Annotated in this window: 67 protein-coding genes, 1 rRNA gene and 1 other annotated feature (1 of these 69 only partly in view); all 68 genes read right to left on the bottom strand. The window is 48.9% G+C overall.

From position 1 onward, the window contains the following. Positions 1-69, bottom strand: the 5' end (the start) of a protein-coding gene (gene rpsK / locus GIW82_RS14560) for a 30S ribosomal protein S11 (RefSeq protein WP_154750682.1). It extends 321 nt beyond the left edge of the window; the window shows 69 of its 390 coding nt (coding positions 1-69); its start codon is at positions 67-69; the stop codon falls past the left edge of the window. Between the two features lie 25 nt (positions 70-94). Further along, positions 95-460: a 30S ribosomal protein S13 gene (gene rpsM / locus GIW82_RS14555; protein ID WP_154750681.1), complete on the bottom strand. Its 366-nt coding sequence runs from the start codon at positions 458-460 to the stop codon at positions 95-97. A 24-nt stretch (positions 461-484) separates the two neighbouring features. After that, a complete protein-coding gene (gene rpmJ, locus GIW82_RS14550) occupies positions 485-598 on the bottom strand; it encodes a 50S ribosomal protein L36 (protein ID WP_006828951.1) in 114 nt (37 codons plus the stop codon). Positions 599-635: 37 nt separating this feature from the next. Next, positions 636-854: a translation initiation factor IF-1 gene (gene infA / locus GIW82_RS14545; protein WP_154750680.1), complete on the bottom strand. Its 219-nt coding sequence runs from the start codon at positions 852-854 to the stop codon at positions 636-638. A gap of 413 nt (positions 855-1,267) precedes the next feature. Continuing rightward, positions 1,268-1,921 carry an adenylate kinase gene (locus tag GIW82_RS14540; RefSeq protein ID WP_154750679.1) on the bottom strand — a complete coding sequence of 218 codons (654 nt, stop codon included), beginning with the start codon at positions 1,919-1,921 and terminating at the stop codon, positions 1,268-1,270. 62 nt (positions 1,922-1,983) lie between these two features. After that, positions 1,984-3,279, bottom strand: coding sequence for a preprotein translocase subunit SecY (secY, locus tag GIW82_RS14535; protein WP_154750678.1), 1,296 nt, complete (start codon positions 3,277-3,279; stop codon positions 1,984-1,986). Next, complete coding sequence (rplO, locus tag GIW82_RS14530) at positions 3,279-3,719, bottom strand: 50S ribosomal protein L15 (protein WP_154750677.1); 441 nt, start codon at positions 3,717-3,719, stop codon at positions 3,279-3,281. The genes secY and rplO overlap by 1 nt, the downstream gene beginning before the upstream one ends. Positions 3,720-3,752: 33 nt before the next feature. Further along, positions 3,753-3,935, bottom strand: coding sequence for a 50S ribosomal protein L30 (gene rpmD, locus GIW82_RS14525; protein WP_154750676.1), 183 nt, complete (start codon positions 3,933-3,935; stop codon positions 3,753-3,755). A 13-nt stretch (positions 3,936-3,948) separates the two neighbouring features. Continuing rightward, positions 3,949-4,449, bottom strand: a complete 501-nt coding sequence (gene rpsE / locus GIW82_RS14520; protein WP_154750675.1) for a 30S ribosomal protein S5 — start codon at positions 4,447-4,449, stop codon at positions 3,949-3,951. Positions 4,450-4,469: 20 nt separating this feature from the next. Beyond that, positions 4,470-4,832 (bottom strand): 50S ribosomal protein L18, encoded by a 363-nt coding sequence (gene rplR / locus GIW82_RS14515; protein ID WP_370456259.1) that lies wholly within the window; start codon positions 4,830-4,832, stop codon positions 4,470-4,472. 33 nt (positions 4,833-4,865) lie between these two features. After that, the gene (gene rplF, locus GIW82_RS14510) at positions 4,866-5,405 is read right to left on the bottom strand and encodes a 50S ribosomal protein L6 (RefSeq protein WP_154750673.1); all 540 of its coding nucleotides are present in this window, start codon (positions 5,403-5,405) and stop codon (positions 4,866-4,868) included. A gap of 30 nt (positions 5,406-5,435) precedes the next feature. Beyond that, positions 5,436-5,834, bottom strand: coding sequence for a 30S ribosomal protein S8 (gene rpsH, locus GIW82_RS14505; RefSeq protein ID WP_154750672.1), 399 nt, complete (start codon positions 5,832-5,834; stop codon positions 5,436-5,438). Between the two features lie 29 nt (positions 5,835-5,863). After that, on the bottom strand, positions 5,864-6,049 hold the full coding sequence (gene rpsN, locus GIW82_RS14500; RefSeq protein ID WP_084632683.1) for a 30S ribosomal protein S14: 186 nt from the start codon (positions 6,047-6,049) through the stop codon (positions 5,864-5,866). Positions 6,050-6,068: 19 nt separating this feature from the next. Continuing rightward, positions 6,069-6,608 carry a 50S ribosomal protein L5 gene (rplE, locus tag GIW82_RS14495; RefSeq protein ID WP_154750671.1) on the bottom strand — a complete coding sequence of 180 codons (540 nt, stop codon included), beginning with the start codon at positions 6,606-6,608 and terminating at the stop codon, positions 6,069-6,071. A gap of 28 nt (positions 6,609-6,636) precedes the next feature. Then, positions 6,637-6,948: a 50S ribosomal protein L24 gene (gene rplX / locus GIW82_RS14490; RefSeq protein WP_154750670.1), complete on the bottom strand. Its 312-nt coding sequence runs from the start codon at positions 6,946-6,948 to the stop codon at positions 6,637-6,639. Between the two features lie 35 nt (positions 6,949-6,983). Continuing rightward, positions 6,984-7,352 (bottom strand): 50S ribosomal protein L14, encoded by a 369-nt coding sequence (gene rplN / locus GIW82_RS14485; RefSeq protein ID WP_370456258.1) that lies wholly within the window; start codon positions 7,350-7,352, stop codon positions 6,984-6,986. Positions 7,353-7,399: 47 nt separating this feature from the next. Next, on the bottom strand, positions 7,400-7,663 hold the full coding sequence (rpsQ, locus tag GIW82_RS14480; protein WP_154750669.1) for a 30S ribosomal protein S17: 264 nt from the start codon (positions 7,661-7,663) through the stop codon (positions 7,400-7,402). Between the two features lie 23 nt (positions 7,664-7,686). After that, a complete protein-coding gene (rpmC, locus tag GIW82_RS14475; RefSeq protein ID WP_154750668.1) occupies positions 7,687-7,887 on the bottom strand; it encodes a 50S ribosomal protein L29 in 201 nt (66 codons plus the stop codon). Beyond that, complete coding sequence (gene rplP, locus GIW82_RS14470; RefSeq protein WP_154750667.1) at positions 7,877-8,311, bottom strand: 50S ribosomal protein L16; 435 nt, start codon at positions 8,309-8,311, stop codon at positions 7,877-7,879. The genes rpmC and rplP overlap by 11 nt, the downstream gene beginning before the upstream one ends. A gap of 1 nt (position 8,312) precedes the next feature. Continuing rightward, positions 8,313-8,969 carry a 30S ribosomal protein S3 gene (gene rpsC, locus GIW82_RS14465; protein WP_370456257.1) on the bottom strand — a complete coding sequence of 219 codons (657 nt, stop codon included), beginning with the start codon at positions 8,967-8,969 and terminating at the stop codon, positions 8,313-8,315. A 3-nt stretch (positions 8,970-8,972) separates the two neighbouring features. Continuing rightward, positions 8,973-9,314, bottom strand: coding sequence for a 50S ribosomal protein L22 (gene rplV, locus GIW82_RS14460; RefSeq protein WP_154750666.1), 342 nt, complete (start codon positions 9,312-9,314; stop codon positions 8,973-8,975). 18 nt (positions 9,315-9,332) lie between these two features. Next, positions 9,333-9,611: a 30S ribosomal protein S19 gene (rpsS, locus tag GIW82_RS14455; protein ID WP_154750665.1), complete on the bottom strand. Its 279-nt coding sequence runs from the start codon at positions 9,609-9,611 to the stop codon at positions 9,333-9,335. Between the two features lie 60 nt (positions 9,612-9,671). After that, on the bottom strand, positions 9,672-10,502 hold the full coding sequence (gene rplB / locus GIW82_RS14450) for a 50S ribosomal protein L2 (protein ID WP_370456256.1): 831 nt from the start codon (positions 10,500-10,502) through the stop codon (positions 9,672-9,674). A 48-nt stretch (positions 10,503-10,550) separates the two neighbouring features. Continuing rightward, positions 10,551-10,835, bottom strand: a complete 285-nt coding sequence (gene rplW / locus GIW82_RS14445) for a 50S ribosomal protein L23 (protein WP_154750664.1) — start codon at positions 10,833-10,835, stop codon at positions 10,551-10,553. After that, positions 10,835-11,458 carry a 50S ribosomal protein L4 gene (gene rplD / locus GIW82_RS14440; RefSeq protein WP_154750663.1) on the bottom strand — a complete coding sequence of 208 codons (624 nt, stop codon included), beginning with the start codon at positions 11,456-11,458 and terminating at the stop codon, positions 10,835-10,837. Before rplD ends, rplW begins: the two co-directional genes overlap by 1 nt. A gap of 29 nt (positions 11,459-11,487) precedes the next feature. Next, complete coding sequence (gene rplC, locus GIW82_RS14435; protein ID WP_154750662.1) at positions 11,488-12,117, bottom strand: 50S ribosomal protein L3; 630 nt, start codon at positions 12,115-12,117, stop codon at positions 11,488-11,490. Between the two features lie 47 nt (positions 12,118-12,164). Next, the gene (gene rpsJ / locus GIW82_RS14430) at positions 12,165-12,473 is read right to left on the bottom strand and encodes a 30S ribosomal protein S10 (protein ID WP_154750661.1); all 309 of its coding nucleotides are present in this window, start codon (positions 12,471-12,473) and stop codon (positions 12,165-12,167) included. Between the two features lie 278 nt (positions 12,474-12,751). Then, positions 12,752-14,068: a Na+/H+ antiporter family protein gene (locus GIW82_RS14425; RefSeq protein ID WP_154750660.1), complete on the bottom strand. Its 1,317-nt coding sequence runs from the start codon at positions 14,066-14,068 to the stop codon at positions 12,752-12,754. Between the two features lie 139 nt (positions 14,069-14,207). Then, a complete protein-coding gene (locus tag GIW82_RS14420) occupies positions 14,208-15,152 on the bottom strand; it encodes a threonine ammonia-lyase (RefSeq protein ID WP_154750659.1) in 945 nt (314 codons plus the stop codon). A 78-nt stretch (positions 15,153-15,230) separates the two neighbouring features. Continuing rightward, a complete protein-coding gene (gene leuD, locus GIW82_RS14415; protein ID WP_154750658.1) occupies positions 15,231-15,818 on the bottom strand; it encodes a 3-isopropylmalate dehydratase small subunit in 588 nt (195 codons plus the stop codon). A gap of 20 nt (positions 15,819-15,838) precedes the next feature. Further along, on the bottom strand, positions 15,839-17,254 hold the full coding sequence (leuC, locus tag GIW82_RS14410; protein WP_154750657.1) for a 3-isopropylmalate dehydratase large subunit: 1,416 nt from the start codon (positions 17,252-17,254) through the stop codon (positions 15,839-15,841). An 18-nt stretch (positions 17,255-17,272) separates the two neighbouring features. Further along, positions 17,273-18,373, bottom strand: a complete 1,101-nt coding sequence (gene leuB / locus GIW82_RS14405; protein WP_154750656.1) for a 3-isopropylmalate dehydrogenase — start codon at positions 18,371-18,373, stop codon at positions 17,273-17,275. A gap of 27 nt (positions 18,374-18,400) precedes the next feature. Further along, positions 18,401-19,945, bottom strand: a complete 1,545-nt coding sequence (locus GIW82_RS14400) for a 2-isopropylmalate synthase (RefSeq protein ID WP_370456255.1) — start codon at positions 19,943-19,945, stop codon at positions 18,401-18,403. Further along, entirely contained in the window at positions 19,932-20,966 is a 1,035-nt protein-coding gene (gene ilvC / locus GIW82_RS14395) for a ketol-acid reductoisomerase (protein ID WP_154750654.1), read from the bottom strand. The genes GIW82_RS14400 and ilvC overlap by 14 nt, the downstream gene beginning before the upstream one ends. Before the next feature lie 33 nt (positions 20,967-20,999). Next, positions 21,000-21,512, bottom strand: a complete 513-nt coding sequence (gene ilvN / locus GIW82_RS14390; protein WP_370456254.1) for an acetolactate synthase small subunit — start codon at positions 21,510-21,512, stop codon at positions 21,000-21,002. Next, positions 21,509-23,209 (bottom strand): acetolactate synthase large subunit, encoded by a 1,701-nt coding sequence (gene ilvB, locus GIW82_RS14385; RefSeq protein WP_195914066.1) that lies wholly within the window; start codon positions 23,207-23,209, stop codon positions 21,509-21,511. The genes ilvN and ilvB overlap by 4 nt, the downstream gene beginning before the upstream one ends. Before the next feature lie 688 nt (positions 23,210-23,897). Continuing rightward, positions 23,898-25,085 (bottom strand): elongation factor Tu, encoded by a 1,188-nt coding sequence (gene tuf, locus GIW82_RS14380; RefSeq protein ID WP_154750651.1) that lies wholly within the window; start codon positions 25,083-25,085, stop codon positions 23,898-23,900. A gap of 114 nt (positions 25,086-25,199) precedes the next feature. After that, complete coding sequence (gene fusA, locus GIW82_RS14375) at positions 25,200-27,278, bottom strand: elongation factor G (RefSeq protein ID WP_154750650.1); 2,079 nt, start codon at positions 27,276-27,278, stop codon at positions 25,200-25,202. 53 nt (positions 27,279-27,331) lie between these two features. Further along, the gene (gene rpsG, locus GIW82_RS14370) at positions 27,332-27,802 is read right to left on the bottom strand and encodes a 30S ribosomal protein S7 (protein WP_154750649.1); all 471 of its coding nucleotides are present in this window, start codon (positions 27,800-27,802) and stop codon (positions 27,332-27,334) included. Positions 27,803-27,849: 47 nt separating this feature from the next. Then, a complete protein-coding gene (gene rpsL / locus GIW82_RS14365) occupies positions 27,850-28,269 on the bottom strand; it encodes a 30S ribosomal protein S12 (protein WP_154750648.1) in 420 nt (139 codons plus the stop codon). A gap of 100 nt (positions 28,270-28,369) precedes the next feature. Next, positions 28,370-28,618 (bottom strand): ribosomal L7Ae/L30e/S12e/Gadd45 family protein, encoded by a 249-nt coding sequence (locus GIW82_RS14360; RefSeq protein WP_154750647.1) that lies wholly within the window; start codon positions 28,616-28,618, stop codon positions 28,370-28,372. 137 nt (positions 28,619-28,755) lie between these two features. Continuing rightward, positions 28,756-32,358: a DNA-directed RNA polymerase subunit beta' gene (gene rpoC / locus GIW82_RS14355; RefSeq protein ID WP_154750646.1), complete on the bottom strand. Its 3,603-nt coding sequence runs from the start codon at positions 32,356-32,358 to the stop codon at positions 28,756-28,758. Between the two features lie 91 nt (positions 32,359-32,449). Further along, on the bottom strand, positions 32,450-36,007 hold the full coding sequence (gene rpoB / locus GIW82_RS14350) for a DNA-directed RNA polymerase subunit beta (RefSeq protein WP_154750645.1): 3,558 nt from the start codon (positions 36,005-36,007) through the stop codon (positions 32,450-32,452). A gap of 215 nt (positions 36,008-36,222) precedes the next feature. After that, positions 36,223-36,825 (bottom strand): class I SAM-dependent methyltransferase, encoded by a 603-nt coding sequence (locus tag GIW82_RS14345; protein ID WP_154750644.1) that lies wholly within the window; start codon positions 36,823-36,825, stop codon positions 36,223-36,225. Between the two features lie 213 nt (positions 36,826-37,038). Further along, positions 37,039-37,401 (bottom strand): 50S ribosomal protein L7/L12, encoded by a 363-nt coding sequence (gene rplL / locus GIW82_RS14340; protein ID WP_154750643.1) that lies wholly within the window; start codon positions 37,399-37,401, stop codon positions 37,039-37,041. A gap of 51 nt (positions 37,402-37,452) precedes the next feature. Continuing rightward, the gene (gene rplJ, locus GIW82_RS14335; protein WP_154750642.1) at positions 37,453-37,956 is read right to left on the bottom strand and encodes a 50S ribosomal protein L10; all 504 of its coding nucleotides are present in this window, start codon (positions 37,954-37,956) and stop codon (positions 37,453-37,455) included. 34 nt (positions 37,957-37,990) lie between these two features. Then, positions 37,991-38,143, bottom strand: a sequence feature (ribosomal protein L10 leader region). Positions 38,144-38,185: 42 nt separating this feature from the next. Then, a complete protein-coding gene (gene rplA / locus GIW82_RS14330; protein WP_154750641.1) occupies positions 38,186-38,887 on the bottom strand; it encodes a 50S ribosomal protein L1 in 702 nt (233 codons plus the stop codon). Positions 38,888-38,992: 105 nt separating this feature from the next. Further along, the gene (gene rplK, locus GIW82_RS14325; protein WP_148039027.1) at positions 38,993-39,418 is read right to left on the bottom strand and encodes a 50S ribosomal protein L11; all 426 of its coding nucleotides are present in this window, start codon (positions 39,416-39,418) and stop codon (positions 38,993-38,995) included. 164 nt (positions 39,419-39,582) lie between these two features. Next, entirely contained in the window at positions 39,583-40,116 is a 534-nt protein-coding gene (gene nusG, locus GIW82_RS14320) for a transcription termination/antitermination protein NusG (RefSeq protein WP_154750640.1), read from the bottom strand. 105 nt (positions 40,117-40,221) lie between these two features. Beyond that, entirely contained in the window at positions 40,222-40,407 is a 186-nt protein-coding gene (gene secE / locus GIW82_RS14315; RefSeq protein ID WP_154750639.1) for a preprotein translocase subunit SecE, read from the bottom strand. Between the two features lie 55 nt (positions 40,408-40,462). After that, positions 40,463-40,609 (bottom strand): 50S ribosomal protein L33, encoded by a 147-nt coding sequence (gene rpmG / locus GIW82_RS14310; protein ID WP_154750638.1) that lies wholly within the window; start codon positions 40,607-40,609, stop codon positions 40,463-40,465. A 62-nt stretch (positions 40,610-40,671) separates the two neighbouring features. Then, a complete protein-coding gene (gene sigH, locus GIW82_RS14305; RefSeq protein ID WP_154750637.1) occupies positions 40,672-41,322 on the bottom strand; it encodes an RNA polymerase sporulation sigma factor SigH in 651 nt (216 codons plus the stop codon). A 72-nt stretch (positions 41,323-41,394) separates the two neighbouring features. Then, a complete protein-coding gene (locus GIW82_RS14300; RefSeq protein ID WP_154750636.1) occupies positions 41,395-41,904 on the bottom strand; it encodes an NYN domain-containing protein in 510 nt (169 codons plus the stop codon). 3 nt (positions 41,905-41,907) lie between these two features. After that, on the bottom strand, positions 41,908-42,660 hold the full coding sequence (gene rlmB, locus GIW82_RS14295; protein ID WP_154750635.1) for a 23S rRNA (guanosine(2251)-2'-O)-methyltransferase RlmB: 753 nt from the start codon (positions 42,658-42,660) through the stop codon (positions 41,908-41,910). Further along, positions 42,657-43,079 (bottom strand): Mini-ribonuclease 3, encoded by a 423-nt coding sequence (locus GIW82_RS14290; RefSeq protein ID WP_154750634.1) that lies wholly within the window; start codon positions 43,077-43,079, stop codon positions 42,657-42,659. The genes rlmB and GIW82_RS14290 overlap by 4 nt, the downstream gene beginning before the upstream one ends. A gap of 4 nt (positions 43,080-43,083) precedes the next feature. Further along, on the bottom strand, positions 43,084-44,484 hold the full coding sequence (gene cysS, locus GIW82_RS14285; protein WP_154750633.1) for a cysteine--tRNA ligase: 1,401 nt from the start codon (positions 44,482-44,484) through the stop codon (positions 43,084-43,086). Between the two features lie 6 nt (positions 44,485-44,490). Beyond that, on the bottom strand, positions 44,491-45,144 hold the full coding sequence (gene cysE, locus GIW82_RS14280; protein WP_154750632.1) for a serine O-acetyltransferase: 654 nt from the start codon (positions 45,142-45,144) through the stop codon (positions 44,491-44,493). Between the two features lie 318 nt (positions 45,145-45,462). Beyond that, complete coding sequence (gltX, locus tag GIW82_RS14275) at positions 45,463-46,926, bottom strand: glutamate--tRNA ligase (RefSeq protein ID WP_154750631.1); 1,464 nt, start codon at positions 46,924-46,926, stop codon at positions 45,463-45,465. Positions 46,927-46,979: 53 nt separating this feature from the next. Continuing rightward, positions 46,980-47,465: a 2-C-methyl-D-erythritol 2,4-cyclodiphosphate synthase gene (gene ispF / locus GIW82_RS14270; RefSeq protein WP_154750630.1), complete on the bottom strand. Its 486-nt coding sequence runs from the start codon at positions 47,463-47,465 to the stop codon at positions 46,980-46,982. Positions 47,466-47,477: 12 nt separating this feature from the next. Beyond that, on the bottom strand, positions 47,478-48,158 hold the full coding sequence (gene ispD, locus GIW82_RS14265; RefSeq protein WP_154750629.1) for a 2-C-methyl-D-erythritol 4-phosphate cytidylyltransferase: 681 nt from the start codon (positions 48,156-48,158) through the stop codon (positions 47,478-47,480). Positions 48,159-48,199: 41 nt separating this feature from the next. Beyond that, positions 48,200-49,285, bottom strand: a complete 1,086-nt coding sequence (locus GIW82_RS14260; protein WP_370456253.1) for a PIN/TRAM domain-containing protein — start codon at positions 49,283-49,285, stop codon at positions 48,200-48,202. Positions 49,286-49,404: 119 nt separating this feature from the next. Further along, on the bottom strand, positions 49,405-50,784 hold the full coding sequence (gene radA / locus GIW82_RS14255) for a DNA repair protein RadA (RefSeq protein WP_154750628.1): 1,380 nt from the start codon (positions 50,782-50,784) through the stop codon (positions 49,405-49,407). Positions 50,785-50,844: 60 nt separating this feature from the next. Next, entirely contained in the window at positions 50,845-53,289 is a 2,445-nt protein-coding gene (locus tag GIW82_RS14250) for an ATP-dependent Clp protease ATP-binding subunit (RefSeq protein ID WP_154750627.1), read from the bottom strand. Continuing rightward, positions 53,286-54,383, bottom strand: a complete 1,098-nt coding sequence (gene mcsB, locus GIW82_RS14245; RefSeq protein ID WP_154750626.1) for a protein-arginine kinase McsB — start codon at positions 54,381-54,383, stop codon at positions 53,286-53,288. The genes GIW82_RS14250 and mcsB overlap by 4 nt, the downstream gene beginning before the upstream one ends. Then, entirely contained in the window at positions 54,373-54,906 is a 534-nt protein-coding gene (locus GIW82_RS14240) for a UvrB/UvrC motif-containing protein (protein WP_154750625.1), read from the bottom strand. Before GIW82_RS14240 ends, mcsB begins: the two co-directional genes overlap by 11 nt. 13 nt (positions 54,907-54,919) lie before the next feature. Then, positions 54,920-55,390 (bottom strand): CtsR family transcriptional regulator, encoded by a 471-nt coding sequence (locus GIW82_RS14235; protein WP_370456252.1) that lies wholly within the window; start codon positions 55,388-55,390, stop codon positions 54,920-54,922. A 190-nt stretch (positions 55,391-55,580) separates the two neighbouring features. Next, positions 55,581-55,835 (bottom strand): hypothetical protein, encoded by a 255-nt coding sequence (locus GIW82_RS14230; protein ID WP_154750623.1) that lies wholly within the window; start codon positions 55,833-55,835, stop codon positions 55,581-55,583. Between the two features lie 118 nt (positions 55,836-55,953). Next, positions 55,954-56,068 (bottom strand): 5S ribosomal RNA (rrf, locus tag GIW82_RS14225). Between the last annotated feature and the right edge of the window lie 302 nt (positions 56,069-56,370).

Below are 56,370 nucleotides of genomic sequence, written 5' to 3'. Positions count from 1 at the left end.
GATGTGAGCGATACCGGATTCGATATTCTTTTTCACACGACGCTTACGAGTTTGTTGTTTACGTGCCATGTTAAGAAGAAACCTCCTTTACTGATTATTTTTTCTTGTTAGCTACAGTTTTACGAGGACCTTTACGCGTACGCGCATTGTTCTTCGTATTTTGACCGCGAACAGGCAATCCACGACGGTGACGGATACCACGGAAGCTAGCGATTTCCATCAAACGTTTGATGTTCATCGAGACTTCACGGCGAAGGTCACCTTCAATTTTGTACTGATCCAATTGCTCACGGATTTTGTTCAATTCGTCTTCTGTAAGATCACGAACGCGTGTATCTTCAGAAACGCCAGCACTAGCCAAAACTTTTTGTGCAGTAGTTTTGCCAACACCATAAATGTAAGTTAATGAAATGACAACGCGCTTGTCGCGCGGAATGTCAACACCAGAAATACGTGCCATCTGTGCGATGCACCTCCTTCTTTATTAGCCTTGTCTTTGTTTGTGTTTCGGATTTTCACAGATCACCATTACTTTACCGTTTCTGCGAATAACTTTACATTTTTCACAGATCGGCTTAACAGATGGTCTCACTTTCATCTAACCCAACCTCCTTAGTAGTCCGGAGTGCAAAAGATCATTTAAAACGGTATGTGATACGACCGCGTGTCAAATCGTACGGAGAAAGTTCAACAGTCACTTTGTCACCCGGTAAAATACGGATGAAGTGCATGCGAATCTTGCCAGATACGTGCGCAAGAATCGAGTGTCCGTTCTCCAGTTCCACTTTAAACATCGCGTTAGGCAAAGTCTCAATGACAGTTCCTTCAATTTCGATTACATCATCTTTCGCCATCGACCCAGTCTCCCTTCTGTATACAAATCAGGTCCTCATCTTCAACAGTATTGCCGCTTGAGTAAACGGAGTGCATTCACCAGGATCCTATGAGTGACGTCCGAAAGAATTCCCGTGCCCTTCTCCCGTGATGGAAGAAGTGAATCCGGATAAGCCAGTCCGTATCATGGACCTGTTACTGCCCGGACTGCCTTGGATGAGTTCCAAATCCGTAACACAGATGCTTCCACGAACCCATTATACGCGTTCCGGCAGCCAATTGCACAAATCCCAAACCGGAACTCATGGACAATCTTCGCCTTCTTCATATAAGCAGGCATTGTAAGCTTTTGCAGCTCTCGAAAATTCAGTATCTCCGGTGCTCCTCAAAGCCACATGGAGGCAAATAACTGTGCCTGGCGCCGGGCTAATGCTTAGCCTCGGCCGCCCTTTAGAAGAGCATCAATGTCAGCAAATACTTGTTGAATGTCCTGCTGGCCATTTATATTCGTCAACACACTCTTGCTTTCATAGAAATCCAAAAGTGGCTGTGTTTGTTTCATGTTCACTTCTAGACGTTTTGTTACCGTTTCAGGTTTGTCGTCTTCACGTTGATACAGTTCAGTTCCATCCTTGTCGCATAACCCAGCGACTTGCGGTGGGTTAAAGACAGTGTGGTAAGCTGTTCCACATTCTCTGCAGATCCAACGGCCTGTTAAGCGGGCAATCAATTCATCTTGTTCAACCTGGATGTTTACGACATGCTCGATTCCTTTGCCAAGATCGGCAAGAAGAGATTCCAGCGCTTCAGCTTGTGGAACAGTACGCGGAAAGCCATCCAAAAGGAAACCTTCTTTGCAGTCCTCTTTGCTAAGACGCTCACGGACGATCCCGATAGTCACTTCATCTGGCACCAAGGCGCCGTTATCCATGAACGATTTTGCTTTCAAGCCTAATTCCGTGCCGTCTTTGATGGCAGCGCGGAACATATCGCCTGTAGAAATATGAGGGATGTCGTACTTCTCAACAATTCTGTCTGCCTGTGTGCCTTTGCCAGCACCTGGTAGACCCATTAATACGATATTCATACGGTTTGCCCCCTCAGACAATTGGACAAGGAACGTGTGAACGTTCCCTAGGTGTCCATTGGTTATTTCATAAAGCCTTTATAATGACGTTTCACGAGCTGTGATTCCAATTGCTTCATTGTCTCAAGCGCAACCCCTACAACGATCAGCAAGCTTGTTCCGCCAATCTGTGCAGATTGTGGCAAGTTCGCGATGTTGATGAAGAAGATCGGCATGACTGAAATGAGTGAAAGGAAAATCGCACCGACGAATGTCAGGCGGTACAGAACGCTTGTCAAGTAGTCTTGCGTATTCTTTCCTGGACGGATGCCCGGGATATACGCCCCTTGCTTCTTCAAGTTATCTGCAACGTTCTCCGGGTTGACCTGGATGAATGCGTAGAAGTACGTGAACGCGATGATCAGTGCGACATAGATTGCCATACCGACCGGTTGCGTGTAATCAAACGTATTCTGGATCGCATCCGTGAACGCGTTAGCTCCAAAGAAGGAAGAAATGGTTTGCGGCGTGATAATGAACGCTACTGCGAAGATTACCGGGATGACTCCCGCCGCGTTTACTTTCAATGGCAAGTGCGTTTGTTGTCCGCCCGTTGTCTGATTACGCCCAGCTACACGCTTGGCATATTGGATCGGAATTTTACGCAATGCTTGTTGAACGTAAATGACAAATACAGTTACAGCGATGATTGCCAGTACCAACAACGCCATGATAGCAAGGTTGATCGCCAGCTGGTCACCGGCTCCCTGAATTTGTTGAGCATACAATTGGTTAACAGCTCCTGGTACTGCAGCGACAATCCCTGCGAAGATGATAATCGAAATACCATTCCCCACACCTTTTGCCGTAATCTGCTCACCAAGCCATAAAAGGAATGCTGTACCGCCTGTAAGTACGATGGCGATAACTACATACGTTCCGATCGTGTCGTTTTTGATCAACATTCCGTTGTTCATTTGGTTAAAACCATAAGACATACCGATCGCTTGGATAAACGCAAGAATAATCGTAAAGTAGCGGGTGAATTGTGCAAGTTTCCGTCTTCCGACTTCACCTTGCTTCGCCCACTCTGCAAATTTCGGTACAACGTCCATTTGCAGTAACTGCACGATAATCGACGCTGTAATGTAAGGCATGATCCCCATCGCTAAGATAGAAAAGTTGATCAGTGCTCCACCGCCGAACGTGTTCAAGAAACCGATCAAGCTAGCCTGATCTGTCGCTTGAAGAACTGATGCGTCAACGTTCGGTACCGGAATGAATGTTCCGATACGGAAAATGAAGAGCATCAGAAGGGTAAAGATGATTTTGTTTCGAATATCTTTCACGCGCATAAAGTTCGAGATTGTCTGAAACATTAAACCACCTCGGCTTGGCCGCCAGCAGCTTCAATTGCTTCTTTTGCTGATCCAGAGAATTTGTGGGCTTTAACAACAAGTTTTTTGTCCAAGCTGCCATTGCCTAAAATCTTGATACCAGATTTTTCTTTGCTCACGACGCCTGTTTCGATCAACAAAGCAGATGTGATTTCTGTACCTTCTTCGAAGCGATTCAACACGTCGAGGTTGACTACAGCGTATTCTTTGCGGTTGATGTTCGTAAAGCCGCGTTTTGGCAAACGACGATACAATGGGTTTTGTCCACCCTCAAATCCAGGACGTACTCCGCCGCCTGAACGTGCGTTTTGACCTTTATGACCTTTACCTGCCGTTTTACCAGTACCTGAACCGATACCGCGACCAATCCGTTTGCGTGAGCTGCGGGATCCCTCTGCCGGTTTTAATTCATGAAGTTTCATGTGGTTGGCACCTCCTTCTATAGAAATCAGTGATTAAACTTCTTTAATTGTAACTAAGTGAGCGACTTTATCAAGCATGCCACGAATAGCAGCGTTGTCTTGGTGCTCAACTGTTTGATTCATTTTGCGCAAGCCTAATGATTGGACTGTTTTACGTTGTGTCGGTTTAGAACCGATCACAGATTTTGTGAGGGTAATTTCCAATTTAGTAGCCATGTAATTTCCCCCCTTATCCTAGTAGCTCTTCTTTAGTTTTACCGCGAAGTTTTGCAACTTCTTCAGCATTCTTAAGTTGAGTCAAGCCGTTGATCGTAGCACGGACCATGTTGATCGGCGTGTTAGATCCCAATGATTTAGACAAGATATCTTGGATACCAGCTAGCTCGAGTACCGCACGGACAGGTCCGCCTGCGATTACTCCAGTACCTGGTGCTGCAGGTTTGATCAAGATCGAGCCCGCACCGAATCGACCAGTAACAAGGTGAGGAGTAGTTCCTTTAACCATTGGCACTTCGATTAGGTTTTTCTTCGCATCTTCTACCGCTTTGCGGATTGCTTCCGGTACTTCTTGTGCTTTTCCAGTTCCAAATCCGACTTTGCCGTTTTTGTCACCAACAACAACAAGTGCGGAGAAACGGAAACGACGTCCACCTTTTACAACTTTCGCTACGCGATTGATCGTGACAACACGTTCTTCAAATTCAGTAGTGGTTGAGTCATTACGACGCATAAGATGTGTCCCTCCTTCTTTTAAAATTCAAGTCCATTTTCGCGTGCTGCTTCAGCCAAAGCTTTCACACGGCCATGGTATAAATAACCGCCACGGTCGAAAACGATTGATGTTACATTTTTTTCAGTAGCGCGTTTAGCGATTGTTTCGCCGATCTTCGCTGCTGCTTCAACGTTGCTAGTGCTTTCTCCTGCGAAGTCTTTCTCAAGAGAAGATGCGCTGACAAGTGTCGTGCCAGTTACATCATCGATCAATTGAGCGTAGATGTATTTATTCGAACGGAATACGTTCAAACGCGGGCGCTCTGCAGTACCCGTAATTTTTGAACGCACACGTGCGTGGCGTTTTTTACGAGAAGCGTTTTTGTCGATTTTCGTAATCACTGAGGTCACTCCTTTCAGCCTGCTTACGCAGCATTATTTACCTGTTTTACCTTCTTTGCGGCGAACGTGTTCTCCTTCGTAACGGATCCCTTTACCTTTGTAAGGCTCTGGTGGACGAGTTGCGCGGATGTTTGAAGCAAGAGCTCCAACGCGTTCTTTATCGATACCTTTTACGATAACTTTCGTGTTTGTAGGAACTTCGACTTGGACGCCTTCTTCCGGAGTGAATTCAACCGGGTGAGAGTATCCTACGTTAAGTACCAATTTGTTGCCTTGTAGTTGTGCACGGTAACCGACACCTACTAGCTCCAGTGAACGTTCGAAGCCTGCCGATACACCAGTGATCATGTTCGCAAGCAATGCGCGGGTTGTCCCGTGGATTGTGCGGTGTTCTTTCGAATCAGTCGGGCGGACCAAAGTGATGATGCCGTCTTCCTGAGAAATTGTAATATCTTGGTTGAAAGAGCGAGTCAATTCGCCTTTCGTTCCTTTGGCAGTCACTGTGTTGTTTTCACCCACAGTTACTGTAACGCCAGCTGGAACTTCGATTGGTTTTTTACCTACTCGTGACATTCTGTTGCACCTCCATTCGTTTGTTGTCTATTACCAAACGTATGCTATGATTTCTCCGCCGACTTTTTTCGCGCGGGCTTCTTTATCTGTTAACAAACCTTGAGATGTCGATACTAGAGCGATCCCAAGACCGTTCAGCACACGAGGAACCTCGTCTGTTTTAGCGTATACACGCAAACCTGGTTTTGAAATACGTTTCAAGCCAGTGATTACGCGTTCGTTGTTTGAACCGTACTTAAGGAAAATGCGGATCAAGCCTTGCTTGTCATCTTCAATGTATTCAACGTCACGGACGAAACCTTCACGCTTCAGAATTTCAGCGATGTCTTTTTTCATATTAGAACCAGGAAGCTCTAATTTCTCGTGACGAACCATGTTCGCATTACGAATGCGTGTAAGCATATCTGCAATCGGATCAGTCATTGTCATTACATTTACCTCCTTCCCAAATTAGGGGATTACCAGCTGGCTTTTTTCACGCCAGGAATTTGTCCCTTGTATGCAAGTTCACGGAAACAAATACGGCAAAGTTTGAATTTGCGCAGTACTGAATGCGGACGGCCGCATCTTTCGCATCGTGTATATTCTTGCACTTTATACTTTGGCGTGCGTTTTTGTTTAGCGATCATAGATTTTTTAGCCACGTTTACGCCTCCCTCACGTTTACTTTTGGAACGGCATCCCGAATTGTGTTAGTAACTCACGAGCTTCTTCGTCAGAGTTCGCAGTTGTTACAATTACGATGTCCATACCGCGTACTTTTGATACTTTGTCATAATCGATTTCAGGGAAGATCAATTGTTCTTTCACACCAAGTGTGTAGTTACCGCGTCCGTCGAAAGATTTTTTCGATACTCCGCGGAAGTCACGTACACGTGGAAGTGAGATCGCAATCAATTTATCCAGGAAGTCATACATACGCTCTCCGCGCAGTGTAACTTTACATCCGATCGGCATGTCTTCACGAAGACGGAAGCCGGCAATCGATTTCTTCGCTTTAGTAATGACTGGTTTTTGACCAGACAATGTCTGTAATTCCTCTACAGCTGCATCAAGTGATTTTGTGTTTTGCACAGCTTCACCCACACCCATGTTGATAACGATCTTGTCGACCTTTGGTGCTTGCATCACTGATGAGTAACCGAACTTGCTCACTAGAGCAGGTGTGATTTCATTAAGATATTTTTCTTTTAGGCGGTTCATGATGTACCCTCCCTTCAGTCAGGAATTTTTATTTATCTAGGATTTCTCCGGATTTCTTTGCAACACGAACTTTTTTACCGTCTTCGACCTTGTATCCTACGCGAGTCGGCTCGCCGGATTTCGGATCTAGCAACATCACGTTCGATACGTGAATCGCTGCTTCCTGGCTGACAATTCCACCTTGTGGGTTTGCCTGGTTCGGTTTCGAGTGTTTTTTAACGATATTAATACCTTCTACAAGTACACGGTCCTTTTTCGGGAAAGCAGTCAAAACAACGCCTGTTTTGCCTTTGTCTTTGCCGGAGATAACCATTACTTTATCGCCTTTTTTAACATGCATTCTGTCGCACCTCCTTGGTATGGCACTTGAATTTATTAAAGAACTTCAGGAGCAAGTGAAACGATTTTCATGAAGCTGTTGTCGCGAAGTTCACGCGCCACAGGTCCGAAAATACGAGTACCGCGTGGACCTTTGTCGTCACGGATAATGACACATGCATTTTCATCAAATTTGATGTACGTACCGTCTTTACGGCGTGCACCGCTCTTCGTACGAACGATTACAGCTTTGACGATATCGCCTTTCTTAACAACGCCACCTGGTGTTGCTTTCTTCACAGTACAGACGATTACATCGCCGATGTTCGCAGTCTTGCGACCCGTTCCACCCAATACTTTGATTGCTAATACTTCACGGGCACCTGAGTTGTCAGCAACTTTTAAACGACTCTCTTGTTGGATCACGTAAGTAACCTCCTTTCGGAATTTCTTCCATTCCGAACTTATTTAGATTAAATGATTACCGCTTTTTCGATAACTTCTACCAAACGGAAACGTTTTGTAGCAGATAACGGACGAGTTTCCATGATGCGAACTACGTCGCCCATTTTCGCTTCGTTTTGCTCATCATGAGCTTTGAATTTCTTAGAGTACTTTACACGCTTACCGTAAAGTCCGTGTTTCTTTTGGGTTTCAACCACAACTGTGATGGTTTTATCCATTTTGTCAGACACGACACGGCCTGTGTAGACTTTGCGTTGGTTACGCTCAGACATACCTGCAACCTCCTCTCGATTTATCACTTAGTGCCACTGATTTCTCTTTCATGAATCACGGTTTTCATACGTGCAATCGCTTTACGCACTTCGCGGATGCGCGCAGTGTTTTCTAATTGACCAGTAGCCAATTGGAAGCGAAGGTTGAAAAGCTCTTCTTTCAGTGATTTCACTTTTTGTTCGATTTCAGCAGTGGTTAATTCACGGATTTCATTAGCTTTCATTCGATTCACCACCAATTTCTTCGCGTTTTACAAACTTCGTTTTAACCGGAAGTTTGTGAGAGGCAAGACGCAATGCTTCGCGTGCTACTTCTTCAGATACTCCAGCAATTTCAAACATGATCTTACCAGTCTTAACGACTGCTACCCAGCCTTCAGGCGAACCTTTACCGGAACCCATCCGAACTTCTAGAGGCTTTTTCGTATATGGTTTGTGCGGGAAGATTTTAATCCATACTTTACCGCCACGTTTCATGTAACGTGTCATTGCGATACGTGCAGATTCGATCTGGCGGTTCGTGATCCAAGCAGACTCAACAGCTTGCAATCCGTACTCACCGAATACTACTTCTTTGCCGCCTTTCGCTTCTCCGCGCATCTTGCCACGGTGCTCACGACGGTACTTTACGCGTTTAGGCAATAACATATTATTTGCCTCCTTCCTCAGTTTTCTTCTTTGTTGGAAGGACTTCACCGCGGTAGATCCATACTTTAACGCCAAGCTTACCATAAGTCGTGTCAGCTTCAGCATGCGCATAATCAATGTCAGCGCGTAGCGTATGGAGCGGAACAGTTCCTTCACTATAATGTTCAGCACGCGCGATGTCAGCGCCGCCTAGACGTCCAGATACTTGAGTTTTGATTCCTTTAGCGCCAGAACGCATAGTGCGTTGGATCGCTTGCTTTTGTGCACGACGGAATGAAGCACGGTTTTCCAATTGACGTGCGATGCTTTCAGCAACCAATTTCGCATCAAGGTCAGCTCTCTTGATCTCAACGATGTTGATGTGTACACGTTTGCCAGTCAAAGTGTTCAGCTGTTTACGAAGTACTTCTACTTCAGAACCACCTTTACCGATTACCATACCTGGCTTCGCAGTGTGGATTGTTACGTTCACACGGTTTGCAGCGCGTTCGATTTCTACTTTAGAAACAGAAGCCTCTTTCAAACGTGTTTCGATGTTTTCACGGATTTTGATGTCTTCATGAAGAAGTGTAGCGTAGTCCTTCTCCGCGTACCATTTTGACTCCCAGTCACGAATGATACCGACACGCATGCCGTTTGGATGAATTTTTTGTCCCACGAATTATCCCTCCTTCTTCTCTGATACCACTAGTGTGATGTGGCTAGTGCGTTTATTAATCGCGCTTGCGCGTCCCATTGCGCGTGGACGGAAACGTTTTAGTGTTGGTCCCTCGTCTACGAATACTTCGCTGACATATAGGTTGTCAAGATTCATTTCGTAGTTATGTTCTGCGTTAGCAGCTGCAGATTTTAGCAATTTCTCCACAACGATTGATGATGACTTCGGAGTGTGACGCAAAATCGCAACAGCTTCGCCGATTTGCTTGCCTCGGATCAAATCTACGACCAAACGAACTTTACGAGGAGCAATACGTACTGTTCTAGCGACAGCTTTTGCTTGCATGGAAAATCCTCCTCTCAATTAACGTCTTGTTTTCTTATCGTCTGTACCATGACTAGCGTATTTGCGTGTAGGAGCAAATTCACCCAGTTTGTGTCCAACCATATCTTCTGTTACGTATACAGGCACGTGTTTCTGTCCGTCGTATACGGCAATTGTTTGACCGATGAATGTCGGGAAGATTGTAGAACGGCGAGACCAAGTTTTGATAACTTGTTTCTTTTCGTTTCCACGTTGCGCTTCCACTTTTTTCATAAGATGATCATCTGCAAAAGGTCCTTTTTTCAAGCTGCGGCCCATTTGGGATCCTCCCTTCGTGATTGCACCACGGTTCTTATCTCGAACCGCAGCGTAATCAAATTATTTTTTACGACGACGCACGATGAACTTGTCTGACTTGTTCGTTTTCTTGCGTGTTTTGTACCCAAGAGTTGGTTTGCCCCATGGAGACATTGGTGATTTACGTCCGATTGGCGTACGCCCTTCACCACCACCGTGTGGGTGATCGTTCGGGTTCATAACAGATCCGCGGACAGTTGGGCGTTTGCCTAACCAGCGTGAACGACCTGCTTTACCGATGTTGATCAATTCGTGCTGTTCGTTTCCTACAGCGCCGATTGTTGCGCGGCATGTAGCAAGAATCATGCGAACTTCGCCTGATTGTAGACGGACAGTTACGTATTTTCCTTCTTTACCCAATACTTGAGCAGAAGTTCCTGCAGAGCGTACCAACTGGCCGCCTCCACCTGGCTTCATTTCAATGTTGTGGATTGTAGAACCCATTGGGATGTTTACTAGTGGTAGAGCGTTACCTGGTTTGATATCAGCTTCCGGACCTGACATGATCATCGTCCCAACTGTAATTCCTTTAGGTGCAAGGATGTAACGTTTTTCTCCATCCACATAGTGGATCAAAGCGATGTTCGCAGAGCGGTTCGGATCGTATTCGATCGTAGCAACGCGTCCTGGAATGCCATCTTTGTTCCGTTTGAAATCGATGATGCGGTATTGTTTCTTATGTCCACCACCGTGGTGACGTACAGTAATCTTACCTTGGTTGTTACGGCCGGCTTTGCGTTTTCTTGGCAGCAAAAGCGATTTCTCTGGCGTGCTAGTCGTGATTTCGCTGAAATCCGATGACGTCATGTTACGACGGCCGTTAGTGGTAGGTTTGTATTTTTTAATACCCACGTTATTTCCCTCCTTCTTTAATTAGTCCCTAGCAGACTTTATAGGAAATTAAATCTCGAATAATTCGATGTCTTTGGACTCAGCAGTCAATTTCACGATCGCTTTACGGCGACGGTTTGTGTAGCCTGCGTGTTTGCCCATGCGCTTGAATTTACCTTTGTAGTTCATGATGTTGACTTTCTCAACCTTCACACCAAAGATTTCTTCAACTGCATCTTTAACTTGTGTTTTGTTTGCGCGAGTGTCCACTTCAAACGTGTACTTTTTCTCTGCCATTACTTCAGAAGACTGCTCAGTAATGACCGGACGCTTTAGAATTTCACGTGCTTCCATTAACTAAGCACCTCCTCAATTTTCTCTACTGCCGCTTTTGTCATAACAACTTTGTCATGTCCAAGCAGGTCAAGTACGTTAATGCCAGTTGCAGATACAACTGTCATGCCTTTGATGTTACGAGCAGACAATGCTACGTTCTCATCAAGGTCAGCTGTAACGAACAATGCTTTTTTGCCAACTGAAAGGTCTTTCGTCAATTGCGTGAAAGCTTTCGTTTTCGGTGCGTCGAATGTCAATGCATCCAGAACCATCAAGTTCTCTTGCTTAACAGCAGTAGAAAGAGCTGAACGTAGAGCTAGACGACGTACTTTCTTAGGCAATTTATAGCTGTAGCTGCGTGGTGTCGGACCGAATACGATCCCGCCTCCGCGCCACTGTGGTGAACGAATCGAACCTTGACGAGCACGGCCTGTGCCTTTTTGACGCCATGGTTTTCTTCCTCCGCCTGCTACTTCAGAGCGAGTTTTTACTTTGTGGTTACCTTGGCGCAATGAAGCACGCTGTGCGATAACCGCTTCGAATAGAACAGCTTCATTCGGCTCGATACCGAAAATGGAATCATTCAGTTCGACGTCGCCGACCTGTGAACCTGTTTGGTTAAGTAAAGCTACTTTAGGCATTCCTGTTTCCTCCTTCCTTTAATTAATGATTACTTCGCTTTAATTGCCGAGTTAACACGGACAAGTGATTTGCGAGAGCCAGGAACATTTCCTTTAACTAGAAGCAAATTGCGTTCTACGTCAACTTTGACGATGTGAAGGTTCTGGATCGTAACGGTGTTGCCACCCATTTGACCAGGCAATTTCTTTTGTTTGAATACGCGGTTCGGAGCAACAGGCCCCATTGAACCAGGACGACGGTGGTAACGTGAACCGTGACTCATTGGTCCGCGTGATTGTCCGTGGCGCTTAATAACACCTTGGAAACCTTTACCTTTTGTTGTTCCTGTTACATCTACTACATCGCCTTCTGCGAATGTATCTACTTTGACTTCCTGACCAACCTCGTAATCTGACAAGTTCACATTGCGAAGTTCGCGAATGAAGCGCTTAGGAGCAGTGTTCGCTTTAGCAGCGTGGCCTTTAGATGGTTTGTTCGCAAGCTTTTCGCGCTTGTCTTCAAAACCGATCTGTACCGCCTCGTAGCCGTCCACTTCAACTGTTTTCTTTTGAAGCACTACGTTTGGAGTAGCTTCAATTACAGTTACAGGGATCAAATCACCGTTCTCAGCAAAAACTTGCGTCATACCGATTTTTCTACCTAAGATTCCTTTGGTCATGTCGTCACACCTCCTGATGATTTTTAATTTCTATTTTTGTTTGCCAATTAAAGTTTGATTTCGATGTCAACGCCGGACGGTAAGTCCAACTTCATCAACGCATCCACGGTTTGTGGTGTCGGGTTAACGATATCGATCAAGCGTTTATGTGTGCGCATTTCGAATTGCTCACGAGAATCTTTGTATTTGTGTACAGCACGCAAGACCGTGTAGATCGATTTCTCCGTTGGCAACGGAATCGGACCAGACACGTTAGCACCTGAACGTTTTGCTGTTTCAACGATTTTCTCAGCAGACTGATCCAGGATTCTGTGATCATATGCTTTCAAACGGATACGAATTTTTTGTTTTGCCATTATTTTCCCTCCTTTTCGCCTATTTTGGGATAGACATTCTCCACGAAAATTTTCCGCACACTCGCCATGGCAAAGCGGCCGGGTGTATCGGTAACCTCTCGCTTCATCGCAGTCAAAGACCAACATTAAATATTATACAGAAAGAAAAAGAATTCCGCAAGTGGTTGCCGGAAATTCTTTTAATTTCGCTTTCATTAGTATAACAGGATTTATTTCAGTTACAAGCAAGACGATAATAGTCGGAACATTTCAAGAGCGCGGCACACTTTCCACCTTTTTTAAAGGACCATCACCGCAACCCATCCGAAGATGATCAGCGGGATATTATAATGAAGGAACGTGGGAACGACCGTCTCCCAGATGTGGTTGTGCTGGCCGTCCGCATTGAGTCCGGATGTCGGTCCGAGCGTGGAGTCGGACGCTGGAGACCCCGCGTCACCGAGTGCTCCTGCCGTTCCGATCAGCGCGATGATCGCCATCGTCGAGAATCCGAACTCCAAGCTCAGTGGAACGAAGATCGCCGCGATGATCGGAATCGTCGCAAACGATGAACCGATGCCCATCGTCACTAGCAAGCCGGCAATCAGCATGACAAGTGCTGCGAGTCCTTTACTTCCTGCGAACAGAGCTGTGGACTCCGAGACGAGCGATTCTATCGCTCCAGTCGCCGTGATCACTTCTGCGAAGCCGTTCGCCGAAATCATGACAAATCCGATGAACGCCATCATGCGCATCCCTTCTGACAAGACATCATCCGCTTCCCGCCATTTCATTGCCCCCAACGCATAGAGGACGACAATGCCGGCAAGCGCTCCGATGATCATCGAGTCTGTCTCGATCTGCCCCCAAAGTGCAGCTGCCAGTGCGATGACTGTTACGACCACATCTTTTTTCGAAGCGGTACGCTTAACGGTTTCTTCTATAATAGAAGAAGTTTCATAATCCCGCGGCTTCCGGTACGAAATGAACACCGCGATCGCAAGCCCTACTGCAAGGCCCGCGACCGGGATAAGCATCGCCCGCGGGATATCTTCCATCGCGATCGGCAAGCCCGCAAGCTCCATCTGTGTCGCAAGGATTTCGTGGAACAACAAGCCGAAGCCGTATGGCAATAAAATGTACGGTGCTGTCAGGCCGAACGTCAAGACGCTCGCGATCAGGCGGCGGTCGATCCGCAATTCATTCAAGACGTGCAAGATCGGTGGAATTAAAAGCGGAATGAACGCGATGTGGATCGGAATCATGTTTTGCGAGAAGATCGCCATGGCAAGCAATGCTAAGATTAGCAAAGTCTTCGCAAGTCCTTCACGCGTCCGCTCCCCCCCACTGTTCACAACCTTTAAAATCGAAGAAACGAGCAGCTCTGGAATCCCTGTCCGTGAAATCGCCACCGCAAATCCACCGAGCATTGCATAGCTCAGCGCAATCGTTGCCCCATCCCCTAGTCCTGCCGTAAAAGAAGCGATTGTCTCCATGAAGCTGAGCCCGCCACTCAGACCACCGGCTAACGCACCGATCAATAGTGCAAAGACGACGTTGACCCGCAGTAAGCTGAGGACGAGCATAACCAGTACCGCAATAATAACTGCATTCATCTATTTTCTACCCCTTTAGTTTGCTAAAGCGTTAAAGCACTTATTTAAATTAACAAACTGAGAAATAGATGTCAACAATTTAAGCGGACTTTTTCAGAAACGTAAAAACCTCTCCGTTTTATCCGAAGAGGTGTTGGGTTCAATAGGAACTGACTTGATTAATGGAAGCGGCGATTTTCCTGCACGCTTCGAGCTTGCTTATATCGAGATTGCCACCACTGACGATGATGCCGGTGCGTGCGGACTTGAATGGCATGTGGCTATGGAGTACTGCTGCGACCGCTGTCGCGCCGGCTCCCTCCACAAGCATCTTCTCACGTTCGAGCATGAACAGGATGGCAGAGGCGATTTCCTGCTCACTGACGACGATCATGTCATCCACCAACGAACGGATGATCCGTGTCGTCAGCTCTCCCGGCTCCTTCACCCGGATGCCTTCCGCGATAGTCGGCAAGAACAGGGCAGGAAATGTATCGGATCCATGGAATGCCGAGGCGATGGCAGAAGCTGCTTCCGCCTGCACGCCCACGACCCGGACTTCCGGACGGAGCGTTTTGACGGCAAGGGCAGTACCTGCAAGCAACCCACCTCCACCGGCAGGCACTACGATCGTATCAAGAGCGGGGCACTGCTGGAGCATCTCCAGGGCGACTGTCGCCTGCCCTTCGATGACAGCGAGATCATCGAACGGGTGGATGAAGACCGCTCCCGACCGCAACTGCTCTTTCTTTGCTGCCGCGTATGCTTCATCGAAGTTCCGTCCGGTGATCTTGACGACCGCTCCGTACTGACGCGTCGCCAGCACTTTCGCTTCCGGTGTCCCTTCCGGCATGAAGACCGACACAGGCACCCCCTTTTCCCGGCCCGCCATTGCGACGCCTTGGGCATGATTCCCCGCGGATGCGCAAATGATGCCCTGTGCACAGGCATCATCGGGCAGCTTGCTGATCTTATTGAAGGCTCCGCGTACTTTGAACGATCCAGTCTTCTGTAAGTTCTCCAGCTTCAAGAACACTTCGCTCCCTGTCCGGCTGTTTAACGTCCGTGATTGCTTACAAGGTGTACGGTGAACAATCGGTGCCAACTTTTCGTAGGCGGCAAACAAGCCTAGCGTGTCATATGAATTCCCAACAAAACCATCTCCTCTTTTACTAGTAGGCCTTTACACAAGTTGCTTCGCTTCATAGGCCGCGATTTTTTCTTCATACTGGAACGTCAATGCGATTTCGTCCCAGCCCTTCAAGAGCATCTCTTTCCAGTAAGGGTCGATGTTGAATGAGTAACGGACCCCATCTTCCCCACTGACTGTCTGCTCTTCCAAATTCACTTTCAGCTCGAATGCAGCTTTCTTCCCTTTCTCCAGAAGCTCGGTCACTTCCTGATGGGCAAGTCGGATCGGCAAGATGCCGTTCTTCACGCAGTTGTTATAGAAGATATCCGCATAGCTCGGTGCGATGACCACTTTGAATCCATAATCAAGGATCGCCCACGGCGCATGCTCACGTGAGGAGCCGCAGCCGAAGTTTTCTTGGGCTACCAGGACCTCCGAGCCGGCATAGCGCGGATCGTTCAAGACGAAGTCCGGCGCTTCACTGCCATCGGGACGGTGCCGCCAATGATAGAACAAGTAACGGCCAAAGCCGGTCCGTTCGATCCGCTTCAGGAATTCCTTCGAAATGATTTGATCGGTGTCGACGTTCTTGCGGTCAAGCGGCGTCAAGACACTGGTGATTTTATTAATAGGTTTCATATGAACGCCTCCTCAATTAATTATGACAACACCGGTTCGTTCATGAATACGCGGACATCCGTCAAACGCCCTTCGACAGCAGCTGCTGCTGCCATGACCGGACTCATCAAGTGCGTCATAGAACCCGTCCCTTGGCGTCCTTCAAAGTTCCGGTTGGATGTCGAAGCACAACGCTCGCCGGCCGGTACAGCATCATCGTTCATCGCTAAGCACATACTGCAGCCCGTCTCACGCCATTCGAAGCCAGCATCCAAGAACACTTTGTCGATGCCTTCCGCTTCCGCCTGCCGTTTGACCGTTTCCGAACCTGGTACGACGATCGCTGTGACCGATGGATGCACTTTCCGCCCTTTGATCATTTCACTCGCTGAGCGTAAGTCACCAAGGCGCGCGTTCGTACAGGAACCGATAAAGACGTGCTGAATCGGAATGGACGAAAGTGGTGCACCTTCTTCCAACTCCATATAAGCAAGTGCTTGCTTCAACGCTTCCTGGTCTTCCGGATTTTCACAATCGTTGATGTACGGGACATGGCCTGCAATTCCCGCACCCATAGATGGGTTCGTTCCCCATGTGACAAACGGTGAGATTTCGTCCGCGTGAATCGTCAACACTTCGTCGTACTCCGCTCCAGCGTCACTAGCAAGTGCTAGCCAGCCTGCTGCAGCTTCTTCGAATGCCTCTTCTGCCGGCACATGACGGCGCCCTCTTAGGAATTCCACTGTCACTTCATCCGGACTGATCAAGCCGGCACGTGCACCTGCTTCAATCGACATGTTACAAACCGTCATCCGTTCTTCCATCGTCATCTTGCGGATGGCTTCTCCGGTATATTCGATGATATGTCCCGTCCCCATATCCACACCATACTTCGCGATGATGGCCAAGATAACGTCTTTTGCACTCACGCCGAAGCCAAGCTCTCCTTCGATGCGCATTTCCATCGTCTTCGGCTTCGACTGCCACAACGTCTGCGTCGATAATACGTGTTCCACTTCACTCGTTCCGATGCCGAATGCCAATGCACCGAACGCACCGTGGGTGGACGTATGGCTATCGCCACAAACAATGGTCTTGCCCGGCTGTGTCAGCCCGAGCTCCGGCCCGATGACGTGGACAATGCCTTGGTCCGGGTGATTGATGCCAGCAAGTGGCACACTGAATTCCTCACAGTTTTGCTGCAGGGTCTGGATCTGTTTCTTCGAGACCGGATCCGTGATCGTGTCACGGTTTCTTGTCGGCACATTATGGTCCATCGTTGCGAAGCAAAGATCCGGCCGCCGGACTTTTCGCCCATTCAGGCGCAGCCCTTCGAAAGCCTGCGGCGAAGTCACCTCGTGCAGCAGATGTAGATCGATATAGAGAAGATCGGGTTTTCCCTGCTCCGCATAAACGATGTGATCGCTCCAGATTTTTTCGATAATATTTTTAGCCATGATGATTGCTCCCTTCTTTTACACGTACGATAGCATGATGTGGTCCGAGACGAATTCCCGCTCGATTTCTTCGATCACTTTCTCAGCGAAGCGCGTAGTCGAGACGACTTGCTTGTCCCCTCCGCATACATCGCCAGTTCCGTAACCGTCTTCCAATACACTCTTCACTGCTTCCTCAATCGCTGATGCTTCCGTATGGAAACCGAACGAGTGACGCAGCATCATCGCAGCAGATAGGATGGCTGCAGAGGGATTCGCTTTGTTCTCCCCTGCTAAATCCGGCGCCGATCCATGTACAGGCTCGTAAAGGCCGAAGCCGTCTGCGCGTACACTTGCAGATGGCAGCATCCCTAGTGAACCAGTGATTACAGATGCTTCATCGCTCAAGATATCACCAAACATATTTTCTGTGACGATGACGTCGAATGTCGATGGTTCCGTGATCAGTTTCATCGCAGCAGCGTCGACATACAAATGATCCACGTCAACATCCGGATAGCCCTCTCTCACTTCTTCCACCACTTGGCGCCATAGCTTACTCGTCTCCAGCACATTTGCTTTGTCGACTGACGTCACTTTGCCTCGTCGCGTTCGCGCAATCTCAAATGCTTGCGTGACGATGCGTTTAATCTCTTCTTTCGTATAAACCAACGTGTCGATCGCTGAGCGTTCGTTGCGGCGTTTCGGTTCCCCGAAGTACAAGCCGCCTGTCAATTCCCGCAAGATCACCATATCGACGTTTTCCGCCACTTCTTTTTTCAATGGAGAAGAAGAGAGCAAGGAAGGAAACGCTTTGACCGGGCGGATGTTGGCATACAAGTCGAAATGCTTCCGGATCCCAAGCAACCCCTTTTCTGGACGCTTGTCCGCAGGGTTCTTATCCCACTTCGGCCCACCAACCGCTCCAAGCAAAATTGCATCACTCTGTTCACATGCCGTAATCGTCTCGTCAGGAAGAGGCTCGCCGTAACGGTCGATTGCTGCCCCTCCGATATCCGCTTCTTTCATTGTGAAGCTGTGTCCATAGCGCATCGCGATTGTCCGTAACACCTTCACCGCTGCTGCTGTCACTTCAGGTCCGATTCCGTCTCCAGGTAAGATTGCAATTGTTTTCTCCATTTCCTTCTCCTCCTCTGATTTAGTGTTTCAAGTCGTGATGGTTGCTTCAGTCTGTACATGGTTCTTCGCCAGCTGGCGGTTCACTGCATTCAAATAGGCTTTGGCGGTTGCTTCCAGAACGTCTTGTGCTACATCACGTCCGGTTACCGCCTCCCCTGCATACGTCATATTGATGACGGCTTCGCCAAGTGCATCACGGCCTTTGCCAATCGAGGTAACACGATAATCGAGGATGTGTGCTTCTTCTTCCACTAAACGTTCCAATGTATTAAAGATTGCTTCGACTGAGCCTGCGCCGGTCGTTGCTTCACGTACAACTTCACCAGCTGGGCGAGTAACGGAAACCGTTGCCGTCGGGATATTCTCTGTATCGTATTGTACTTGGACGCTTTCAAGCTTGTAGACTGGCGTTTCCTTGTCGCTGATTTGCTGATCCGTCAACAACACGAACAAGTCCGCTTCCACAATCTCTTTCTTCTTATCAGCAAGCTTCTTGAACTCCGCGAATGCTTTATTCAACTTCTCATCATCCAGTTCAAAGCCCATCTGGATGGCACGGTCACGGAATGCATGGCGTCCGGAGTGCTTCCCTAGCACTAGCTGAGTAGAAGCATCGCCGATCAATTCCGGTGTGATGATTTCGTATGTCAGCGGATTCTTCAACATGCCGTCCTGATGGATGCCGGATTCGTGCGCGAAAGCATTCTTTCCGACGACCGCTTTGTTCGGCTGGATGAAGCTACCAGTCAACTGGCTGACCATTTCGCTTGTCCGCTTAATTTCCTTCAAGTTGATATTCGTTTCGACTTCATAAATCTGTTTGCGGATATGAAGTGCGACGGCGATTTCTTCGAGTGCGACGTTTCCTGCCCGCTCTCCGATGCCGTTGATCGTCCCTTCAATCTGATCCGCTCCGTTCTCGATGGCTGCGAGCGTGTTCGCTGTCGCCATTCCAAGGTCGTTATGACAGTGGGCGGATAGCTTCACTCGCTCGATGCCTGGAACGGTTTCTTTAATGTAGCGGAACATCGCCCCATATTCCTGCGGTGTCGCATAACCGACCGTGTCCGGCAAGTTAATGGTCGTCGCACCTGCTTCGACTACCTTGCGGACGATGTATGCCAGGAACTCAGGATCCGAACGGGAAGCGTCTTCTGCTGACCATTCGACGAGCGGGAAGTACTTGCGTGCATACTTCACGGACTCGACAGCAATCTCCACAACTTCTTCCGGAGTCTTCATCAGCTTATGCTGCATGTGGATCGGTGACGTCGCGAGGAAGATGTGGAGGTGCGGCTGGACGCCGCCCTTCAATGCTTCCCATGCACTGTCGATATCCGAACGGACCGAACGTGCGAGTCCTGTCACGATGGAATCCTTCACAGTACTTGCGATGCGCTGTACTGCATCAAAGTCTCCTGGTGAAGCTGCCGGGAATCCCGACTCGATCACCGTTGCACCGAAGCGCTCCAATTGACGTGCAATCTCGATTTTCTCTGCAGTATTCAAGTTAATACCGGCTGATTGTTCTCCATCACGTAATGTTGTATCGAAAATGTCAATGTTCCGCACTGATGACCACCTCTTTTTGTTGTTGTTTCTTCCCTTCATTGACGAATGGCATCATTTCGCGCAGCTCGCGTCCGACCACTTCAATCTGGTGGGCTTCTTCAGCTCGCTCGATTGCTGTAAACTCTGGACGGTTCAGTTTGTTCTCCATCAACCAACCCTTTGCGAATTTCCCTGTTTGGATATCCGTCAAGATGTCTTTCATGCGCTCTTTCGTTGCTGCATCGACGACACGTGGGCCGGATACGAAGTCTCCCCACTGTGCAGTGTCTGAGATCGAATAACGCATTCCGGATAGACCACCTTCATACATCAGGTCAACGATTAGCTTCAATTCGTGCATACATTCGAAGTATGCGAGTTCCGGCTGGTAGCCTGCTTCGACGAGTGTCTCGAATCCCGCCTTCACAAGAGAAGTTACACCGCCGCAGAGGACTGCTTGTTCACCGAAGAGGTCCGTCTCTGTTTCTTCTTTGAACGACGTTTCCAGTACGCCTGCTCTACCTGCTCCGACTCCTTTAGCATAAGCGAGTGCGACATCCTTCGCTTGTCCTGAAGTATCTTGGTGTACTGCGAACAGCGCTGGTACGCCGGCGCCGGCTTCGAATGTGCGGCGAACAAGGTGTCCTGGTCCTTTCGGTGCTACGAGGATGACGTCCACGCCTTCCGGTGCTACGATCTGGTTAAAGTGGATATTGAAGCCGTGCGCGAATGCGATTGTCTTTCCAGCTGTCAGTGCAGGTGCGATCTGCTGTTCATAAATTTCCGTCTGGCGTTCATCAGGCGTCAAGATCATGATGACGTCTGCCGCCTCTGCCGCCTCTTTTACCGTCGTTACTTGCATGCCATCTTCCTGCGCTTGTTTGAATGATTTCCCTTTGCGTACCCCAACCACTACGTCGTGTCCTGAATCCTTTAAGTTTTGTGCATGTGCATGACCTTGTGAACCATACCCGATGATTGCGATTTTCTTGCCTTCCAATACTTGATCGTTTACGTCCTGGTTATAATACATTTTTGCCATTTTAATTTCCTCCTCAGATTTTGGGTTTTGTGTTTATAAAATCGTTACCGGAGCCGCAGCCATTTTCTGTGTTTCCCTGACCAATGCGGTCGTTCCGGTTCTTGTCAGCTCTTTCACGCCATAAGGCTTCAGCAATTCAATGAATGCTTCGATCTTCTCGGAACCGCCCACCACTTGGAAAGTGACGACGTCGCGGCTGACGTCGATGACATTCGGCCGGAATGGTTCGACCATGCTGTAGACTTCGTTGCGGATGGCGGGTGGCGCTGTCACTTTGACGAAGGCCAGTTCCCGTACCACCATTTCTTGATCGGTGATGTCATACACTTTCAGCACGTCAATCTGTTTTTGTAGCTGCTTCAGGAGTTGTTCGATCTTCCCGACGTCCTCTACGTTGACGGTGAAGGTCATTTTCGAGATACCCGGCCGTTCGGTGTATCCGACCGTCATGCTTTCAATATTGAATTGCCGTTTCATCATCATGCCGGTCACCCGGTTCAGCACACCGCTTTCGTTATTGACGATGACTACAATGATTCTTTTCACTCCACGTTCACTCCAATCATGTCGCCTAGTCCTTTTCCTGGCGCCACCATCGGGTAGACGTTCTCCAGTGCCAGCACCCGGCAATCGATCACTGCCGGCTCTTCCAATTCGAATGCTTCCTTGAACACGCGCTCCGCCTCTTCGATGGTCTTGGCCCGGTATCCCTTGATGCCATATGCTTCAGCCAGTTTGATGAAATCCGGTTGACTCGCGATGAGGGATTCGGAGTAACGTTCGTCGTAGAATGTCTCTTGCCACTGGCGGACCATTCCGAGGCTTTGGTTATTGAAGATCACCACTTTCACTGGCAATCGGTGTTCTTGCATCAAGGACAACTCTTGGAGTGTCATCTGAAAGCCTGCATCCCCGACGATGGCGACTACCTCTCTGTCCGGATGGGCGAACTGTGCGCCGATCGCGGCAGGGAGTCCGAAGCCCATCGTGCCGAGCCCGCCGGATGTAATCCAGCGATCCGGGTGCTGGAACGGATAGTACTGCGCCACCCACATTTGGTGCTGTCCGACGTCAGTCGAGACAATCGCCTCCCCCCCGGTCAGCCGGCCGATTAGCTCGACAGCTGCTTGTGGCATGATTTCTTCTTTCGCCTTGTAGCGAAGTGGATACATCGCTTGGTCCTGTGTGAGCTTCTTTCGCCACTCTTCAGTAGAGGTAGCTTCGAATTGCTGTTCCGCCAATTGCAGGAGTGCCTGCTTGGCGTCTGCAACAATCGGGATCGCTGTCGGTACGTTCTTCCCGATCTCTGCCGGGTCGATGTCGATATGGATGACTTTCGCGTTTGGTGCGAAGCTGGCTAAGTTACCGGTCAACCGATCGTCGAACCGTGCACCGATGTTCAGTAGGACATCGCATTCACAAATCGCTGTATTCGCTGTGTAAGTGCCGTGCATGCCAGCCATTCCGAAGAACAGCGGATGCTGTGCAGGCATCGTCCCAAGTCCAAGCAGCGTATTGACGACCGGGATCTCATAACGCTCGACAAACTGCCTCAGTTCGTCAGTCGCTTTCGCAGCGAGTACGCCAGCACCTGCAAGAATCAGCGGCTTGTTCGCTTGCGCCAGCGCATCAGCTGCTTTTCGGATCTGCAAGTAGTTCGGCCTTGTCACTGGCTGATAACCTGGCAGCCGGATCTCATCTGAATACTCTGCTGGCTCCATCAGTGCCGAGGAGATATCTTTCGGGACATCGATCAACACCGGTCCGGGGCGACCTGTCGAAGCGATGTGGAATGCTTCGTTGATGATACGCGGTAAATCCTCTGCTCGTTTTACTTGGTAGTTATGTTTCGTGATCGGCTGAGTGATACTGATGATGTCTGCTTCTTGGAATGCATCGGTGCCGATGACGGTGCTTGCTACTTGACCAGTGAAAATGACGAGCGGCAAGGAATCGAGCATGGCGTCTGCGATTCCTGTGACAAGGTTCGTCGCCCCCGGGCCGGATGTGGCGATGACTACTCCCGGATTTCCTGTGACGCGGGCATATCCTTCTGCTGCATGGATGGCTCCTTGTTCATGTCTTGCCAGGATGTGGCGAATCGGATTTTTGTAGAGCGCATCGTAGATTGGAAGCACCGCGCCTCCCGGATAGCCGAAAATCAGTTCCACGCCCTGCTTCTTCAATGACTGGATCAGTGTATCTGCTCCGCTGAATTTCATCTCTTTCTTCGTATCGTGCATTAGCTGGACTGCTGTGCTCAATCTTTACGCCTCCTCATCTTCATCTGTAAATAAAAAAACTTTCCCATCCCTACGCAAAGAATCATGTTCTTTGTGTAGGGATGAAAAAGTTTCATGGTACCACCCTAGTTCGCTGCATGTGCAGCCTCATGACAGAAGCTTCCTGTCTTTTCTGTAACGGCAATCTGTGAGAATTACCGGGAATACCTAATCAGCAGCTGCCTTTCAGTATCCCACTCGGAGGGGAGTAGCTAGATGGACATATTGCCGGCTTCCACCAATACCGGCTCTCTGTGAATATGTGATTCCATCGCATGCCTCTTCAACGTTTTTGCTATTCATTTTCCTTCATGTCCCCGAAATCCTTTGTGTGACTGGGTTCCGGTGAAGGTCTCTTGTAAATTGTTGTTATCATATCGCCTTACTTTCAACGTGTCAACATCTTAAAATTAAATTATCAACCAATTCAAACTATTAAAAACTAATGTATGCGTTTACAAGATTGATCCATCAACGCTTTGCGTTTTTTAATTTTTTTTTGAAATTATTTTTATTCCTATCGAGCACGTGTGTTTTTTCATAAGGAAAGTTAGCGAAAAGAGAGCGCTGCGCAGGAGAGAAATTGGTGAAAACGGCAAAAAACCGCTTTGAGATCCCAACAGGATCTCAAAGCGGTTCAGAAAGTGAATTATTTTACGATAGACGCAACAACGCCTGCGCCTACAGTACGTCCACCCTCACGGATAGAGAATTTAGTTCCTTCTTCAAGAGCGATAGGTGCGATTAGCTCAACAGTCATTTCGATGTTGTCGCCAGGCATAACCATTTCTACTCCTTCAGGAAGGTTACAAACACCAGTTACGTCAGTTGTACGGAAGTAGAACTGCGGACGGTAGTTTGTGAAGAATGGCGTGTGACGGCCACCCTCTTCTTTTGAAAGAACGTAAACTTCAGCTTTGAAGTTTGTGTGTGGCGTGATTGTGCCTGGTTTAGCCAATACTTGTCCACGTTGGATGTCGTCGCGGGAAACCCCACGAAGAAGTGCGCCGATGTTGTCGCCAGCTTCAGCATAGTCAAGCAATTTGCGGAACATTTCTACACCTGTAACAGTTGTAGATTTAGCTTCTTCAGCGATACCGATGATGTCAACAGTGTCGCCGACTTTAACTTGTCCACGTTCAACGCGGCCAGTAGCTACTGTACCACGGCCAGTGATTGAGAATACATCCTCAACTGGCATCATGAATGGTTTGTCAGTTTGACGTTCTGGAGTTGGGATGTACTCATCAACTGCAGCCATCAATTCCATGATTTTTTCTTCCCACTCTGCTTCGCCTTCAAGAGCTTTAAGAGCAGAACCTTTGATGACAGGAATGTCATCGCCAGGGAAGTCGTATTCAGATAGAAGGTCGCGAATTTCCATCTCAACCAACTCAAGAAGTTCTTCGTCGTCTACCATGTCACATTTGTTCATGAAGACTACTAGGTAAGGAACACCTACTTGACGTGAAAGAAGGATGTGCTCACGTGTTTGTGGCATTGGGCCATCAGCAGCAGATACTACTAGGATCCCGCCGTCCATTTGAGCAGCGCCAGTGATCATGTTTTTAACATAGTCGGCGTGTCCTGGGCAGTCAACGTGTGCATAGTGACGAGTAGCAGTTTCATACTCAACGTGAGAAGTGTTGATTGTGATTCCGCGCTCTTTTTCTTCTGGTGCGTTGTCGATCTGGTCGTAAGAACGAGCAGTACCACCTGATGCTTTTGCAAGAACTGTAGCGATTGCTGCAGTCAAAGTTGTTTTACCATGGTCAACGTGACCGATTGTACCGATGTTCGCATGTGTTTTGGAGCGATCGAATTTTTCTTTAGCCATTGGAAAATCCTCCTCAAGATTTAAATTATATTGTTAAAAAAGTGGCCTGGATGAACAGCAAGCCGCTATCCAGGCATATACACTATTTATACTTTATTAAAGGACAGAATTCAATTATTCGCCTTTATTTTTTTTGATGATGTCTTCAGAAATTGATTTCGGTACTTCTTCATAGTGGTCGAAGTGCATTGAGAACACACCACGGCCTTGCGTGTTAGAACGCAATGAAGTCGCATATCCGAACATTTCTGCAAGTGGAACCATCGCACGGACTACTTGAGCGTTACCGCGAGCGTCCATACCTTCAACGCGTCCGCGACGTGACGTGATGTCACCCATGATGTCGCCGAGATATTCTTCAGGAATAACCACTTCGACTTTCATGATTGGCTCAAGAAGAACCGGGTTAACTTTAGAAATTGCATTTTTTAGTGCCATGGAAGCGGCAACTTTAAATGCCATCTCGTTCGAGTCAACATCGTGGTAAGAACCATCGAATAGTCTTGCTTTGATGTCGATCAATGGGTAACCAGCGATTACACCATTGTCGAGTGAATCGCGCAAACCTGCTTCAACAGCCGGGATGTATTCACGTGGAACAACCCCACCGACGATTGCGTTCTCGAACTCGAAGCCAGCGCCTTCTTCGTTTGGAGAGAACTCGATCCAAACGTGTCCGAACTGACCGCGTCCACCGGATTGGCGAACGAATTTCCCTTCAACTTGCGCCGACTGGCGGAAAGTTTCACGGTAAGATACTTGCGGAGCACCAACGTTGGCTTCGACGTTGAACTCACGGCGCATGCGGTCAACGAGGATATCAAGGTGAAGTTCACCCATACCTGCGATGATCGTTTGACCAGTTTCCTGATCTGTATGCGCGCGGAATGTTGGATCCTCTTCTTGCAATTTCGCAAGGGCTTGACCCATTTTGTCTTGGTCCGCTTTTGATTTCGGCTCAACTGACAATGAGATAACTGGTTCTGGGAAGACCATGCGCTCTAGGATTACTTGGTCTTTCTCATCGCTCAATGTATCCCCTGTCGATGTATCTTTCAAGCCGATTGCAGCAGCGATATCTCCACAGTATACTTCAGAGATCTCTTCACGTGAGTTAGCGTGCATTTGCAGGATACGTCCTACGCGCTCGCGCTTACCTTTAGAAGAGTTCTGTACGTATGAACCGGATTTCAAAGTACCAGAGTACACACGGAAGAAAGTCAACTTCCCTACGTATGGATCTGTCATAACTTTAAACGCCAGTGCAGAGAAAGGCTCGCTTTCGTCAGCTTTACGCAAAACTTCCTCATCCGTATCAGGGACGATTGCAGTCATTGGCGGTACATCAAGTGGTGATGGCAGGTAGTCAATGACTGCATCAAGCATCAATTGAACACCTTTGTTTTTGAATGCAGTTCCGCAAACTACTGGGTAGAACTCGACATCCAACGTTCCTTTACGGATCGCTGCTTTAAGTTCAGCTTCAGTGATTTCTTCGCCGCCAAGATATTTCTCCATCAAGTCTTCATCAAGCTCAGCTACAGCTTCCACGAGTTTCGTGCGCCATTCTTCAGCCTGCTCTCTGTATTCTTCAGGGATTTCGATATCTTGTACATCTGTTCCCAAGTCATTTGCATACATGCGTGCGTTCATTTCGACAAGGTCAATGATCCCTGTGAATTGATCTTCCGCACCGATCGGCAATTGGATCGGGTGTGCATTTGCTTGAAGACGCTCGTGAAGAGTACCTACAGAATATAGGAAATCTGCACCGATTTTATCCATCTTGTTGATGAATACGATACGTGGTACTCCGTATGTCGTTGCTTGACGCCAAACTGTTTCAGTTTGTGGCTCAACGCCTGATTGTGCGTCAAGAACTGTTACTGCACCATCAAGTACACGCAGTGAACGTTCAACCTCTACAGTGAAGTCTACGTGTCCTGGAGTATCGATGATGTTGACGCGGTGTTCTTTCCATGAAGCTGTTGTCGCAGCAGAAGTGATCGTGATGCCACGTTCCTGCTCCTGCTCCATCCAGTCCATTTGAGCGCCACCTTCGTGCGTCTCGCCGATCTTGTGGATACGGCCAGTGTAGTAAAGGATACGCTCCGTAGTAGTCGTTTTACCGGCATCGATGTGAGCCATGATCCCGATATTACGTGTTTTGTCTAAGGAGAACTCTCTAGGCATATTGGTCTTTCTCCTTCCATTTCGGAATAAGATTTAATTTCTTTAACTAGAAATTACCAGCGGTAGTGAGCGAATGCTTTGTTCGCTTCTGCCATTTTGTGAATATCTTCACGTTTCTTAACAGATGCACCAGTGTTGTTCGCTGCATCAAGAATTTCGTTAGCCAGACGCTCTTCCATTGTTTTCTCTCCACGCAGGCGTGAGTAGTTTACAAGGTAGCGCAGACCTAAAGTCGTACGGCGTTCTGGGCGAACTTCAACCGGTACTTGGTAGTTAGAACCACCAACACGGCGAGCACGTACTTCAAGGACAGGCATGACGTTAGTCAATGCTTGCTCGTATACTTCAATTGGATCTTTACCGCTGCGTTCTTTTACAAGTTCAAACGCACCGTACAAGATTTTCTGAGAAGTACCTCTTTTTCCGTCGACCATCATTTTGTTAATTAAGCGTGTCACCAATTTCGAATTATAAATTGGATCTGGCAACACGTCACGTTTAGCAACAGGACCTTTACGAGGCATGTATGTTCCTCCTTTCAACGAAATCTATTCGTTCAGTGAAATTGTTCTTACTTTTTCTCTTTAGGGCGTTTCGTTCCGTATTTCGAGCGGCTTTGCATACGGCCGTTAACTCCAGCAGTATCAAGTGCGCCACGTACGATATGGTAACGTACACCCGGTAAGTCTTTTACGCGTCCGCCGCGAAGAAGTACAACACTGTGCTCTTGCAAGTTGTGCCCTTCTCCAGGGATGTATGCGTTGACCTCAATTTGGTTTGTCAACCGTACACGCGCGTATTTACGCAATGCCGAGTTCGGTTTCTTTGGAGTCATCGTACCAACACGAGTACAAACTCCGCGTTTTTGTGGTGAGTTCAAGTCAGTTCTAGACTTCTTGAAGCTGTTATACCCTTTACCCAACGCAGGTGATTCTGATTTCGTGCTTTTTGGTTTACGAGGTTTGTTAACTAATTGGTTAATTGTAGGCATCGATTTTTTCCTCCTCTCAAAAGGCGTTCTAATACCACATATCCAGGTGGTTCATTTTTTGGGTAAAAACAAAGTCTTTGTGTTTTATACACAAAAACCATTATTCGATAATCGCTACAGCAGCCGCTCCGACATGGATGCCGTATGCTTTGCCGAGTTCTATTCGCGAAGGCACCAAGGTGACTTCCACGTTCTTCGCTTTGGCGAGTCCGATGATCCGGTCAGTGACCTGAACATCCGCATCGCGTGCCACGAATACTTCGGCGACGTTGCCGCTTTGTAAAGCTTTTATCGCTTGCTTTGTACCAATGATCGGTTCACGTGTCGTTTTCACTTTCTCATAAGACATTTTCATATCCTCCAAAGTTTAGACAGCTAACCATCAACCCTCAACATGTTATCATCCATTAAAAAAGATGTCAACCATATTCATCAAAAAAAGTTCCGGGGAGTCCATTTTTTTGCAACTCCCCAGAAGCTATTTTCTTATGACTCGGTTTGTACCGGCTCTTGCTGTTTTTTCTCCTCACGAGCGATCGCGATTTGACGGTAGCGTTGCATACCAGTTCCAGCAGGAACCAACTTCCCGATGATGACATTCTCTTTCAGGCCGAGCAATTCGTCGCGTTTCCCTTTGATTGCTGCATCTGTCAGGACACGAGTTGTCTCCTGGAACGATGCTGCAGATAGGAATGATTCCGTTTCAAGTGAAGCTTTCGTGATCCCGAGGATGACTGGACGGCTTGTTGCCGGCAGTTCACCTTCAAGCACTGCTTTCGCATTCGCTTCAGTGAATTGATGGATATCAAGTAGTGCACCCGGCAATAGATCCGTGTCGCCCGCTTCGATAACGCGGACTTTGCGGAACATTTGACGAACCATTACTTCGACGTGTTTGTCCCCGATTTCTACCCCTTGCATCCGGTATACTTTCTGGACTTCTTTCAACAAGTACTCCTGGACAGCCTGCACATCTTTCACTTGCAGAAGCTGCTTCGGATCGATCGAACCATCGGTCAATACTTCCCCACGCAAAATCGTGTCGCCTTCTTGCACTTTCAAACGTGCGTTGTATGGCCCCAAATATTTGCGTGTTTCGACATCGCCCTGGATCGTCACTTCTTTTTGGCCTTCCCGAATTTCGTCGATGTGTGTAATCGTACCGGAAATTTCCGTGATGACCGCTTGACCTTTCGGGTTACGGGATTCGAAGATTTCCTGGATACGAGGAAGACCTTGTGTAATATCGTCCCCTGCTACACCACCTGTGTGGAATGTACGCATCGTCAACTGTGTACCTGGTTCACCGATGGACTGGGCTGCGATAATACCGACCGCTTCCCCAACTTCCACTTCGTCGCCTGTCGCCAAGTTGATCCCGTAACATTTCTTACACACGCCGTGTTTCGCATTACAAGTAAAGGCTGAACGGATCGTCACTTCCTGGATACCAGCTTCGACAACTTTACGAGCTAGGTCCTGTGTGATCAATTCGTCTTTTGCAACCATGACTTCTTTTGTTTCCGGATGACGGATCGTTTTCTTCACATGGCGTCCAACGATACGCTCTTCCAGCTCTTCAATGACTTCCGAGCCTTCCATCAATGCGCCGACTTTCAGGCCGCGGTCCGTTCCACAATCGTTTTCGCGGACGATTGCATCCTGGGCTACGTCTACAAGACGGCGAGTCAAGTAACCGGAGTCAGCTGTTTTCAATGCCGTATCCGCGAGACCTTTACGGGCACCGTGCGTAGAGATGAAGTACTCGAGTACCGTCAGACCTTCACGGAAGGAAGATTTGATCGGAAGTTCGATGATGCGTCCAGCCGGGTTGGCCATCAGCCCCCGCATCCCTGCAAGCTGCGTAAAGTTCGATGCGTTACCACGGGCACCGGAGTCACTCATCATGAAGATCGGGTTCAAGCGATCCAATGACGCCATCAATTTTTCCTGGATGACATCTTTGGCAGCACTCCAGTGTGAGATGACGCGGGAATAACGTTCTTCCTCTGTAATCAAACCACGGCGGAACTGCTTCGTGACTTTATCCACCTTCGCTTGCGCTTCGGAAAGAATTTCTCCTTTATCCGGCAAGACGACGATGTCCGAGACTCCAACCGTAATACCGGCTTGAGTAGAATATTTGAATCCGAGGCTCTTCATACGGTCAAGCATGCGTGACGTTTCCGTGATGTGGAAACGCTTGAACACTTCCGCGATGATTTCCCCAAGGATTTTCTTCTTGAACGGTGTAACAAGTTCCGCTTCTGCGATATGTTTCCGGACATCGACTGTAGCTGCTACGAAATACTTCGAAGGCGTCTCTACCTGCAAGTTGTAATCCGTTGGTTCGTTGATGTAAGGGAACGATTCTGGCAAGATCTCGTTGAAGATGATCTTCCCGACAGTCGTCAAAAGCATTAATTTGTTTTGTTCTTCTGTAAACGTCTGGTTCTTCACCGAGCTCGCTTTGATCGCGATACGCGTGTGGAGGTGGACGTGTCCAGTTTGGTAAGCAAGGACCACTTCTTCAGGGCTTGAGAAAATCGCACCCTCTCCAGTAGCACCTTCGCGCTCCAGTGTCAGGTAATAGTTACCTAGAACCATATCCTGGGACGGTGTAACAACCGGCTTTCCATCTTTCGGGTTCAGGATGTTCTGTGCTGCAAGCATGAGCAGGCGGGCTTCCGCTTGTGCTTCTGCTGACAGTGGAACGTGGACAGCCATCTGGTCACCATCGAAGTCAGCGTTGTATGCCGTACATACGAGTGGGTGAAGACGGATTGCCTTTCCTTCAACCAAAGTTGGTTCGAAAGCTTGGATACCAAGTCTGTGAAGCGTCGGGGCACGGTTCAATAGGACCGGATGCTCCTTGATGACATCTTCAAGAACGTCCCATACTTCCGGATGCAGTCGTTCGATTTTGCGCTTCGCACTCTTGATGTTATGCGCCAAACCTCTTTCGACCAGTTCTTTCATGACGAACGGCTTGAATAGTTCAATCGCCATTCCTTTCGGAAGACCACATTGATACATCTTCAAGTTCGGTCCGACAACGATTACTGAACGGCCCGAGTAGTCGACACGCTTACCAAGAAGGTTCTGACGGAAACGCCCCTGTTTCCCTTTCAGCATATGCGAAAGTGATTTCAATGGACGATTACCCGGTCCAGTTACAGGACGGCCACGACGACCATTATCAATCAATGCGTCGACCGCTTCTTGTAGCATCCGCTTCTCGTTCTGAACGATGATGCTCGGAGCACCAAGGTCCAAGAGACGTTTCAGACGGTTGTTCCGGTTGATGACACGACGATACAGATCGTTCAGGTCGGACGTTGCAAAACGACCACCATCCAGCTGTACCATCGGGCGAAGCTCCGGCGGGATGACAGGAAGAACGTCAAGGATCATCCAGTCCGGACGGTTGCCGGAGTTACGGAACGATTCAACGACTTCAAGACGTTTGATCGCACGTGTGCGGCGCTGGCCTTGAGCAGTCTTCAATTCTTCTTTCAACGTTTCGGTTTCGCGTTCCAAATCGATTTCAGTGAGCAGACGCTTGATTGCTTCTGCACCCATCGCCGCTTGGAATTTCTTGCCGAACTTGTCGCGGTATGCGCGATATTCCTTCTCGGACAACAATTGCTTCTTCTCAAGTGGCGTATCAGCAGGATCGATCACGACATACGACGCGAAGTAGATCACTTCTTCCAATGAGCGTGGAGACATGTCCAAGATGAGACCCATACGGCTCGGGATCCCTTTGAAATACCAAATGTGGGAAACCGGTGCTGCTAGTTCAATATGGCCCATACGCTCACGGCGGACTTTCGAACGAGTGACTTCAACGCCACAACGGTCACAGACGACACCCTTATAACGGACGCGCTTGTACTTACCACAGTGACATTCCCAGTCTTTCGTAGGTCCGAAAATACGTTCACAGAACAACCCGTCTTTCTCGGGCTTCAATGTACGGTAGTTAATTGTTTCTGGTTTCTTGACTTCCCCGTAGGACCAAGAGCGGATTTTGTCAGGTGACGCTAAACCGATCTTCATGTACTCAAAATTATTCACATCTATCAAGGAGCCTACCTCCCTTTTGTCTCGAGTTTCTTTCATGACTTAATGAATGAAGAACGGGCGGACGGCTAGGCCACCCCTCTCCACATATCCATTAATCGACTGTTCCAACCGGTGCTTCTTTGTTCTCTATATTCGGCGTGATGTTGAGAGCATCTGCAGGTTGCAGATCTTCTTCCTCGTCGAGGTCACGCAATTCAATTTCTTCGTCATCGATTGTCAGCATTTTGACGTCCATACCGAGACTCTGAAGTTCTTTGATCAATACTTTGAACGATTCCGGTACGCTTGGTTCTGGTACGCTCTCGCCTTTGACGATGGCTTCATACGTCTTCACGCGTCCGACCACGTCATCGGATTTGACTGTCAGGATTTCCTGAAGTGTATGAGCTGCTCCGTACGCTTCAAGTGCCCAAACTTCCATCTCCCCGAAACGCTGTCCACCGAACTGGGCTTTACCGCCAAGTGGCTGCTGCGTAACAAGTGAGTATGGCCCAGTCGAGCGGGCGTGCAATTTATCGTCGACCATGTGCGCCAGTTTGATCATGTACATGATCCCGACAGATACACGGTTATCGAACGCTTCACCGGAACGGCCATCATAAAGGATCGTCTTTCCGTCACGCGGCATGCCTGCTTCTTCCATCGTTTCCCACACATCTTCTTCGTTCGCGCCATCGAATACCGATGAGGCCATATGAAGACCGAGTGCGCGGGCTGCCATACCAAGGTGCAACTCAAGCACCTGACCGATGTTCATCCGCGATGGTACACCAAGCGGATTCAACATGATGTCGACTGGTGTGCCGTCCGGCATGAATGGCATATCTTCTTCCGGAAGGATCCGGGAGATAACCCCCTTGTTTCCGTGACGGCCGGCCATCTTGTCACCAACGGAAATTTTCCGTTTTTGAACAATATAGACGCGTACCAGCTGGTTGACGCCTGGAGACAATTCGTCTCCGTCTTCGCGGTTGAAGATCTTCACGTCAAGGACGATACCGCCTGCTCCGTGGGGTACACGTAGGGACGTATCGCGAACTTCACGTGCCTTCTCACCGAAGATTGCGTGTAGAAGACGTTCTTCCGCAGTCAGTTCTGTAACGCCCTTAGGTGTCACTTTCCCGACTAGGATGTCGCCATCTTTTACTTCCGCACCAACACGGATGATCCCACGGTCGTCAAGGTTGCGCAGTGCATCCTCACCGATGTTCGGAATATCACGTGTGATTTCTTCAGGGCCCAGCTTCGTATCGCGGGCATCTGATTCGTACTCTTCGATATGGACAGATGTATACACATCGTCTTTCACGAGGCGTTCACTCATGATGATGGCATCCTCATAGTTAAAGCCATCCCACGTCATGAATGCGACGAGTACGTTGCGTCCAAGTGCCATCTCCCCTTTTTCCATGGAAGGGCCGTCAGCAAGGATATCGCGGCGTTTGACGCGGTCCCCTACTTTGACGATCGGGCGCTGGTTATAGCTCGTTCCTTGGTTGGAACGAATGAATTTTTGGAGTCGGTAAGTCGAAAGATCGCCCTTCACTTCTTTGCCGTCCACTTCTTCGATCGTGCGGACTTTGATTTCCTTCGCTTCAACCGATTCGACGATCCCCGGCTGTTTCGCGATCACTGCAGCACCTGAATCGCGCGCTGCGAGATGCTCCATGCCAGTTCCGACGAACGGAGCTTCAGGGTTCAACAACGGAACTGCTTGACGTTGCATGTTCGCTCCCATGAGGGCACGGTTGGAGTCATCGTTTTCCAAGAATGGAATACAAGCTGTCGCAACCGATACGACCTGCTTAGGTGAAACGTCCATGTAGTCAATGCGCTCGCGTTTAAGCAATGTGTTCTCCCCGCGGAAACGTCCAACGACTTCTTCCTCTACGAAAGAGCCATCTTCTGCAAGCTGAGAGTTCGCCTGTGCGACGACGTAGTTGTCTTCTTCATCGGCTGTCAAATAGTCGATCTGCTCTGTCACGCGGCCCGTTTCCGGATCGACACGGCGGTAAGGCGTCTCGATAAAGCCGAATTTATTCACTTTCGCAAATGTTGAAAGCGTGTTGATCAGCCCAATGTTCGGACCTTCAGGCGTCTCGATCGGACACATCCGCCCGTAATGGGAGTAGTGAACGTCACGCACTTCGAAGCCGGCACGTTCCCGTGTCAAACCACCAGGCCCGAGCGCAGATAGACGACGTTTGTGCGTCAATTCCGCTAGCGGGTTGGTCTGGTCCATGAACTGGGACAGCTGCGAGCTACCGAAGAACTCTTTGATCGATGCAATAACCGGACGGATATTGATCAATTGCTGTGGAACGATCGATTGTGTGTCGTTGATTGACATACGCTCGCGCACCACACGCTCCATACGGGACAAACCGATACGGAACTGGTTCTGCAGGAGTTCCCCGACAGAACGTAGACGACGGTTTCCAAGGTGATCGATATCATCCGTGTTGCCGACACCGTACAGCAAGTTGAAGAAGTAGCTGATAGAAGAAATGATGTCAGCAGGCGTTACGTTTTTGATTGCATCTTCCACGTAAGCGTTGCTGATGACCGTGATCTCTTTCTGCTCTTCGTCATTCGGCGCATAGATTTTGACAGACTGCAACGTCACGTCATCTTCCAGCACGCCTCCTGCGTGTGAAACCGTATGGAAGCCAACGCCATTTTCCAAGTAAGGAATCAAGCGGTCAAGGATGCGGCGGTCAATCACCATTCCTTGTTCTACAAGAATTTCGCCTGTTTCAGGATCAGCCAATGTTTCAGCGATCGTTTGGTTGAAGAGACGGTTCTTGATGTGAAGCTTCTTGTTCATTTTGTAACGTCCGACATTCGCCAGGTCATAGCGTTTCGGATCGAAGAAGCGTGAGTAAAGCAAGCTTTTCGCGCTCTCGACTGTCGGCGGCTCACCAGGACGCAAACGCTCATAGATTTCAAGAAGCGCTTTTTCGGTGTTTTCCGTATTGTCTTTTTCCAATGTATTTTGAAGGTATTCGTTATCACCGATCAGATCGATGATTTCTTGGTCGGTGCCGAATCCAAGCGCACGCAAAAGGACCGTGACAGGAAGCTTCCGTGTCCGATCGATCCGTACATAGACAATATCCTTAGCATCTGTTTCATATTCGAGCCATGCTCCCCGGTTCGGGATCACAGTCGCGCCGAAACCACGCTTACCGTTCTTGTCTGTCTTGTCGTGGAAATAAACGCTTGGTGAACGCACCAACTGTGAAACGATTACACGTTCAGCTCCGTTGATGACGAATGTTCCTGTCTCTGTCATGAGTGGGAAATCCCCCATGAACACATCTTGCTCTTTTACTTCATCTGTTTCCTTGTTGTGCAGGCGCACTTTTACGCGGAGTGGCGCTGCATACGTGACGTCACGCTCTTTTGATTCATCCACTGGATATTTCGGGTCAGCGAGGCTGTAATCAACAAACTCGAGTGACAAATTTCCTGTGAAGTCTTCGATCGGCGAGATATCCCGGAACATTTCGCGCAAGCCTTCTTCGAGGAACCATTCATATGATGCAGATTGAATTTCAATCAGGTCCGGAAGATCCAGAACTTCGCTGATTCTCGAAAAACTTCTGCGTTGACGATGTTGACCGTACTGAACTAGTTGACCTACCAACTTATTCACCCCTCAATAAAACATTTATAAGCCTTTCCGATTCTCAACGATTGGTGTATGATATCGAAAAGGCAAAAAGAAAACGAGTCTAGATGATTAGCTCATTTTCGGTTACCATATAAACAGTGTCGTCATGCACTGCCCGAAAAAAGGGCAAACGACCTCAAAATAATAAATTTTGCATTTTATTATAATACCACAGCGTTTTTGTCAAGTCAAACTTTTCTAGCCTCAAAAATAAAGTAGCCCTTTTTCTTGTCCGCAGTCCGGCAATTGCCGAATAATGCTTCTAATTTCTGTTCTGTCGACGGCGCTCCTTGCTTTTTTTGGATGACGACCCATAGGGAGCCTCCAGCTGCTAGCTTATCAAACGCCTGTTCATAAAAACGGAACACCGTGTCTTTTCCGGCACGGATCGGCGGATTCGTCAAGATCGCGGCGAAATCGTCTTCGACGACGGATCCAAGGCCATCACTTTCATAAATGCTTACATTGCCGACATCATTCTTGTCGGCATTTTTCTTTGCCAATTCAAGTGCCCGCGTGTTGACATCCACCATGTGGACCATCTTCTTGGGGAATTCCTTGGCAATCGCGAGACCGATCGGACCATAGCCACAGCCGACATCCAGAATCGGACCCGGAACAACTGATGCTTCGAACGCCTCGATCAATACGCGCGAACCGAAGTCCACTTCATTCTTGCTGAAGACGCCTGCATCCGTTTGGAACCGGAGCTTCTCACCTCGTAAGGTGAACGTCCATTCTTGGGGATTGCTTTTGATTTGGGGTTGTTTCGAGTAATAATGTTCTGTCATTCCAAATGCCTCCTCGTCTTCCGCTTGTTTCTGCACTCGCCATTCTCCGGCAGCACATCACCAACGAAGCTTCTTCCTATCCAAAACAAGAGACTATGTACTTGAAGCGGGGAATTTCTCATCTCGCTGCTCCTTGCAGTTTCAAAATGAATAAACAAAAAGCCCGTCGATGATACTGACGAGCTCCTTTGTTTGTTCAAAAGTGAACAGAAATTATTTAACTTCTACAGAAGCGCCTACTTCTTCAAGTTTGCCTTTGATTTCTTCAGCTTCGTCTTTAGAAACGCCTTCTTTAAGAGCTTTAGGAGCTTCGTCAACTAGGCCTTTCGCTTCTTTAAGACCAAGACCAGTGATTTCGCGAACCACTTTGATTACTTTGATCTTCTGATCGCCAGCAGATGCTAGGATTACTTCGAATTCAGTCTGCTCTTCAGCAGCACCAGCACCAGCGCCAGCAGCAGCAGCTACAGGAGCAGCAGCAGTTACGCCAAATTCTTCTTCGATTGCTTTAACTAGGTCGTTAAGTTGAAGAACTGTCATTTCTTTGATTGCATCTAAGATTTGTTCTTGTGTCATGATATTTTCCTCCTATAAGTTAGGTAATTTTTTTGTTCGTTCAGGCGATTATTAAGCGCCTTGTTCTTCCTTGCTGTCCGCGACTGCTTTTGTAGTAGCAGCGAAGTTGCGGATTGGTGCTTGAAGAACGCTGAGAAGCATAGACAATAGACCTTCGCGTGATGGAAGTTCTGCTAGTGCTTTCACTTCGTCGCTTGAAGCAACTTTTCCTTCGATGACTCCAGCTTTGATTTCCAAAGCTTCGTTCGTTTTCGCGAAGTTGTTGATGATTCGCGCTGGAGCGATGACGTCTTCATTAGAGAATGCGATTGCATTCGGTCCAGTGAAGTGTTCGTTGATCGCTTCAAGACCATGCATTTCAGTCGCACGGCGAGTCATTGTATTTTTGTATACTTTGAACTCGACTCCTGCTTCACGAAGTTGTTTACGCAGTTCCGTTAGCTGAGCAACGTTCAATCCGCGGTAATCAACAACGACAACTGAAGCTGCTGCTCCGAATTTGTCAGCAATCACTTGAACAACGTCCTGTTTACGTTCAATTGCTTTTGTAGACATGTAGGCACCTCCTGTAGTTTTTCACTTATACCGTACGGCACATAAAAAGCCTCTATATCTTTACAGACATAGAGGCATAAAAGTCAGGATCATCGATGAAGATGCATCTGAATTCACTCATGTCCTCGGCAGGGATCGTTTAAGCGCATAGCGCCCCTGCTGTCTGCGGTACAAATGGATATTTCACAACTCAGCTATCATAGCAGAGCCGTTTTCGTTTGTCAACGAATTATTTAGCAACCTCAACGCTAGAAGCGTCGATTTTGATTGCAGGTCCCATCGTAGTTGTAACGTTCAACGATTTCACGTAAGTTCCTTTAGAAGCTGAAGGCTTCGCTTTTTGGATTACGTCATAGATTGCAGCAAGGTTTTCAACCAACTGCTCTTCGCCGAATGAAACTTTTCCGATTGGTGCGTGGATGATACCAGCTTTGTCAGCACGGTATTCAACTTTACCAGCTTTGATTTCTTGAACAGCTTTCGTTACGTCGAAAGTAACTGTGCCTGTTTTCGGGTTCGGCATCAAGCCTTTAGGTCCCAAAACGCGTCCAAGTTTACCTACTTCACCCATCATGTCAGGTGTTGCAACGATCACGTCGAAGTCAAACCATCCTTGTTGGATTTTTTGGATGTATTCTGCGTCGCCAACGAAGTCAGCGCCAGCAGCTTCTGCTTCTTTCAATTTATCGCCTTTAGCGAAAACCAAAACGCTTTGAGTTTTACCAGTGCCGTTTGGAAGTACTACTGCCCCACGGATTTGCTGGTCGTTCTTACGCGTGTCGATTCCAAGACGGAAAGCAACCTCTACAGTTGCGTCGAAGTTTACAGTGCTTGTTTGCTTAGCAAGAGCGATCGCTTCTTGAGCGTCATACAATTTTGTACGGTCGACCAATTTTGCTGCCTCTTGCAACTTTTTACCTGTTTTAGCCATTTGAAATGTCCTCCTTGTTGTGGTCGAGCGGTTTGAACCTCCCACGATTAAAGGCTGCGCACTTCTTGAGGAAGACACGCAACCCATCCAAAAACAACTTCTAAATTAGTCTTCGATTGTGATTCCCATGCTGCGTGCAGTACCTTCAACCATCATCATAGCAGCTTCAACTGAAGCAGCGTTTAGATCTGGCATTTTAGTTTCTGCGATTTCGCGCACTTGATCACGTTTAACTGTTGCAACTTTATTACGGTTCGGCTCACCTGAACCAGACTCGATACCAGCAGCTTTCTTCAATAGAACTGCAGCTGGCGGAGTTTTTGTAATGAATGTAAATGAACGGTCTTCAAATACAGAAATTTCAACCGGAATAATCAAACCTGCTTGCTCAGCAGTACGTGCGTTAAACTCTTTACAGAATCCCATGATGTTTACGCCCGCTTGACCCAATGCCGGTCCTACCGGTGGCGCTGGATTAGCTTTAGCTGCAGGGATTTGCAATTTAACAACCTTGATCACTTTTTTAGCCACGAAACACACCTCCTTAAGTCCGTGATGTGGTAATAGGGTTTCCCCTCCCACTCAATATCTGTCTGTCAACAATGTTGATAGAATTAGCTTAAATGTTCAGAGTATCTAGAGACATTCTGACCTATGAAATAATATCATTTCCCGCGTAAAATAGCAAGCGTCTTTTAGACTTTTTGAACCTGGCCGAAATCAAGCTCCAATTTCGTCTCGCGTCCGAACATGTCGATCGACACTTTGACCTTGCCTTTCGTGTCGTCCGTTTCTTCCACTTTCCCTTGGAAGTTCGCGAACGGCCCTTCCATCACTTCGACGACATCGCCGACTGCGTAGTCGATTTCGACTTTGCGATCGGACAGTCCCATCTGCTTCAAGATGAATTCTGCTTCTTCTTCAAGTAGCGGTGTCGGCTTCGCCCCTCCACCTGATGAACCGATGAATCCTGTAACACCCGGCGTGTTGCGGACTACATACCAAGATTCGTCTGTCATGATCAATTCGACAAGGACATACCCTGGGAATGTTTTTCTCATGACTGTGCGTTTTTTGCCATCCTTGAAATCGACCTCTTCGTCTTCCGGTACCATGACGCGGAAGATCTTGTCTTGCATGCCCATCGTTTCGACACGCTTCTCAAGGTTCGCCTTTACTTTGTTCTCATATCCGGAATATGTGTGGACTACGTACCAATTTTTTTCCATAGACTGGCGGACTTGAGTCCATTCCTCCTTTTTGAGCAAATGAAAAAACCCGTTCGCTTTGACTGACGGGCTATATCATATGCGGTATTTTTGTTTACAGCTCACTTACAGTTCCAAGAACCAACGGAACAATTCGGAAATACCTGTGTCGACCAATGCAAAGAACAGAGCCATAAAGACGACAGTTGAAAGAACAACGACTGTGTACTTTGTAAGTTCTTTTCGTTTTGGCCAGCTGACTTTTCTCATTTCCGAAATAACATTTTTAAAGAAATCGCCTATCTTCCCCATCGTCTCTAAAACCTCCGAATTTCTAAATCACTAGAATTCCTTGACAGTAACCGTCTCAAATCGTTTGTTTGTGTACGGTGTGCGCGTTGCAATGCGCACAGAATTTTTTCAGTCCCAAACGTGTCGTCTGATCCGATTTGGCTGGAACCGTATAATTACGGGAGGCACATTCAGTGCAGCCCAAAACTATTTTTTTCGTCATATTGTCACCCTATTCGAGCTTTTTCAAGATTATCACCTAATATCCGGCATGTCAACCACGCGTCACATGATCTCGATGCCTTCCGTCTGCAGATGGCGCTCGAGTTTTCGCTTGACACGCTGCAAGGCATTATCGATCGACTTGACATGACGTTGCAGTTTGTCGGATATTTCCTGATATGTCTGGCCCTCCAAATAAAGGACGAGCACTTCTCTTTCCAGTTCGCTCAGTACTTCTTCCATTTTCTCTTCCAGGAACGACAGTTGCTCCTGATTGACCATCAGATCTTGTGGATCTTCGACCGTCGTGCTCGTCAAGATATCAAGCAGCGTCCGTTCCGATTCCTCGTCATACACCGGCTTGTCCAGTGAGACGTATGAGTTGAGCGGGATGTGCTTCTGACGCGTAGCGGTCTTGATCGCGGTGATGATCTGGCGGATGATGCAAAGCTCGGCAAACCCACGGAACGAGGATAGCTTGTCGCTCCGGTAATCCCGTATCGCTTTGTACAGCCCGATCATGCCTTCTTGGATGATGTCTTCCTTGTCCGCTCCGACGAGAAAATACGAACGTGCCTTCAAGCGGACAAATGGGCGGAACTTCGTGATCAAGTAATCCAATGCTTCCGTATTCCCTGCATGGACCAAGCTGACAAGCTCCTCGTCTGCCAGTGCTGTAAACTGCTGCGGTTGAACTTGGTTCTTCTTTGGCATGGGTTTTTCCCTCCGGTCACTTGGAGCTCAATACACACAGTATACAGGAAGCCATTTTTTGGCGTCAACCGCTCATTGCTTTCCACGGCGCCATTTTTCGAAAATTTCTGCCACTTCGTCGGAAAAGCGAATTTTCGAGAACGATTTTTGCGTCTGAGTCTCTTTCACTGCGATGGTGATTTTCTTCTGAATTTCTTTGACCTCGATCTCCAGCTCCCTAGCGGAGATGCGAAGTGCACCTTTCGCGAAGATGACCCATTGCTCGGTCAGGTCGGAAGTCGCGACATGTACTTGATCCCGGCGATTGCCAAGCGCCACCGCAAGCTTCTCGATCCGTTCGTCCGCCGTTTCCTTCTCACGGGTGAATACGACTTCTACGTTGTTGAATTTGTTTTTACTTTCAATACCGGGAACGAGATGGGCATCGAAGACGACGATGACTCGCCACCCCTTGTAGCTTTGGTATTCGGCCATCCGGGCGATCAGCTGATCTCGTGCACCTGCAAAATCATGTTTCTTCAGCTCCCGCAGATCCGGCCAATCACCGATGATGTTATAACCATCCACCAACAGAATCTCCATAACTCAACCTAACGGATTGCGCTTGCGGTACACTTCATAAAGAAGCAGGCTCGCAGCAACTGATGCATTCAAGGACGTCACGTGTCCAACCATTGGCAGCTTATAAAGGAAGTCACATTTTTCCCGAAGGATTCTGCTCATGCCCTTTCCTTCGCTTCCAATAATGACCGTAAGCGGCAAGTTCGCATCCATCTGACGGTAATCCGCTGCTTCTTTCGCATCCGTTCCTGCAATCCAAACTCCGCGTTTCTTCAATTCATCAACCGTCTGGGACAAGTTATTGACCCGGACAACCGGCACGTGCTCGATAGCTCCTGTCGACGCCTTCGCAACGACCGCTGTCAGCCCGACCGCGCGGCGTTTCGGGATGATGACACCATGTGCCCCCATCGCATCCGCTGTACGCAAGATCGAGCCCAGATTATGCGGATCTTCCAGTTCATCTAAAATAATGAAAAGAGGATCTTGTTCTTTAGCAGCAGCCACGTCGAACAGCTCATCTAGCTCCGCATAACGGTAAGCTGCGACAGCTGCGGCGATGCCTTGGTGGTTCGAATCAGTCAAACCATCAATTTTCTTTTTCGGAACGAACTGGACGATGACACCTTGCTCTTTCGCCAGCTTCAACAATTCCGTCACCCCTGTTTTCTGAATCCCTTCCGCGAGCCAGATTTTGTTGATGTCGCGTCCGGCACGCAGTGCTTCCAATACAGGGTTCTTACCTCCAATAATCTCAGGAGTTGTCTCTTCACTCATGATTGAATCCCTCCTTTGCTTTCTTCCGCGATTTGAATCGCATAATCGACCATTTCCTTCAGTCGTTCATCTTGGCGTTTCAAATATAACCAGCCGACAACCGCTTCAAAGGCCGAGCTGAAATTATATGTCTGGACATCGGTGTTTTTCGGGACAGACCCTGACTTGGCATTGCGGCCACGGCGCATGATCGCAAGTTCCGTTTCCGTCAAGAAGCCCTCTTCCGTCATCCGCTTCAAAATCATCGCCTGTGATTTCGCCGAAACGAAATGAGTCGCCTGCCGGTGCAGGATATTCGGTTTGACCCGTCCCGAACAAATCAAGTGCCTGCGCACTGCCTGCTCGAAGACCGCATCCCCCATATAAGCGAGTGCCAACGCATTCAATTGGTCAACGTCGCTCGGTCGCATATCTTCCATTTCATTAGCCTCTCTTCCAGCGCATGCCTTGTGCTGTATCTTCCAAGATGATGTTGCGTTCTTTCAGTTCATCACGGATCGCATCAGCACGGGCAAAATCACGGTTTTTCCGCGCTTCGACGCGCTTTTCGATCAATTTCTCGATCTCTTCATCCAATAGTTCCCCCGCTGCATCGAAGACCAGGCCAAGCGTATCGCCAAGTTCCTTGAACATGCCTAAGAACGCCTCCAGTACTGCTGGGCTCGTGTTCTTTTCATTCAAGTACAAGTTCGCAAGGCGAGACAGGTCGAACAGCTTGGAAATAGCATTCGCCGTGTTGAAGTCGTCATCCATCGTCTCGATGAATTCCTTCTTAACCGCTTCCGCTTTCGCCAGCCACATGTCGTCATGGTCGCCAAGTCCTGCAGATACATGCAGACGGTGCTTGATGTTCGCAACCGACGTACGGATGCGGTCAAGTCCTGCTGCCGCATCTTCCACAAGCGGACGCGAATAGTTGATCGGGTGACGGTAATGGACCGACAACATGAAGAAACGCAGCACCTGCGGATCTATTTCTTTTAAAATGTCGTTGACGAGCACGAAGTTGTTGAGTGATTTTGACATTTTTTCGTTGTCGATATTGATGTAGCCGTTATGCATCCAGTAACGCGCAAACTGCTTGTCTGTGTGCGCTTCGGACTGGGCGATTTCGTTCTCATGGTGCGGGAACGTTAAGTCTTGCCCCCCAGCATGGATGTCGATCGTGTCGCCGAGATGTTCACGTGCCATTACCGAACATTCGATATGCCAGCCTGGGCGTCCCGCTCCCCATGGGCTGTCCCACGAAATTTCGCCTGGCTTCGCTGTTTTCCACAAGACGAAATCAAGCGGATCTTCTTTCTTATCCCCTGTTTCGATCCGTGCGCCGACTTTCAATTCATCGACGGACTGGTGAGATAACTTGCCGTAGCCTTCGAACTTCCGTGTGCGGTAATAGACATCCCCCTGCGATTCGTATGCGTAGCCTTTTTCAATCAGCACTTCAATGAAGGCGATGATCTCGTCCATGTGATCTGTCACACGCGGGTGGACGTCCGCTTCGTCACAGTTCAGTGCTTTCGTATTCTCAAAATACGCTTTGATGAAGCGGGAGGCAATCTCCGGCACTTCTTCTCCGAGTTCGTTCGCTGCTTTGATCAGCTTGTCGTCGACGTCCGTGAAGTTGGATACGTACGTCACTTCATAGCCTCTGTAGCCCAAATAACGGCGGACTGTGTCATAGACGATGACCGGACGCGCATTCCCGATATGGATATAGTTGTAGACGGTCGGACCGCATACATACATTTTGACTTTGCCTTCTTCAAGCGGGATGAATGGTTCTTTCTCCCGGCTCAGCGAGTTGAATAATTGAATCGCCATCAACGATTACCCTCTTTCTTGTTGTGCTTTTTTCGTTTGTGCCAGTTCCTGCTCGAGCGCCGCGATCTTGCGTTCCATTCCTTCGCAGCGGTCCATGACAGGGTCCGGCATATCTTGGTGGTTCAAATCCGGTTTCACTTTGACGCCGTCCTGAATGACGACTTTTCCGGGAATCCCGACAACTGTCGCATTGGCTGGGACGTCTTTCAATACGACTGAGCCCGCTCCGACTTTCGAATGGTCCCCGATGACTATTGAGCCGAGCACTTTCGCACCCGTCGCGACTAAGACGTTATTGCCGAGTGTTGGGTGCCGTTTTCCTTTTTCTTTCCCTGTTCCGCCGAGCGTCACGCCTTGGTAAATTGTGACGTTGTCGCCGATTTCGCATGTCTCGCCGATAACGACGCCCATCCCGTGGTCAATGAAGAAGCGGCGGCCGATCACTGCTCCCGGGTGAATTTCGATGCCGGTGAAAAAGCGGCTGATTTGTGAAAGTGCACGTGCCGCAAAAAACCATTTCCTCCGGAATAACGCATGCGCGAACCGATGCAGCCAAATAGCGTGCAGTCCCGAATACGTCAGCACGACTTCCAGCGTATTACGCGCAGCCGGGTCTTGCTCAAACACAACCGATACGTCTTCCTTCAGTAATTTCCACATTCGTCTCACTCCTTGCTTTGTACAAAATAAAAAACGCCCCTGTCAGTTACCTGACAGAGACGCATCGTTTGCGCGGTTCCACTCTGAATTGAAAAGGAGACAACTTCCCCCTCTTCCTCTTAAGCGCCTTTAACGCAGGCGATACGGCCGGTCTACTCACTTCGACACGACACTCAAGGATGCATTCCATACAGCAGTGGCCCGGATCACTCGCAGCCGGTGATGATCCTCTCTGATAGAGCTTGCGATATGTACTTGTTCCCGTCAACGTTTTATTGTTTGTACATCCATTTTACATGTTCTGTTTAGGAAGTCAATTCACGCGCCTGCATAAGCAGAGACGCGTTTGATCGATTTTTCCTTGCCAAGCAATGCGATGGCATCCGGCAATTCCGGACCGTGCGTTTGGCCAGTCGTCACGACACGGATCGGCATGAAGAGGTTCTTCCCTTTATGGCCGGTCGCTTTTTGGACCGCTTTAATCGCTGCCTTGATTTCAGCAGGCTCGAATGCTTCCAGCGCTTCCAGCTGTTCTTTGAAAGAAGCCATCACTTCCGGTACTTGTTCGCCGGCAAGCACTTCCTTCTCTGCTTCGCCGTATTCCAAGGAATCGGTGAAGAACAGGTCAGACAGCTCCGTAATTTCGGCGCCGAAGTTCAACTGCTCGTGATAAAGTGCGATCAGCTTGTGTGCCCATTCGCTTTGTTCCGCCGTCATGTCTTCTGGCAGCTTGCCTGCTTGTTGCAGGTGCGGCAAGGACAGTGCAACGACTTCTTCAAGCGGCAGTTGTTTCAAGTATTGGTTGTTCATCCACATCAACTTCTGACGGTCGAACATGGAAGGTGATTTCGACAGACGGGCTTCGTCGAAGATCTTGATTAGTTCCTCTTTCGAGAAGATCTCTTCTTCCCCTTCCGGAGACCAGCCGAGCAATGCGAAGAAGTTAAAGAGCGCTTCCGGCAAGTAGCCCAGGTCTTTGTATTGGGAGATGAATTGGATGATCGACTCATCGCGTTTCGATAATTTCTTACGGTTTTCGTTGATGATCAGTGTCATGTGGCCGAATGTCGGCGGTTCCCAGCCGAATGCCTGGAAGACCATCATCTGTTTTGGTGTGTTGGAGAGATGCTCTTCCCCACGGAATACGTGGGAAATTTTCATCAAATGATCGTCGATGACAACCGCAAAGTTGTAAGTCGGGATGCCGGTCGTCTTGACGATTACCCAGTCACCGACATCTTTCGATTCGAATGCGATCGGACCTCGCACAAGGTCATTGAACGAATACGTCACATTCGCCGGCACTTTCATGCGAAGTGAGTACGGCAGACCTGCGGCTTCTTTCTCAGCTACTTCCTCAGCACTCAAGCTGCGGCAAGTGCCTGCGTATTGTGGAGCCGCGATGCCTGATGCACGCTGCTGCTCACGCTCCTGCTCGATTTTCTCAGGCGTACAGAAACACTTGTATGCTTCGCCGCTCGCCAGTAGACGGTCCGCGTGCTCTTTGTAAGTGTCAAGCCGCTCCATCTGACGGTAAGGGCCGTAGTCTCCACCGATATCGACCGACTCGTCATACTCGATGCCGAGCCACTTCAAATTATCCAGCTGGGACAGCTCCCCCGCTTCGATATTCCGTGCGATGTCCGTATCTTCAATACGGACGATGAATTTGCCACCGTGGTGGCGTGCATATAGATAGTTGAATAGCGCTGTGCGCGCCCCGCCGATATGAAGGTGTCCAGTCGGGCTCGGAGCGTAACGTACGCGTACTTCTTGTGTCATGTTCAGTTCCTCCTCATAAATCTTCCGTCACTATTTTATCACCCGCCGCCCCATTAGGAAAGCTGGCGTTTTGTCAGCAAAATCACAGCAAGTGCCGCAATGCCTTCTTCGCGGCCAAGGAAGCCGATTTTCTCGTTTGTCGTCGCCTTGACGTTCACTTTCGACACATCTGATTCGAGCAGCTCTGCGATTGATGCGCGAATCTCTTCGATGTGCGGTGCAAGCTTCGGCTTCTGTGCGATCACTGTGCAATCGACGTTGCCAAGTTCGTAGCCTTGCTCTTTCACAAGCTGCCAAATTTCCTGAAGCAACTTGCGCGAATCCGCATCCTTGAATTCCGGATCCGTGTCCGGGAAGTGCTTGCCGATGTCGCCTGCACCGATCGCGCCAAGTGCTGCATCCGTGATCGTGTGGAGCAGGACATCTGCATCCGAATGGCCGAGCAATCCTTTCGTATGCGGGATTTCGATTCCGCCGAGAATGAGTGGACGCCCTTCCGCCAATTGGTGTACATCATAACCTTGTCCGATTCGAATCATCTTCATTTCCTCCTATTGCCGCTTTTCCAGGATCGCCTTGCCGTATACAAGGTCGTCCGGTGTCGTCATTTTAATATTTTCGTACGTACTTTCCACAAGATGGACCGGTTCGCCGAGGCGTTCCACGAGCATGGCTTCGTCCGTCCCGAGGAACGCGTCTGCAAGCGCCTGTCTCGCTGCCTGGAGCAGTAATGGATAGCGGAATGCCTGAGGCGTCTGAATCGTCCACAGTTGCTCTCTGGCGACCGTTTCCAGCACCTTGCCATCGACCGCACGCTTGATGGTATCTTTCACTGGCACCGCCGCGATAGCCGCACCTTTTTCGTAAGCTGTTTGCACGAGATTGCTGATGACGACCGGCTCGATGAACGGGCGTGCTGCATCGTGCACGAGAACGACTTCACATGCCGGAATCAGTTCCAGACATGCCCTGACACTGTCCTGCCGTTCCTTTCCGCCCGTCGCATAGCCTCTCACCTTCGTGAAACCCGCTTCCCGGACGTATGCTTCGATGATAGCTTGCTCGGATTGCTTCACCGCCAGCCAGATTCCTGTACACGCTTCGTCACGTTCGAATACAGCGAGCGTATGCAGGAAAATCGGCTGATCCGCAAGCTCCAGCAACAACTTATTCTTATCCGCTTTCATCCGCTTGCCGCTCCCCGCAGCAGGCAATACTACTGTATAGTTCATCCTGTTCATCCTTCTAACCCGAACGTTTCTGAAGTGATCGGTTATTTATTGCCTTGTGGCTTGGCGAAGATCATCCGGCCAGCGGAAGTTTGCAGCACACTTGTCACCGTTACAGTGATCGCCTTGCCGATGAATTCCTTCCCGCCTTCGATGACGATCATCGTGCCATCGTCCAAATAAGCGACGCCTTGGTTCTGTTCCTTGCCGTCCTTGATGACCACGACGTGCATTTCCTCACCCGGAATCACGACCGGTTTCACCGCATTGGCTAAGTCGTTGATGTTCAAGACCGATACATGATGCAATTCACATACTTTGTTTAAGTTGAAGTCATTCGTGACCACTTGGCCACCCATCTTCTTCGCAGCACGCATTAACTTCAGATCGACTTCTGCGACTTCATCGAAGTTCTCTTCCGTGATCAAGATTTCCCCTTCACGTTCGCTTTGCAGGCGCTTTAGTACATCAAGCCCTCTGCGACCACGCGTCCGCTTCAATGTATCGGACGAATCCGCGATGTGCTGAAGCTCCGATAGGACAAATTGTGGGACGACGAAAATCCCTTCAAGGAACCCTGCAGCTGAAATATCCGCGATGCGGCCATCGATGATGACACTCGTATCCAGCAATTTGTAGGACACTCTCACTTCCGGCTCCTGTTCGGGTTCCTCCGCCTTTTTAAGCGTGTTGAGCTTAGAAGGCGTCAAAACAGTCGCGATCTCCTCGCGCTTCTGGAAACCGACCTGAAAACCAAGATAACCGAGTACCACTGAAAATACGATCGGCGCCGCTGTATTGACGAGCGGAATATCGATCGAACTCAGTGCAAATCCGATAAGGAATGCGACAACAAGTCCGAGAATCAAGCCGAGCGTACCTGACAAAAGATCCAAAGTAGGTGCATGCAACAGCTTTTCTTCCATCCATTTCATGAAGTTCACCAGCGAATCGACGAATAAAAGTGATAATAAATAGAAAATAAATGCACCGATCAACGCTGAGACATATGGATTGTTCACCCACGGGTTCGTATCGAAAGAAATGAGTTCATAAGCATAAGGTAAAAATAAAATTCCGACAGTACCACCGATCAGTAAAAACAACAATTGAATAATTTTCTTTAACACACGTTCCACCTCCTTTTTTCCAATTATACACGCTTTCCTGATGAAAGGCTGTTCAGGCAACGCCAAGAACAGGAAAAAACCGCCCTGGAGCGAAATAGCAGCTCCGAAAGCGGTTTTGTTTAAGATGGAAAAATCTCTTTTAATGCGTCATTGACTGTTTCTACACCGATTACACGAATGCCTTCAGGATAGTCCCAGCCTCCAAGATTCGACTTCGGAATGATCGCCCGCTGGAAGCCGAGCTTGGCCGCTTCCTGCACACGCTGCTCCACACGGGAGACGCGGCGCACTTCGCCGGTCAACCCCACTTCCCCAATAATACAATCGGTCGGACGCGGTGCCTGGTCACGGTAGCTCGACACGATGCTCGCTAGGATGGCCAGGTCGATCGCCGGCTCATCCAGTTTGACGCCGCCCGCCACTTTGATATAAGCATCCTGCGCCTGTAGCATCATCCCGACCCGCTTCTCAAGTACGGCCATGAGTAGCGAGATACGGTTCTGGTCCACACCAGTCGCCATCCGCTTCGGGTAGTTGAAGCTGGACGGTGTGACGAGTGCCTGGATCTCGACCAGGATCGGTCTGGTCCCTTCCATCGAAGCAACGACGGTCGAACCTGCCGATCCGCTCGTGCGCTCCTGGAGGAACAGCTCTGACGGATTCAATACTTCCTTCAATCCATCCTGCAGCATTTCGAAAATCGCGATTTCATTTGTCGAGCCGAACCGGTTCTTAACACTACGCAGTATGCGGTACGTGTGATGCCGCTCCCCTTCGAAGTAAAGGACCGTATCCACCATGTGCTCCAAAATACGGGGTCCTGCAATCTGGCCTTCTTTCGTCACGTGGCCGACGAGGAAGATCGCAATATTCTTCGTTTTGGCGATCCGCATCAGCTCCGCAGTGCTCTCACGCACTTGTGTTACACTACCGGGAGCAGATGTCACTTCCGGGTGATGGACGGTTTGGATGGAGTCGACGATGACGAATTTCGGCTCCGTTTCTTCGATGGCGTGATGGATCAGCTCAAGGTTCGTCTCTGCATAAATATACAATTCCGTTGAAGATGCCTGCAGGCGCTGTGCCCGCAATTTCGTCTGCTTGATCGATTCCTCACCTGAAATATAAAGGACGCGGTTGTCGCTATTCGCGAGCATCGCCGACACTTGCAGCAGCAACGTCGACTTCCCGATTCCTGGGTCCCCCCCGACTAAGATGAGTGAGCCTGGTACGATTCCGCCCCCTAGGACACGGTTCAGCTCTCCCATTTCCGTCGTCACACGCGGTTCTTGCTCGGTTTCAATCGACACGATTGGCATCGCCTTTTGTGTCGTCGTGCCGACAGAGTGCTGGAATGCGCCTCTCGTCCCTTTCGGTGCCGCGACTTCCGTTTCTTCGGTCATCTGGTTCCATTCGCCGCAATTCGGGCATTTGCCCATCCATTTCGCTGACTCATAGCCACATGATTGGCAAATGAATTTCGTTTTCTTCTTAGCCATGCCTGCCTCCTTCGCCGATTAAAAAACCGCCCGCCGGATTTCCAGCGGACGGATGGTCCTTTATTCTTGCTTGGTCACTGCTTCTTTCGTGCGAATGACAAACTCGTCGCCTTCCACGTCGAAGATAATCGTCTGACCAGAGATGGCCGTGCCTTTCAGTACTTCCTCGGAAAGTCGGTCCTCTACATGCTTCTGAAGCGATCGGCGAAGTGGGCGTGCCCCGTATTCCGGGTCGTATCCTTCGCTTGCCACTTTATCCAGTGCAGCTTCCGTCAATTCCAAATCGATTCCCTGCTCTTTCAAGCGATCTGTCAATTGCTCCGTCATCAATTCCACGATCTTACGCAAGTCATTCTTCTCGAGCGAATGGAATACGATCGTGTCGTCGATCCGGTTCAGGAATTCTGGTCGGAACACTTTCTTCAGCTCCTCCAGCATCTTCCCTTTCATATCTTTATAATCCGTCTGCGCATCATCAAGGTTAAAGCCGACGTACTTATTATACTTCAACTCCTGTGCCCCGACGTTTGATGTCATGATGATCACCGTGTTGCGAAAATCGACACGGCGCCCTTTCGAATCCGTCAAACGCCCGTCTTCAAGCACTTGTAGCAGGATATTGAAGACATCCGGGTGCGCTTTCTCGATTTCATCAAGCAAGACAACCGAGTAAGGCTTTCTGCGAACTTTTTCCGTCAGCTGGCCGCCTTCCTCATAGCCGACATACCCTGGAGGTGAACCGACAAGACGTGACGTCGAGTGGCGCTCCATGTATTCGGACATATCGATACGGATCATCGCATCTTCATCACCGAACATCGACTCCGCTAACGCGCGCGCAAGTTCCGTTTTCCCGACACCTGTCGGGCCAAGGAAGATGAACGAGCCGATTGGACGCTTCGGATCTTTCAGTCCAGCACGAGCACGACGAATCGCTTTCGAGATGGATGTTACTGCTTCAGTTTGACCGATGACACGGCCGTGGAGGATTTCTTCCAAGTTCAGCAATTTATTCGACTCGGTCTGCGCCAATTTCGATACCGGTATGCCTGTCCACATAGAGACGACTGTTGCGATGTCTTCCACTGTCACTTCCGACTCTTCTTTGCCTTGTTTTTCTTTCCATTCTTTTTTCGTTTTATCCAGCTGTGTTTTCAGCTTCTGTTCTGCATCACGCAAGGAAGCTGCTTTTTCGAATTCCTGGCTTTGCACCGCTTCATTCTTCTCAGAACGGGCTGCATCGAGCTTCGCTTCGAGCTCTTTCAAATCAGGCGGCGTTGTATAAGAACGCAAGCGTACTTTCGATCCCGCCTCATCGATCAAGTCGATCGCTTTGTCCGGCAGGAAACGGTCGGAAATATAGCGATCCGACATTTTCGCAGCTGCGTCAATTGCTTCATCCGTGATTTTCACGCGGTGATGCGCTTCGTAACGGTCACGCAACCCTTTGATGATCAAGATGGACTCTTCCACTGTCGGCTCGTCCACTTGGATCGGCTGGAACCGGCGCTCGAGTGCAGCATCTTTCTCGATGTACTTCCGGTATTCATCCAGTGTCGTTGCACCGATACACTGCAGTTCGCCGCGGGATAAGGATGGCTTCAAGATATTTGATGCATCGATTGCCCCTTCCGCTCCACCTGCACCGATCAGTGTGTGCAACTCATCAATGAACAGGATGACGTTCCCTGCTTGGCGGATCTCATCCATGACCTTCTTCAAACGGTCCTCGAATTCCCCGCGGTATTTCGTACCTGCCACAACCGTACCCATGTCTAATACCATCACGCGTTTGTCACGCAGGATTTCTGGTACTTCGTTATTGACGATCTGCTGGGCTAGTCCTTCAGCAATCGCTGTCTTACCGACACCAGGCTCCCCGATCAGAACCGGGTTGTTCTTCGTCCGGCGACTCAATACTTCGATAACCCGCGTAATTTCATTATTGCGTCCGATCACTGGATCGAGACTGCCTTCACGCGCGACTTGCGTCAAGTCACGGGCAAGTCCGTCCAATGTCGGTGTGTTCACTGATGCACTGGCATTCGAGCCTGATGGAGACTGCTCGTTGCTGCCAAGCAATTGCAATACTTGCTGGCGCGCTTTGTTCAAGCTCACGCCGACGTTGCTCAAGACACGTGCAGCGACGCCTTCTCCTTCACGGATCAATGCGAGCAGTAAATGCTCTGTGCCGATATAAGAGTGGCCAAGTTTGCGTGATTCATCAACGGACAATTCGATGACTTTTTTCGCACGCGGTGTATAATGAACGATCGGCCCGACATCTTTCTCGCCAGTTCCGACCAATTCTTTGACTCCTTCTTCGATTACTTCCATGTTCACTTCGATCGCTTCGAGTGCTTTTGCTGCGATCCCACCGCCTTCACGGATCAGACCGAGTAAAATATGTTCCGTACCAATCGATTCATGTTTCATGCGAATCGCTTCTTCTTGCGCTAGTTGAAGCACCTTTTGGGCGCGTTGTGTAAATCGGTTAAACATCATACGTGATCCTCTCCTTCAGTGTGATTTATCGACTTCTCTTGCCGCAGCCGTTTTCGGAACAGCTCAGCACGGGCATGATCCCGCTCTTTCGGCTGTAACTGCTCGCCGGTGAATTGTTGCAGGAAAGCCGGTTGCATAAAGATCATCAGTTCATTCAAGATGGACATGTCCACGTCATCGATCAGCTGGAGATCGATGCCGAGGCGGACGTCCGACAAACAAGTTGCCGCTTCTTCAGTCGTTAACAAGCGCGCATACATCAGCGTGCCAAGTGAACGGTAAATCCGGTCTTCCAAAGAAATCGGTGACCGACTGCGGATTGCTTCCCGCATCTTCTGCTCCTGTTCGATGATTTGTTCGGTCATACTTTGTAAATCTTCCAAAATATCGGATTCGGATTTCCCTAAAGTCAGCTGGTTGGAAATTTGATAAACATTTCCGAGTGCCTCGCTACCTTCTCCATAGATTCCTCTTACCGCCATTCCTAAACGCGAAATCGCAGGAATGATGCGATTGATTTGATGGGACATCGTCAGCGCCGGTAAGTGGAGCATGACCGATGCTCTCATCCCTGTCCCGGTGTTCGTCGGACAGCTGGTCAAATAACCATATTCCTCGTGGAACGCATAGTTCAAATTCTTCTCTAACATCGAGTCGAGCTGATTCGCCCGTTCATACGCCTCCTGCAGCTGGAAGCCCGGCTGCAAGCTTTGGATACGCAAGTGATCTTCTTCATTGATCATGATGCTCAAGTCTTCATCCTCGGATAAGAGAACAGATCCAGGATGCTCAGACTGGGCCAAGTACGGACTGATCAAATGCTTCTCGACGAGTATTTCTTTTTGCAAATGGGTAAGCTCTTGAATATCGATATGGGCAAAACGGTGACCAAGCTCTTCCCCGTAATCCAGCAATGCTGCAGATACTTCCTTGTCGATCTTCAATGCTTCGTCTGCAGAGAAGACGTAAGGGAAACGGAAATCATCCAAGTTTCTCGCGAGCCGGATCCGTGTGCTCATCGCAATATCGGCGTGCTCCCCTTCATTGGTCATCCAGCTGCTTGCGCGGTGCTGGAGAAAGCGGTCAATCGTCATGCGAAGCCCCTCCTTCCAATTGCAAGGTGAGTGCCTTCACTTCGTCTCTCAATTTTGCTGCTTCTTCAAACTCTTCTTGTTCAATCGAATGCTTCATCTGTTTACGCAATTCTTCAACCTGTCTGCGGATTGCCAATGTCTGGCCGAATGAAGCAGGAACTTTTCCTTCATGGCGTGTCTTGCCGTTATGCAGCCTGCCCATTACTTCCCCCAACTGAGGCGCGAATGCCTCGTAACAAGTCGCACACCCAAACTTCCCAAGCTTCAGGAAACGTGAAAACGTTAGGCTACAGGAAGGACAAACCGTCTCCTCCTGTTTGACACGGTTCACAGAGGCGTTGCCTCCAGGGAACCAATGGGCAAGCAATTGGTTGATCGACAAAGGATCCTGTTCAGATAATAACTCGAAGCCGGTATTCTTTGCTGCACAGACGTGGCATAAATGCCGTTCGATCATCTGCCCCTGAATATGCTGCTTCACCAGTACAGAAGCCTGCCGCTCTTTGCATTGATCACAAATCATCCTGTCACCTTCCTCATTTCGTTGCCTGATGCTTCAAGGTAAAAAGCATCGCAATCATGATCCGGGACCTCAATTCATCCCTGGCCGGCAATGGCAAAGCGAGAGTGGAACGGTCCACTGCACTTAAGACGAGCTTTGCTTCGTTCTTCGTCAAAATATCTTCATCCAACAAGCGGAAGACAATATCCTCTGCGACTTGCTGGCTTGCCCCGAGCTTCAAGCGGTCGATGACTTCCGTCAAGACATCCGCCTTCTCGTGCAGGCGTACTCTTTTAATGCGAATATAACCCCCACCGCCGCGTTTACTCTCAACCAAGTACCCGCGATCCGGGGTAAAGCGTGTATTGATGACATAATTTATCTGCGAAGGAACACATTGAAACTTGTCAGCCACTTCATTGCGCTTGATTTCAATATGACCACCTTCACTTATTTCGATAACTTGCTTTAAATAACCTTCAATCACGTCTGAAATATTTCTCACTGCACTCACCACCTGTCTGGACGATTGGTCTAATCGTTGACTTTGACTATCTTTGACTTTATTATACAAGCCCGATTTAAAAATATCAAATACAACGATTCTACAGGAAAAAAGTATTTTCTTATGTATGTGAGCTGCAGAAGTTACGTCTCTCTCATTAGAAAAACCCGAAGAGGTCGCTCTTCGGGTGTCATTCCTTGTCCGCCATCCGCTTCAAGAAGTCGAGCGCATGGCTTTTCACCGAGCCCGTTTCTTCCTCACGGTACTTCGTCTTCCAAGCGTCCCCATCAAGCCACACTTCCACGACATCGCCCCGTATCGGCTCGTGGGTAAAGTCATTGACCGGGAACGTATACGTCTGTTTCGTATCCTCGAGCGAGACTAAGAGCGCTAGCGCCTCTTCAATCTTATCTACTTTATACAGCCCTGCTTTCATCTTTCTCACCTCTATCACTCTCATTCCCCGTTTCTTTTGAAAACAATCCTCTTTCAAAGTTCTGAATGGATTGAAGAAATGCAAAAAAGACCGCAAGCGGGGTTTACCTGGCTGCGGCCTTTTGTTTACCCAGCGACATCCTACTCTCACAGGGGGAGACCCCAACTATCATTGGCGCAAAAGAGCTTAACTTCCGTGTTTAAGATGGGGACGAGCGTGGTCTCTTTGCCATCGTCACTAGACTTTTTTGAGTGCTTGTTCACTTAAAACCGGATAAAGCGGGCATGGATTGATCGGTGGAACAGAATTGCACTTGTCGGAGCGGCCCTGGCCGCTCCAGATCCATTTGTGCGAACTTTGGTTTTGGTTCTGCCGTTAAAGAATGAACAGCAAGCAATTGAATCCTTCAAGCTTTGAAGGGTTGGGAGAAAATTAAAAAGACCACAACCGGGTAGATACCGGTTGCGGTCTTATGTTTGCCCAGCGACGTCCTACTCTCACAGGGGGAGACCCCCAACTACCATCGGCGCAAAAGAGCTTAACT

It is taken from the genome of Planomicrobium sp. YIM 101495 (assembly GCF_009707665.1).
Classification (GTDB): Bacteria; Bacillota; Bacilli; order Bacillales_A; family Planococcaceae; genus Planococcus.
Note: the sequence above shows the minus strand (reverse complement) of the source record. Positions and strands in the feature narration are given on the sequence as shown.

Excerpts from the sequence above, each read along its gene's own strand:
- rpsM (WP_154750681.1), bottom strand. The coding sequence starts at position 460 with ATGGCACGTATTTCTGGTGTTGACATTCCGCGCGACAAGCGCGTTGTC.
- rpmJ (WP_006828951.1), bottom strand. The coding sequence starts at position 598 with ATGAAAGTGAGACCATCTGTTAAGCCGATCTGTGAAAAATGTAAAGTT.
- infA (WP_154750680.1), bottom strand. The coding sequence starts at position 854 with ATGGCGAAAGATGATGTAATCGAAATTGAAGGAACTGTCATTGAGACT.
- GIW82_RS14540 (WP_154750679.1), bottom strand. The coding sequence starts at position 1,921 with ATGAATATCGTATTAATGGGTCTACCAGGTGCTGGCAAAGGCACACAG.
- secY (WP_154750678.1), bottom strand. The coding sequence starts at position 3,279 with ATGTTTCAGACAATCTCGAACTTTATGCGCGTGAAAGATATTCGAAAC.
- rplO (WP_154750677.1), bottom strand. The coding sequence starts at position 3,719 with ATGAAACTTCATGAATTAAAACCGGCAGAGGGATCCCGCAGCTCACGC.
- rpmD (WP_154750676.1), bottom strand. The coding sequence starts at position 3,935 with ATGGCTACTAAATTGGAAATTACCCTCACAAAATCTGTGATCGGTTCT.
- rpsE (WP_154750675.1), bottom strand. The coding sequence starts at position 4,449 with ATGCGTCGTAATGACTCAACCACTACTGAATTTGAAGAACGTGTTGTC.
- rplF (WP_154750673.1), bottom strand. The coding sequence starts at position 5,405 with ATGTCACGAGTAGGTAAAAAACCAATCGAAGTTCCAGCTGGCGTTACA.
- rpsH (WP_154750672.1), bottom strand. The coding sequence starts at position 5,834 with ATGACAATGACTGATCCGATTGCAGATATGCTTACACGCATTCGTAAT.
- rplE (WP_154750671.1), bottom strand. The coding sequence starts at position 6,608 with ATGAACCGCCTAAAAGAAAAATATCTTAATGAAATCACACCTGCTCTA.
- rplX (WP_154750670.1), bottom strand. The coding sequence starts at position 6,948 with ATGCATGTTAAAAAAGGCGATAAAGTAATGGTTATCTCCGGCAAAGAC.
- rpsQ (WP_154750669.1), bottom strand. The coding sequence starts at position 7,663 with ATGTCTGAGCGTAACCAACGCAAAGTCTACACAGGCCGTGTCGTGTCT.
- rpmC (WP_154750668.1), bottom strand. The coding sequence starts at position 7,887 with ATGAAAGCTAATGAAATCCGTGAATTAACCACTGCTGAAATCGAACAA.
- rplP (WP_154750667.1), bottom strand. The coding sequence starts at position 8,311 with ATGTTATTGCCTAAACGCGTAAAGTACCGTCGTGAGCACCGTGGCAAG.
- rplV (WP_154750666.1), bottom strand. The coding sequence starts at position 9,314 with ATGCAAGCAAAAGCTGTCGCTAGAACAGTACGTATTGCTCCTCGTAAA.
- rpsS (WP_154750665.1), bottom strand. The coding sequence starts at position 9,611 with ATGGGCCGCAGCTTGAAAAAAGGACCTTTTGCAGATGATCATCTTATG.
- rplW (WP_154750664.1), bottom strand. The coding sequence starts at position 10,835 with ATGGAAGCACGTGAAATTCTAAAGCGTCCGGTCATTACTGAGCAGTCT.
- rplD (WP_154750663.1), bottom strand. The coding sequence starts at position 11,458 with ATGCCTAAAGTAGCTTTACTTAACCAAACAGGTTCACAGGTCGGCGAC.
- rplC (WP_154750662.1), bottom strand. The coding sequence starts at position 12,117 with ATGACCAAAGGAATCTTAGGTAGAAAAATCGGTATGACGCAAGTTTTT.
- rpsJ (WP_154750661.1), bottom strand. The coding sequence starts at position 12,473 with ATGGCAAAACAAAAAATTCGTATCCGTTTGAAAGCATATGATCACAGA.
- GIW82_RS14425 (WP_154750660.1), bottom strand. The coding sequence starts at position 14,068 with ATGAATGCAGTTATTATTGCGGTACTGGTTATGCTCGTCCTCAGCTTA.
- leuD (WP_154750658.1), bottom strand. The coding sequence starts at position 15,818 with ATGAAACCTATTAATAAAATCACCAGTGTCTTGACGCCGCTTGACCGC.
- leuC (WP_154750657.1), bottom strand. The coding sequence starts at position 17,254 with ATGGCTAAAAATATTATCGAAAAAATCTGGAGCGATCACATCGTTTAT.
- leuB (WP_154750656.1), bottom strand. The coding sequence starts at position 18,373 with ATGGAGAAAACAATTGCAATCTTACCTGGAGACGGAATCGGACCTGAA.
- ilvC (WP_154750654.1), bottom strand. The coding sequence starts at position 20,966 with ATGGCAAAAATGTATTATAACCAGGACGTAAACGATCAAGTATTGGAA.
- ilvB (WP_195914066.1), bottom strand. The coding sequence starts at position 23,209 with ATGCACGATACGAAGAAAGAGATGAAATTCAGCGGAGCAGATACACTG.
- tuf (WP_154750651.1), bottom strand. The coding sequence starts at position 25,085 with ATGGCTAAAGAAAAATTCGATCGCTCCAAAACACATGCGAACATCGGT.
- fusA (WP_154750650.1), bottom strand. The coding sequence starts at position 27,278 with ATGCCTAGAGAGTTCTCCTTAGACAAAACACGTAATATCGGGATCATG.
- rpsG (WP_154750649.1), bottom strand. The coding sequence starts at position 27,802 with ATGCCTCGTAAAGGTCCTGTTGCTAAACGTGACGTGTTGCCAGATCCA.
- rpsL (WP_154750648.1), bottom strand. The coding sequence starts at position 28,269 with ATGCCTACAATTAACCAATTAGTTAACAAACCTCGTAAACCAAAAAGC.
- GIW82_RS14360 (WP_154750647.1), bottom strand. The coding sequence starts at position 28,618 with ATGTCTTATGAGAAAGTGAAAACGACACGTGAACCGATCATTGGTACA.
- GIW82_RS14345 (WP_154750644.1), bottom strand. The coding sequence starts at position 36,825 with ATGACAGAACATTATTACTCGAAACAACCCCAAATCAAAAGCAATCCC.
- rplL (WP_154750643.1), bottom strand. The coding sequence starts at position 37,401 with ATGACACAAGAACAAATCTTAGATGCAATCAAAGAAATGACAGTTCTT.
- rplJ (WP_154750642.1), bottom strand. The coding sequence starts at position 37,956 with ATGTCTACAAAAGCAATTGAACGTAAACAGGACGTTGTTCAAGTGATT.
- rplA (WP_154750641.1), bottom strand. The coding sequence starts at position 38,887 with ATGGCTAAAACAGGTAAAAAGTTGCAAGAGGCAGCAAAATTGGTCGAC.
- nusG (WP_154750640.1), bottom strand. The coding sequence starts at position 40,116 with ATGGAAAAAAATTGGTACGTAGTCCACACATATTCCGGATATGAGAAC.
- secE (WP_154750639.1), bottom strand. The coding sequence starts at position 40,407 with ATGGGGAAGATAGGCGATTTCTTTAAAAATGTTATTTCGGAAATGAGA.
- rpmG (WP_154750638.1), bottom strand. The coding sequence starts at position 40,609 with ATGACGAAAAAAATAGTTTTGGGCTGCACTGAATGTGCCTCCCGTAAT.
- sigH (WP_154750637.1), bottom strand. The coding sequence starts at position 41,322 with ATGCCAAAGAAGAACCAAGTTCAACCGCAGCAGTTTACAGCACTGGCA.
- GIW82_RS14300 (WP_154750636.1), bottom strand. The coding sequence starts at position 41,904 with ATGGAGATTCTGTTGGTGGATGGTTATAACATCATCGGTGATTGGCCG.
- rlmB (WP_154750635.1), bottom strand. The coding sequence starts at position 42,660 with ATGAGTGAAGAGACAACTCCTGAGATTATTGGAGGTAAGAACCCTGTA.
- GIW82_RS14290 (WP_154750634.1), bottom strand. The coding sequence starts at position 43,079 with ATGGAAGATATGCGACCGAGCGACGTTGACCAATTGAATGCGTTGGCA.
- cysS (WP_154750633.1), bottom strand. The coding sequence starts at position 44,484 with ATGGCGATTCAATTATTCAACTCGCTGAGCCGGGAGAAAGAACCATTC.
- cysE (WP_154750632.1), bottom strand. The coding sequence starts at position 45,144 with ATGTGGAAATTACTGAAGGAAGACGTATCGGTTGTGTTTGAGCAAGAC.
- gltX (WP_154750631.1), bottom strand. The coding sequence starts at position 46,926 with ATGACACAAGAAGTACGCGTACGTTACGCTCCGAGCCCGACTGGACAC.
- ispF (WP_154750630.1), bottom strand. The coding sequence starts at position 47,465 with ATGATTCGAATCGGACAAGGTTATGATGTACACCAATTGGCGGAAGGG.
- ispD (WP_154750629.1), bottom strand. The coding sequence starts at position 48,158 with ATGAACTATACAGTAGTATTGCCTGCTGCGGGGAGCGGCAAGCGGATG.
- radA (WP_154750628.1), bottom strand. The coding sequence starts at position 50,784 with ATGGCTAAGAAGAAAACGAAATTCATTTGCCAATCATGTGGCTATGAG.
- GIW82_RS14250 (WP_154750627.1), bottom strand. The coding sequence starts at position 53,289 with ATGATGTTTAACCGATTTACACAACGCGCCCAAAAGGTGCTTCAACTA.
- mcsB (WP_154750626.1), bottom strand. The coding sequence starts at position 54,383 with ATGACGATTGACCGCTTTCTCCAGCACCGCGCAAGCAGCTGGATGACC.
- GIW82_RS14240 (WP_154750625.1), bottom strand. The coding sequence starts at position 54,906 with ATGATTTGTGATCAATGCAAAGAGCGGCAGGCTTCTGTACTGGTGAAG.